Source organism: Microbacterium elymi, assembly GCF_021582895.2.
Taxonomy (GTDB): domain Bacteria; phylum Actinomycetota; class Actinomycetes; order Actinomycetales; family Microbacteriaceae; genus Microbacterium; species Microbacterium humicola.
The window spans coordinates 2055886-2113556 of sequence record NZ_CP091139.2 but is presented as its reverse complement, the minus strand read 5'-3'; the positions used below and the strand labels follow the sequence as shown (position 1 = coordinate 2113556).

Sequence of the window (57671 nt, the reverse complement as noted above, 5' to 3'; positions counted from 1 at the left end):
TCGGGGTGATCTGCAGGTGGTCACCGGCGACCTCGACGCCGCCGGAGCCGGCCTCGGTGACCGCGGTCGTGATCTTCAGCGGCTTGTCCGGGAACGGGTTGAAGTCGTTGTCGAGCACGTCGACGCGGATCGTCTTGCCCTGGTCGGCCTCATCGATCACGTCGTCGTTGGCCGTGGGCAGCGGACGGGTGGATGCCGTCACCTCGACCGCGACGGATCCGGCGACCGGCTTGGTGTGGCCGTCCGAGATCTCCAGGCCGATGCGCGCCCGCGTGCCCTTCGGGGTGGAGGCATCCGCCGCCACCTTCAGCGTCTGCCCGTCGATCGTGGCCGTCAGCCCGCCCGCGGCGCCCCCGGTGATGCGGTAGCTCATGCCCGTGAGGTCGCCGGCATCCAGATCCTTCGTCAGCGCCCGCAGGTTCAGGCCGACCGCATCCTCGCCGGGCGCGACCTTCATCTGGCCGTTGGTGAACGTCGGCTTGCACGTTGTCCGGAGGGGTCACCGTGATCGGCAGCACGAGGGTGGCCTTGTGCCCGTTCACATCGTCCGGCCCGGTGCCGTCGGTGACCTCGAACGTGAGCGCGTCCGGTCCGGCGTACCGGCTGGCGGACGTGTACACCAGCGTGTGCTGATCCTTCACGAGGTCGGCGCCGTCACCGTGGATCGCGGTGACCTTCTCGGCCTCGGTGATCACCGCGCCCCCACCGCGCGAGACCCGCACGTACTCGTTCAGCGGCAGCTCGACCGTCTCGCCGCTCTTGACGGTGATGCCCTCGGCGGCCATCAGCGACGGCGGCAGCGAGGTCAGCGACGGCACGTGGATGAAGGCGGATGCCGTCAGCCCGTCCTGGTCGGTGACGGTGTACGTGAGCAGCTGGTCATCGTCGCCGACGGCGATCTTCACCCTGCCGCCGGAGAGCACCTGCGCGGTCTCACCCGCCACCGACACGTCCAGCGCCTCGATCGTGCCGTCGGGGTCCTCGTCGTTGTCGAGGACGTTGAGCGTGACCGAACCGTCCTTGATGTCCTCGGGCTTGCACGCGGTCGTCGCGGGCGACCGGGCGCAGCGGGACGTCCGTGCGCACCGAGATCTGCAGCACGCCCACCGCGGTCGCGCCGTTCGTGTCCTGGATCGTGTACTGCAGGCTGGTCTCGACCGGCTCGTCCGGGGCCGTGACCACGACCCGGTCGCCGAGCACCTCGGCCGACAGGCCCGGCACGTCGGGCAGGATCAGTCCGTCGGCGACCAGCCCCACCCGGTCGCCCTCGGGGTCGGAGTCGTTGGTCAGCACGGGGACGGCGACCGAACGGCCGGGCCGCATCACGACGGTGTCCTTGATGGCGTACGGGGGCTGGTTCTCGGCCGCGGCCGGGGCGATGCCCACCCGGATCGTCGCCAGACCCTCCTTGCCGAGCCGGTCGCGCACCCGGTAGGTGAACGAGTCGACGCCGCCGTCGCCGATCGCCTGATAGTCGATGTAGTCGGCACCGACGTCGTCGATCCGGCCCTTGCCGGGCGCCGAGGCGATTCCCACCAGCTTGCACCGAGTCGCCGTCCGGGTCGATGCCGTCCAACGGGATCTGGATGCGCACCTGCGACCCGCTGAGCACGCGGGCCGTGACATCCTTCGGCCGCGGAGCCTGGTTCGATTTGGCGTCCACCGGCAGGATCTGGATCGTGACGTAGCCGGCATCCTTCTGCCCGCTGTCGTTCACGGCCTCGTACGTCACGTAGGCGGTGCCGGCCTTGCCGCCGGCGCGGAACCGGACGGTGTCCTGCGAGACGAACGCCTCGCCGTCCTTCGGGTCCACCAGCGGCGGCACCAGGTCGGGGGCGACGTGCAGCGTGCCGCCGTTCGGGTCCGAGTCGTTGTCCAGCACCGGGATCGTCACGACGTCGCCGGCGCGCACGACCGCCTGGTCGTCGTCGGCGACCGGGGGACGGATGGTGGATGCCGCGGCCACCGGGATCACCACGACCTGGCCGTTCGCGCTCTGTGTGCCGTTGGAGACGGTGTAGTCGATGACCACCTGCTGGGCGAGCGAGCCCTGATCGCCCACCCGCAGCGTCTCGTGGTTCAGGACGGCGACCGAGATGCCGGCATCCTGCGGCACCGAGACCGACTGGACCACGAGGATGCCGCCGGCCGGATCGGAGTCGTTCGCGAGCACGTTGACCAGCGTGTCGCCGCCGGTGGGCAGCAGCGCGACGTCGCGCACCGCGACCGGCGGGAGGTTCTCGTCCTCGGGCTCCTTCACGTCCACCCGGACCACGCCCTCGGCGGTGGCCGTGCCGGTGGCGATCAGGTAGGGAACGTAGTAGGTGCCGGCCGTCGGCGACCGGAAGGTGAACGTGCGGTCGGCGAAGGACGGGGTCACGGTGGCGCCGGACACCTTGTCGACGCGGGTCAGGCGCAGCTCCTGCCGGCTCGCGCTGTAGTCGTTGCTCAGCGGCGACACCGTCACCGTCTGGTCGACGTGGGTCACGACGTGGTCGGCCGTGGCGACCGGCTCGGTCGCACCGCGCGGGCGCACGTCCAGCCGGACCGTGCCCTCGGTGGTCTTCGTGCCGTCCGAGACGTAGATCTTCACGTCCTTGCGGCCGAGGGTGCCGGACACCGATCGATACGTGATCTGGCCGTCGTTGGTGGTCTCCACCTCGTCGCCGGGCGCCGGCTCGGCGCCGCTGAGGTAGACGTCGTCGCCGTCGGGATCACGCCAGTCGGGCAGCACGTTGTAGGTGAGCACCCCGCCGGCCTCGACCGTGAGCGAGGTCACCCGGGTCTGCTTGGGCGCCTGGTCCGGGTCGTCCCACGGATGCACCTTCAGCGTCACGGTGGCATCGGCCTTGCCGCCGCGCCCGTCGTCGACCTGATACGTGAACGTGCCGGTGCCGGTGGCGTCGTCCGGGACGGCGATCTGCAGGCCCGAGCCGTTGTTGATGCTCTGCAGCGTGCCCAGCGACGGATCGCCCTTGGGCACGCTCACCGTGAGCACGTCGCCGTCGGCATCCGTGTCGTTCTCCAGCACGGGCAGGATCGTGGTCCGGCCGGGGCGCACGCCGTAGCTGTCCGGGTTCGCGATCGGCGGGGTGTTCTTCGCCGTGCGCTTGGGGAGGGTGGACTGGATGGTGTCTTCGGTGACCTTCTCCTCGTTGTCCTCGGTCTCGCCCTTCGGCGGGGTGAGGTCGTCCCAGTTGTCCACCTGCTGCAGGCTGTCGCTGGCCATCCAGGCGCTGCCGCCGATGATGTCGTTGAGCACCACGATGTCGCGGTTCTGCCGGAACGTCAGCTTGCGCCGTCTTGGCGATTCCGGGGATCTGGGTGGTCAGATCGTCGGCGTCGCCGATGCAGTCGCGGAGGAAGCGCGCCGAGCCGGCCCAGGCGCCGTAGGCGCAGCCGTTCAGCCAGACCGGGGCTGCGGGAGTGCCCGTGCCCCCGGCATCCCGCACCGTCGGCTTCGACCCGTCCAGCGGCACCCGCAGCAGTGCGCCGGCGGTCGCGACCGTGACCGCGTCGTCGGCCGGCGAGGCCTGCTGCAGCACCGCTCCGGCCGCATCGGGGAGCTTCTCATCCAGTCCGGACCCGTCGATCACGGTGCCGGTGGCGGCGTCGAGCACGACCGGCGTCTGCCCGACCGCGGTGATCGAGACCTGGGCGTTCCTGCCCAGGCCGTCCAGCTGCCGGCTCTCCGGCTCGACGGGCGCACCCTGGGCGTCGACCCGGACGGTCGTCAGGGTCTTCTTGGTGGGCGAGACCGCATAGACCGTGCCGTCGACGGCGACCGTGGCCGCCGCCCCGGCGCCGAGCCGGGCCGTCGGCTTCACGCTGGCCGCCTTGAACCCGCCGATCGCGGCCGCCGGCAGGACCCACAGCGAACCCTTGGTCGCGTCCAGGATCGCGACGGTCTTCGCGCCGAGGAGCACCTGCGCCCCGCTGGGCACGTTCGTCGAGCCGGTGAGGGCGACCGTGGCCGGGTCGACCGTCGAGACGGCGTTGCCCGCCTCGTCGTGCATGAGCACGGCCTGGGGGGATTGGAGGATGTCGTAGTGATCGCTCGCGGTGCGCAGTCCCCCGTCGAGCACGGCGGACTCGTGGTTGAAGTGGCCGACCATGAGGCTGGACTGCTTGGTGACCCACACGCTGCCGTCGTTGAGGTCGAGCTCGGCGGTGGGGTTGCCCTGATACACGAACGCGAGGGTGGTGATCGCGACCGCGCCGGCGGTCACGATCGCTCCGGCGGCGAGGGTTCGCGGGCGCGCGCGCAGCCACGCAGAGATCCTCATGCGGTATCGGCTCCTCCGGGGATTCCGCGCAGGGGCCGCCCGGTGGGCACACCGACATCCTGCCGCGGAGCGTCCGCACCGGCCCGGGAACGGAGCTTCCCGGCCCGCGCGGGCGCACACGGACATCGTTCAACTGGTGTCGGCCGACGGGCCGACTTCAGCAGACTATGCGAGGTTCCTTGAAAATTCGATGGGGACTAATCCCCATCGGCCGGCCCGTCAGCCGGCGACGGCCTCCGGCAGCGGGATCGCGAAGTTGTCCGCGAACAGCCCGTCCGGGTCGACGCGGCGCTTGATGTTCTGCAAGCCGATCCAGGGTCGCGGGCGGGAACGCCTCGGCGATGCGCTCCGGGCGCAGGGAGCTGTCGAAGCTCAGGTAGACCCCGCGCGAATGCGCGGCGAGCACGCTCCATGCCTCGGCGAATCGGCGCGGATGCGCACCGAATCCCACGACGGAGAAGTTCGCGGCGCGGTGGGCGTAGGCGGTGGCGTCCTCCGGCACGTCGGCCACGGCCCCGCCGACCGAGCGGATCTGGAAGAAGTAGGACCCCCCGGCCTCCAGCATCCCGACCGCCGCCGCGGCGAACTCCGGCGTGATCTCGTCGAGCTGGGCGGACCGGGCCAGCGGCTCGCCCGCCCCGCGCTTGCGGCCCGATGTCGGCGTTCGCCATGATCTGCGCATACGAGGTGAGCTTGCACCTGCTGGTCCAGCAGCGGGCCGAGCTGCGCGAAGGGCTTGCAGCAGTTCGATGATCTCGTCCGGGTCGCCGCGGTCGACGGCGACCATCACGTTCGCGACCGCGGGCCGGCCGGCCCGGGCGGCGCCGAGGATGAGGAAGCTGGTGACCTCGCGCGGGGAGGCCTGCACGATCCGGCCCCAGTCGACGAGGAACTGCGCGGTCTCGGACGCGTCGAACGCCAGCCGGGCGAACCCGAGCGGGCCGACCTCGTCGACTTCGAACTCGAACGACGTGACGATGCCCATGTTGGCTCCCGCTCCGCGCATCGCCCAGAACAGCTCGGGGTCGGATGCCGCGTCCACCCGCGTGACGGTGCCGTCGGCCAGCACCATCTCGACCGCGCGCACGTGGTCGATGGTCAGGCCGTGCTCGCGGGCGAGCCAGCCGATGCCGCCGGCGGTGGCCAGGCCTCCGACCCCGACCGCGCCGTAGTCGCCCGAGCTGAGCGCCCAGCCGTGCTCGCCGAGGGCGGAGGCCACCGACGTCCACCGCGCCCCCGGACCGATGCGCACGAGGCGTCGTTCCGGGTCGATGACCTCGACCGCGTCCAGGCGACGCAGGTCGATGACGATCCCGCCGTCGTTCGTGGATCGGCCCGAGACGCCGTGACCGCCGCTGCGCACCGACAGCGGCACGCCGCGGTGGCGGGCGGCGAACCCGACGGCGGCGGCCACCTGGGCCGGCGAGTCGGGCTGCAGGATGATCCCGGGCGCACCGCCCCGCAGGTAGGTGGACTTCAGGTCGGGGTAGTCGAAGTCGCCCGGCTCGATCGCGTGCACGCCGGCGGGCAGGTCGTCGTAGTCGATGCCGGGCCGCCGGGCGGCCAGCGCCGCCGTCGAGCGCACCGGGACGGCGGATGTGCCGCGCTCGCCCCGCTCGCGCTCGACCAGTTCGCGCACGGCGGGGGCGACATCCTCGCCGAACACCTGCATCAGGCGCGCGTCGTCGGCCGCGAGGATGAACGTGCTGATCCCGTCCTCGAGGGTCAGCTTGCGCGAGCTGCTCGATCCACCCGTTCAGCTCGCCCTGCGGCCCGCCGATGTTCAGCAGGCGCCGGATCTCGCGCGGGTCGCGGTCGACGGATGCCGCCGCCTCGTCGATCCGCGCGTTGCCGGCGGCGAGGTCGCCCGGTTTCATGTACCCGTGCGACGGCAGCCAGCCGTCGGCCTTCCGGCCGGTGAGAGCCAGCATCCGCGGCTTGTACGCGCCGAGCCAGATCGGGATGTCGTGCGCGGGCCGCGGCCCGCGCTTGGCGCCGTGCGCCTGGTAGAACCGGCCGTCGCTGGTGATGCCGCCTCGAGCCCCGGCATCCCACGCCGCTCGGATCAGCCCGATCGCCTCTTCCAGCGCCGAGACCGCCTGACCGGGGGTGAGCCGGCGCCCGCCCATCGCCTCGATGGCGTCCCAGAAGGCCCCCGACCCCAGGCCCAGATCGAACCGGCCGCCGGAGAGCAGGTCGAGGCTGGCCGCCGACCGCGCCACCACCAGCGGCGGGCGCAGCGGCAGGTTCAGCACGTTCGGCGCGATCCGGATGCTCTGGGTCTGCGCCGCGACGTACGACATGAGCGTCCACGTGTCCAGGAACGCCGGCTGATAGGGGTGGTCCTGGAAGCTGACCAGATCCAGACCCGATGCCTCGGCCGCCCGGGAGAGCGCGACCGGCGCCTGCGGCTCGGCATTGGCAGGGGTGATGAAGACGCCGAATCGCAGCGTATGTCCGTAGTCCACGTGGTTCCTCCGCCCAGGCCAACCTTCCTCGGCCCGGTGCTATTCCGGTGCGGCGCGGGTCGGCCGGGTGCCGAGCCGTGTGCCGAGACCGGGGAATCGCGGCGAGACCGAGGCGGACGTCCCCGGGTTGACGGCAGATCCCCGGTCTCGGCGAGGGCGGGGAGGGCGGGGCGGGAGGGCGGGGAGGGCGGGGCGGGAGGGCGCGGCGGGTGCGCCGGGCGGGGGCCGAGCCGGGCGAGGCCGTAGGCTGACCGACGATGAGCACGGTCAGTATCGTCATCCCCTCGTACAACGACGCCGAGATGCTGCGCGGGTGCCTCGCCGCGCTCGCGGTGCAGACGCGGCCGCCGGACGAGCTGATCGTGGTGGACAACGGGTCGACCGATGCGACGGCCGCAATCGCGCGTGCCGCCGGGGCGCGCGTGGTGACCGAGCCGCGACGCGGGGTGCTGCGGGCCACCGCGGCCGGGTTCGACGCCGCCGGGTGCGAGGTGATCGGACGCCTCGATGCCGACTCGCGCCCGGCGCCGGACTGGACCGCGCGGGTCGCGGCCGCCTTCGAGGCCGATGCGACGCTGCACGCCCTCACCGGCACCGGCTCGTTCTACGGCTGCGGCCGGTTCTGGCGGTTCGTCGGCCGCTACCTGTACCTGGGCGGCTACTTCTGGTCGATGGGGATGCTGATGGGGCATCGGCCGCTGTTCGGATCGAACTTCGCGATCCGCCGCACAGCCTGGCGCGCCGTGCGCGAGCGCGCACACGTGGACGACCCGCACGTTCACGACGACCTGGACATCAGCTTCATCCTCGACCCGGACATGGGCGTCGACTACGACCGGGCGCTGCTGGTGCAGGTCTCGGCGCGGCCGTTCGCGAACGTGGCCGGGTTCCAGCGGCGGGCCTCGTGGGCGTTCCACGACATCGCGCTGAACCTGCGCGAGGTCGGGGTGCTGCGCCGCCGGGCGGAGGGCGCCCGCGGGCGCCGCCGGCGCCGAGCGCGGCAGGCCGAGCTCGCGGGCCGGGCCGCAGCGTCCGACCCCGCGTAGTCACCGCCCGGCGAAGAACGCGGACATCGCCTCGGCGAGCTGGTGCGGCGCGGTCTCGCACGGGCTGTGCCCGGCGTCCAGCACGACCAGCCGGCCGCCCAGCTGCGCGGCGAAGGCGCGGTGCGCGGCCAGCGGCCACACGTCGTGCGCTCCCACGACGACCAGGGTCGGGATGCCGTGGGCGCTCACCGCGGACGCGACATCCGGCGTCTGCTTCATCAGCCCGAAGATGTCGATGACGCTGGCGATGCTGGTCTGGTCGAATCGCGCGGTGACGAAGACGGCGCGGTCCCGCGGCGCCCCGTGCACGTTGTGGCGGAGCACCCAGACGAACAGGCGCCCGAGTGCGGCGGCCGACAGCATCCCGCTGAACGGTCCGAGCACCTTGAACGCACGCAGCGCCTGCCCCGACCGGGGCGTCGTGGACAGCAGGGTGAGGCTGCGCACGAGCTCGGGATGGGTGCCGGCCACCGCCGCGGCGACCGTGCCCGCGAACGAGTAGCCGAGCACGTGTGCGGGGGTGGCGCCGGCCTGGAGCACTGCGCGGAGGTCGGCCTCGAACAGCGCCATCGTGTAGTGCGCACCGGGCGGGATGAGGTTCGCCGGTCCCGCCGCCCACGATTCGTACTGGCCGGCCATGTCGAACGCCTCGACCCGATGACCGGATGCCGCCAGCAGCGGCATCACGCGGACGAAGTCCTCCTTCGAGCCGGTCATCCCCGGCATCAGGACCACGCGCGGGCCGTCGAGCGGGCCCATCGAGACGCGAGCGAGCAGCCCGACGGCGCCGTCACGACGTCGCGCTGAGCGCCCGCCGGCAGAACGCTCCAGTCGATCGGCTGCATCGCGGCATCCTTCGCCGCCGCCTCGCGCATGCGATGCGTGGACAGCCCGTCGTCGCTGTCGATGGTCACAAGCCAGATCCTCCCATCATCCGGCCGCGGGGACGGATGCCGCGGGCTTGAGTCGTCCGTCGTGCAGCTCGAGCACGCGGTCGGCGCGGGCCAGCAGGGCCGCATCGTGCGTGGCCACGACCGCGGCCGTGCCGCGCTCGTGCGCGAGCCGGGCGATCAGCTCCATGATCTGGGCGCCGGTCTCCGAGTCGAGCTGGCCGGTGGGCTCGTCGGCCAGCAGCACGGCCGGCTCGGTGACCAGCGCGCGGGCGATGCCCACCCGCTCGCTTGCCCGCCGGACAGCTCCGCGGGGCGCTGCGCCGCGTGCTCGGCCAGGCCGACGGCATCCAGCATCGCCGCGACCCGCCGGGTGCGCTCTGCGACCGGGATCCGGCGGATGCGCAGCGGCACCTCGACGTTCTCGGCGGCCGACAGGATCGGGATCAGCCCGAAGGCCTGGAACACCGAGGCGACCCGATCGCCGCGCAAGCGCGTGCCCGGAGGCTTCGAACAGGTCGCGTCCTTCGATGTGGACGCTGCCCTCCTCGGGCCGCTCGAGTCCGCCCAGCATGGTCAGCAGCGTCGTCTTGCCCGCCCCGGACCGCCCGCGGATGGCCACCAGCTCGCCGGCGTCGACGGTGAGGTCGACGCCCCGCACGGCCGGGATCTCGCCGGCCGCGGTCCGGTACACGCGGACCAGGCCGGCGGCGTGCAGCGCGCTCATGACGTCTCCTCCGTGCTCTCGTGCGTGCTCTCGCCCGCCGGCGGAGCTCCGCCGGCGGCACGGACGACGGGCGCACCTCGATCCGATCGGGTTCGAGCGAGAGGCGCACCCGCTCGCGCAGCTGCAGCGCCGACACGTACTCGGCGGGCAACTGCATCCGCCCGGCGCGGTCCAGCACCGCGTACTCGGCCGCCGTGCGCACGCTGCGGCCCTGATCGTCGGTGTGCGTGGTGCGCAGCGTCTCGGTCGCGGTGCGTCCGTCGCGGATGCGGACGGTCCGGTCGACGTGCTCGGCCACGGCCGCATCGTGCGTCACGATCAGGGTCGTCACGCTCCGGTCGCGGTTCACCGACTCCATCGCCGCGAGCACCTCGGCGCTGGTCGCCTCGTCGAGCTCGCCGGTCGGCTCGTCGGCCAGCAGCACCCGCGGCTCGTTGGCCAGCGCGACCGCGATCGCCACCCGCTGCTGCTGTCCGCCCGACAGCTCCGCAGGGCGGTGGTCGGCGACGTGCGCGACGCCCAGCTGGTCGAGCAGCTCGTCGGCCAGCGCATCCCGGCGGCCCCGCTCCACCACCCCGGCCACCGCGTGCACCATCGCGATGTTCTCGCGTGCGGACAGGTACGGCAGCAGGTTGCGTCCGGACTGCTGCCAGACGAACCCGACCGTGCGCCGGCGGTAGTGCACCCGTTCCCGGGCGCGCATCGCGCCCACCTCGTGCCCGGCCACCCGCACCCGGCCGGCGCTGGGCGCGTCCAGCCCGGCGAGGATGCCGAGGAGCGTCGACTTGCCCGACCCCGAGGCGCCCACCAGGGCCACCAGCTCGCCGGGCTGCACGATCAGCTCGAGCCCCTGCAGCGCCTGGACCTCCACCCCCTGCGCGGTGAAGATGCGCACCACGCCTTCGCAGAGGATGTCCGGCTTGCTCACCGTCATCTCCGCCTCCTTGTCCACATTCTTCACGTTCCGACCTCCTCGTCGACCCGTCGCAGCGTCGCCGACGCCGTCGCCCGCGCGGCGATCGCGGCCGCGATCAGCACCGCCAGGGCGCCGACCAGCACGAATCCGAGCGCCACGGCGCCCGGCATCCATCCCTGCACCACCGGCGCCGGCTGGATGCTGCCGCCGACGAACGGCGTGAGATCCACAGCCGGGATCAGCAGCGGGCAGCGCGAACCCGGCGGCCAGGCCGACCACGAGGGCGACCAGCAGCGGCGGTGCGAGTTCCCACACGACCAGCGGCAGCGCCCGCCGGCGGGGGTACCCGACGGCGGCGAGCAGCCCCAGCATCCGTCCGCGCACGCCCGCGGTGCGCAGCAGCGTCATCGCGATCGCGCACACCAGCAGGATCGCGGCCGCCGCCAGCGCCGCCACCAGCGCGGTGCGCATGGCCTGCAGCGCGGGATCGGCCTCCAGCCCCTGCTCGACCTGCGCCGGGGTCACCGTGGCCGCCCCGGCCCCGGCGATCTGCCGCGCCGCACCGGCCACCGCCGCCGTGTCGGCGTCGGCATCCAGCCGCAGCGCACGGTGTGGGTGGTGTGGTCCGGTCCGATCAGCGGAGCCGCGCGGTCGCGGTCCACGGCGATCCAGCGCGCGTCCGCGCCGAACGGGACGGTGGAGGTCGTGGCCACCCGGTCGATCGGGATGTCCTGGATGGTCAGGGTCGCATCGCCGACCTCGCCCGCGAGCACGTCCGAGAACACGGCGGGAACGGCGTCGCCGCCCGCGCTGCCGCTCGGCTCACTCAGTGCCGCCGGCAGCGGCAGCGCGCCCGGCACCCCTGCTGCACCCGAGCCAGCTCGGCCGGGTCGATGGCGTACACCGTGACCGAGACCCAATGCCCGGGCAGGCTCGCCACCACCCGCGGGTCGGCGTACACCGGGGCGATCGCGTCCACCCCGTCCAGCGCCCGCAGCCGATCCTGCGCGGCGGCATCGATGCCCGTGGCCGTCAGGTTCACGTCGGCGCCGACCCGGCCGCGGGCGGTCGCGGTCACCCCGGCGGCCACGGTCGCGGTGAACACCGCCGCGAACAGCGCGATCGCCACGCACACCACGGCGGCCAGCACCGGGGCGACCCGCACGGTCGCCCCGCGCCGGGCCTGCGCCGGGCCGAGCAAGCGCCATCAGTCCGCGGCCGCGGGCCAGCGCCGCCTCGAGCAGCCCGACCAGCGGGGGCACGAGGCGCAGCGCGAGGACGCTGGCCAGCGCGACCAGCGCCAGCGGCGCGGCGACCAGCACCGGATCGATGCCGGGGGTGCCGATCCGGGTCGCGGCCAGGACCAGCACCGCGAGGGCCGGCAGGACGACCGCCGCCTCGACCAGCAGCCGCCGCCGGCGGTGCGGACGGTCGGCGGCGCCCAGGTCGGCGCGGGCGGTGCGGGATGCCGCGGCCGGCGCCTCGATCGCGAGCACCACCGCAGGGGTGAGCGCGACGAGCACGCACACGGCCATCGCGGCCGGCGACCACGTCCTCGAGACGCCCGCGCCGACCGCGGCGCCGACCACCCCGAGGATCAGGCCCTCGACGCCCAGGAGCGCCGCCAGCCGGGCCGTCGAGGCTCCGCGGGCGCGCGCGAGCCGGACGGATGCTGCGCGCCGGGCCGCCAGCATCGTCCCGGTCATCCCCACCACCACCACGGCGACCCCGAGCGGTGCGATCGCCACCAGCAGCACCACCGCGTTCAGCGCCCGTACCCGTGCGGCGCCGTCGTCGAGGAGGTCCGGCGCGGCGCTGCGCATCACCAGTCCGGTGTAGAACTGGTTGCCGGCGTTCACTGCGAACGACTGGTTCTCCCCCGCCAGTCCCCGCAGCTGCGCGGCCACGGTCGCGGCGTTCTCGCCGGTGATCCGGTCCACCAGCAGCGGGAACCAGACGGTCGTCGACGCGCCGTCGGCCTCCGCCGCCATCCCGGTCAGCAGCTCGGCCGGCGCATACGCCATCGCCAGGTGGATGATGTCGCCCATCTGACTCTGCGCGATGCCCGGCGTCAGACCGGTGGGCTCGTGCCGCCAGGCCGGGTCGTCCGGATCCCGCGCCTCGAACGTGCCGGTCAGCGTGAGGAGCCGTCCGTCGGGCCCGCCGATCCGGCGCTGCGCGCCCACCGCCCAGTCCAGGGTCTGCGCCGCCTCGCGCGACAGCGCGACCGGCGTGGCCTGTTCCGCGTCGTCGTCCGCGGCATCCGTCCCCACCGTCGGCAGGGTGCCCTCGACGATCCGCACCCGCGCGGCGAGTCCCGGGTCGAGTGCGAGCTTGCACGCTGTTGCTCGGCACGGCCGGCCCGTCAACCGGCAGCGTGACGGCGGGGTCGGTCGCGACGAACACCTGCGCGTCGCCCACGACCGTGCGCAGCGGCGGGGGAGGGATGTCTGGATCCGCTTGCGCGGCGGTGAGGGGGCCGCCCCACACGTCGGCGAGTGCCGGATCCAGTCCGAACTGCCCCGATCCCGGCCCGGGAACGGCGGTGCCCCGCGCGGTCGCGGTGGGATCGAGGGTCTCGGCCGGGGCGTGCCCGAGCGCGGCCCGAACGGTCTCGGTGCCGGTCCGCTCCAGCAGCGCCGGCGCGATCGAGCCGGCCAGGGCGACCAGCGCCACCACCACGACCACCAGCAGCGAGGCGAACGGCGCGGTGGTCGCCGCCCGCACCGCGATCCGGAACCCGCCGATGCGACGCGCGGTCACAGCACTCCTCCCCGCTGAGGGCGCCGAGCAGCGCGGGCCCGAGCCACAGCGCGATGAGCACGCCCGCCGCCCCGCCGGCGACCACCGCGAACAGCGCGGTCGCCGCCAGCTCGAGCGCGGTCGCCCGGGCCTGCCGGCCGGGGCCGAAGCCGAACGCCCGCAGCGGCACCGCGTCGGCGCGGCGCGCCTGCACCGCCCCCGCGCCGGTCACCACGGCACCCGCCGCGGCGAGGGCCGCCACCAGCGCGATGCCGGCGGCGAACAGCGCGAGGATCGGGTCGATCACGGCCGCCGTCCCCGCCGAGGCGGCGGTGATGATGTGCACCGGGCGCTCGGCGACCGCCCGCAGCGCGGCGGCCGTGGCATCCACGTCGGCCGTGTGCGCCCAGAGCTGATCCGCCGCCGGCACCGATCCGCCGAACTCCAGCGACTGCGCCACGAGTGCGGAAAGCGGGACGGACACGCCGGATGCGGCGCCGATGCCGGGCACCTGGTCGCGGATCGCGGCGACCTCGACCGGGATCGGCTGGGCGAGGGTCCCGAGCCGGAGCGAGACCGCCTCGCCGGGGTGCAGCGCGAGCCGATCGGCGAACGCCCTGGTGACCACGGCGGGCACGGCATCCGGCATGTCGTCCACCGTCAGGGCTCGGCCGCGCTGCGCGTCGGCCCCGACCGCGATCGACAGCGGGGCGCCGCCGCTTCTTCCGGCACTGCGCTTATCGGCACTGCGCAGCTCGACGCGGACGCTGAGGTCGATGCCTCCGGGCGCCGCTTGCACGTCGATCGCCGCCAGCGACAGGCCGGCGGCGATGCCGTGGACGCGCAGCGCATGCACGTGCGTGTCCACCGGGACGCTGCCGAGCGCGATCGCGCGCGCGGCCCCGTCGACATCGGTCAGCCACGCCGTCACCGTCAGCCGCGTTCCCGGAGCCGCGCCCGGCACCGTTCCCGCCGTCGCGGCGGTGACACGTGCCTCCAGGTCGCCGTCCAGCGGTCGCGGCGTGCCCGTCGCCAGCCGTGCGGCGTCCACGTCGGTCGCCGCGGCCAGTTCGCCGGGCGGCACGGCGACCAGCGACGTCGTCGTCTGCCCGGCGGTGACGCTGGTCCCCAGGGCGGCGAACACCTCGCCGGGCGCCGAGACATCGCTCGCCGACACCGCCGGATGTGCGACATCCACGGTCGGCGAGATGTCATACACCGCGCGGACGTCCGCGCCGATCCGCTCGCCCAGCTCGGCGTGGATCGCGGTGTTGGCGGACGCCACGGCGACCGCCGCGAACGCGATGGCCGCCGCGGCCAGCGACAGGCTCACGATCCCGGCGATCAGCACCCGCGACTGCCGCTCGACGCGCCGCAGCGCCAGCACCACGGTCAGCCCCCGCCCGCGACGGGCCAGCTGCGCGGCACCGGCGGCCAGCGGCGCGGCCACCAGCGCGGCGATCAGCGCCACGGTGACCAGCGCCGCGGCGGGGGATGCGGCGGCGGCGACATCCGCCCGCCCGCCGGGCGCCAGCCCCGTGGTCAGGCAGCGCGCGGCCGCGAGGCCGGTCAGCACCGCGATGACCAGCGCGAGCCCGGCCAGGCCCACGACGCCGCCGCGGGCGATGTCGTCGCGGCCGGTCGGCGGGGCGAGCGCGCCGCCGGCGTGCGCGACGGTCACGAGCGCGAGCACGGCCAGGCCGCACCCTGCGGCGAGCGCCGCGATCGCAGAGGGCGCGACCCCGAGGGCGATGCCGACGATGGATGCCGCGGCCAGCGCGCCGATCGCGGGCAGCGCGGCGATCCCGGCCGATTCGGCGATCACGGCCGCCGCGGCGGCGCCCCGGGCCCGCAGCAGGTGCACGTCCGGACCGGCCCGGCGCCCGGCGGCGCGGGCGAGCAGCCCGATCACCAGTGCCCCGACCACCAGCAGCACGACCGGCACGACGACGATGCCGCGCGCGACGTTCCCGGCGTCGGCGGCGCGCGCCAGCGTGGCATCCCATCCGCCCACGGCCCGCAGCCCTGCCCCATCGCGGTTGAGGTCGTCCAGCGCGGCGTTCAGCCGGCCGAGGCCGGCGCGGTACGCCGGGAGTTCGGCGTCGGCGACCGGATGCCGCGCCGACACCGTCCAGTGCACCCGGCCCGAGTCCGCGGCATCCGGGAACCGCGTCGCCTCGACCAGGACCGGGCCTGCGGCATCCTCGGTCCGGCCGGAGAACACGGCCGGCTGCCCGCCCCACGTCGGGTCATCGGATGCCCCGGCCCAGACGCCGACCACGTGCACGGTCCGATCGCCGAGTTCGAGGTCGTCGCCCAGCCGCAGGCCGGTGGACTCGACCGCCGGCGCGGCGACCGCGATCTGGTCCGGTGCCGTCGGCCACGCCCCGTCGACCAGGGCCGCGTGGGCGGCGATGTCGGCGTCGGCCACCAGGAGCACGGGGTCGGAGACGGCCGTCGACGACGCCGTTCCCCACAGCGTCCGGGCGACGTCGATCGGCGCACCGCGGAAGGCCTCGTCGATCGCGGCGGTCACGGCGGACTCGTCGGTGGCGCCGAGCGGTCCGTCGATGACGACGCCCTGGTCGGCCGGGTCGGCGGATGCCACGGTCCGATCGACACCGGTGTCGATGATCCGATCGGTCAGGGCCGAGGCGGCGGCCAGGGCGCCCCCGACGACCACCGCGACCGAGATGATCGCGAGGAGTTGTCCGCCATGCCGCAGCGCTCGACGGACAGCGAACAGCATGCAGGTCCTCCGTTGGGTGCGTCCGCCCAGGCTAACGTCCCCGCCAGCACCCTTGCACATGGTCGTCGACCATGCCGGCCGACTGCATCAGCGCGTACAGCGTGGTCGGACCCACGAAGCGGAAGCCGCGGCGCCGAGCTCGATGCTCATCGCGGTCGACTCGGCGGTGACGGCGGGCACCTCGGCGAAGCCGACCGGGCGGGGGCGGGCCGCCGTGGGGGCGAACGACCACATCAGCGCGTCGAGTTCACCGGCCGGCATTCCGGCGACGATGCCCGCGTTGCCGATGGCCGCGCGGATCTTCGCGCGGTTGCGGATGATCCCCGGATCCGACATCAGCCGCTCCACGTCGTCCTCGCCGAACGCGGCCACGGTCGCCGGGTCGAACCCGGCGAACACCTCGCGGAAGCGCGGCCGCTTGCGCAGGATCGTGATCCAGCTCAGCCCGGCCTGGAATCCCTCCAGCGACAGCTTCTCGAACAGCGCGACGTCGCCGTGCAGCGGCGTGCCCCATTCCTCGTCGTGGTAGCGCCGGTATTCGGGATCCTGAACCGACCACCGGCACCGGGCACGCCCGTCCTCACCCACCACGACATCAGCACCCGGATCCACCCGGTCAGACTACCGGCGGCCCCCGACGCCACAGTTCCTGACGACCGAACCCGCCACCCCACAGCATCCCCCGTTCAGTCGTCACAAACTGCGGTCCGCACACGCACGACGTCACAGTTCGTGACGACCGAACCAGACCACCCCACAGCATCCCCCGTTCAGTCGACGCAAATCGCTGCTCCCGGCCCACGCACACCGCACATCGCGTCGACCGAACCGCGCCACCCGCAGCACCCACCCTTCGGTCGACGCAAACGGCTTGCTCCCGGCCCACGCACACCGCACATCCCGTCGACCGAACCGCGCGGTGCCACGGGATGCTGCACCCGCACGCCGTCGCCGGATCACTGTGCCCGACGCGAAGGCGGGGACCGCGATCCCGATCGCGGTCCCCGCGAAGACACGCGCCCCGCATTCGCCCGACTGCGAGGTCATCTCAGAGATGCCTTCATCAGAGAAGTGTCCGCACAGCCCGATTCCTGACAGGGAATCGGCAAACGTTGCCGATTCGTGATCTTGCCGCGGGCTACTTCTTCTGCTTGCGCAGGGTCTTCTCGCTGACCGGCGCCTGCCCCGACGCGATCAGCTCGGCGTAGTAGGCGCGGGCCTCGTCCTGCCGCTGCCGCTCGGCGCCCGAGGCGATCGGGGCGCGCACGTGCTCGAGGGCGAAGCCGAAGGCGTCGACGAGGTCCTGCGCGTGCGGGCGCAGCCGGGCGCAGAGCCGGTCGATGTAGCGGGTGACGGATGCCGCGCGCTGCGTGGACAGCCGCCCGTTGATCAGGTACCAGGCCAGGTGCTTCTCGATCAGCCAGAGTCCGAACAGGTCGCGCAGCCAGGTGAGCACCTGGCGGGTGCCGGCATCCGGGATCTGGCCGACGACCTCGGCGAACGCCTCCCACTGCAGCGCTCACCGTGGGCGCGCGCGGCCTCGATCAGCGCCGACTGGTGCTCGTTGAACAGTGCGGCCGCGTCGGCGGGCGACAGCGTGGATGCCGGGCGCAGGGCGGTCGCGACATCCGTCACCATCTGCTCGACGCGGCCGGCCAGCAGCTCGTGCTGCTGCTCGGCGCGCAGACCCAGCTCGACCGAACGCGCGGTCGATCCGAAGTCGGCGACGGACTGGCCGAGCCGGCGGAGCCCCGCGCCGTGGAAGATCTTGCCGGCGGTCTGTCCGACGGCGTAGCGGGCCAGGGCCGCGGCATCCTTCCCGGTGAACTGCTTCGCGAAGTCGCTGAGCAGACGCTTGCCGACCAGCTCGGCAGCACGTTGTTGTCGCCCTCGAAGGTGGCATACACGTCGAGGTCGTGGTGCAGGCCGACCAGCCGGTTCTCGGCCATGAACCCCGCCCCGCCGCAGGCTTCGCGGCACTCCTGGATCGTGTCCAGCGCGTTCCAGGTCGACAGGGGCTTGAGCGCCGCCGCCAGGGTCTCGAGGTTCTCCCGCTCGGCCGGGGTGTCGTGCGCGCCGCCGAACACGCCGTCGAACGTGCGCAGGAGCTGGTCGTGTGCGAAGAACTGCGCGTAGGTCTGCGCCAGGCGCGGCAGCAGGCGGCGCTGGTGCCTGCCGTAGTCCAGCAGCACGACCTCGTCGGTCCCCGTGCCCGAGTCGAACTGGCGACGCTGGTTGCCGTACGTGATGGCGATGTATTCGGCCAGCGCGGCGCCGGTGGTGGCGGCGCCGTCGAGCGACACACGGCCCTGCACGAGCGCGCCGAGCATGGTGAAGAAGCGGCGACCGGGGCTCGGGATGTCGCTGGAGTAGGTGCCGTCGGCGGCCACGTCGCCGTAGCGGTTGAGCAGGTTCTCGCGCGGGATGCGGACGTGGTCGAATGCGAGCCGCCCGTTGTCGATGCCGTTCAGTCCGCCCTTGACCCCGTCATCCTCGCTCGTGACGCCGGGCAGGCAGGCGCCGTCCTCGTCCCGAATCGGCACGAAGAAGCAGTGCACGCCGTAGTTCACGCCGCCGGTGATCAGCTTGCGCGAACACGGTGGCCGCACGCCCGTGCAGGGCGGCGTTGCCGAGGAACTCCTTGGTCGCCGCACGGAACGGGGTGTGGATGACGAACTCGGAGGCGTCGGCGTCGTAGGTCGCGGTGGTGCCGATGGCCGCGACATCCGATCCGTGCCCCATCTCGGTCATCGCGAACGCGCCCGGCAGCTTCAGGGTGCGCACGTCGGACAGCCACTTGTCGTGATGCTTCTGCGTGCCCAGCTGCTGGATGGCCGAACCGAACAGCCCCCACTGCACGCCCGCCTTGATCTGCATGCTCGGGTCTGCCAGCACGAGCTCTTCGAACGAGGCGAGGTTCGCGCCGTTGTCGTTCTGCCCGCCATGCTCGACCGGGAACGCGCGGCCGGCCGCGCCGGCGTCGACGAATAGCTGCAAGCTGGCCGAGCACGCGCTCGCGGTGCTCGGCCATCGGCTGGCCGGGGATCTGCCAGAACGCCTCGTCGCGGATCATCTCGCGCGCCTCGCGGCGGGCATCGCCCCACGTGCCCAGCAGCAGGTCGGTGACCGCGTCGCGGTCGATTCGGGGTTCGCGCGCCTCGGCGGCGCTGTGCGCGGCCGTGGGCGCACCGCCGGCGGGATGACGCGTGTGGACGGAGGGCTTCTTCGTGCGGACGGCATCGACCATGGGGGACCTTTCGAAGGGATCACCCCAACGGTAGGACTCCCACAATCGCGCTTCAAACGCGTTGATGGATGCCACAACCCGGCGCCGTCACGCGGCAGCGCCTGATTGTGGCATCCCGACACCGGGCCCCGCCCCGCGGCGCGGTCGCATAGGGAGACGAATGCGGGAGCCGATCCGATCCGACAGTGAGAGGTCTAAAGGCGCCCGTTCGACAGCGCCGCATCGACGGCGTATGCCATGCTCGCGGCGCAACCGCCGACGGCGGCGCGTTCCACAGACGCGCTCATCGCGGCGCACGCGGTCAGCCTCGGCATACCGCTGATCACCGCCGACCAGGGCTTCACCCGTTTCATCGGGCTCGAGGTCATCTGCGAAGAGTGATCGACGGCGGGATGTCGGGGGCCGAGGGGAGGATCGGAGGATGAGGATCACGCTGGAGCCCTGGGCCGAGACCGACTTTCCGCTGCTCGAGCGCGCCAACACTCCGGAGATGACGCGGTTCATCGGCGGACCCGAGACGGCCGAGCAGCTCGTCGAGCGGAACCGGCGATACCTGCGGCTGTCCGCGTCCGGCGAGGCCGAGATGTACCGCATCGAGGTGGACGGCGAGCCGGCGGGCGGCATCGGGTTCTGGCAGGTCGACCACGAGGGGACCCCGGCGTACGAGACCGGGTGGAACACCCTGCCCGAGTTCCAGGGACGCGGGGTCGCCCGCGAGGCACTGCGGATGCTGATCCCCCGCGTGATCGCACGGGGCGACCGCGAGCTGCTCACCGCGTATCCCGGCGTCGAGAACCCCGCGTCGAACGCGCTGTGCCGCGGCGCCGGCTTCACGCACACCGGGTCGGGCACCGAGCCGTGGCGCGGCGGCGTGCTGGAGTACAACGTGTGGGTGCTGCGTCTGTGACCGTGGCATCCCTCCGCTGACCGTCTGCGTGATTCTGCCGCCACGCGGAATAGGCGAGGCACCCCTCCGGTTCAATCGTGATGTCCGGAGGGGTGCCTCACTTTGACGCTCGAACCGGACTCCCGGCGGAAGACCCCGTCGAGACATCCATCACGTAAGGAGTACGTCATGAGCAGCATCAGCATCATCGGCTCGGGGAACATGGCACGAGCCATCGGCACCGCGGCCCTGAGGGCAGGCAACACCGTCGAGATCGCGGGTCGCGATGCGGTCAAGACCGCAGACGCGGTCCGGGCGCTCGGCGACGGCGCCACGGCCGGCACGTGGGGCGCACCGCCGTCGGGCGACATCGTGATCCTCGCCGTGCGGTTCGACGGCGCCCTGCCGGTGGTCACCGAGTACGGGCAGGCGCTGGCCGGCAAGGTCCTCGTCGACATCACCAACCCGTTCCGCGGCGACCTCGGCGGCATGAGCGTTCCCGATGACACCTCCGCCGCACAGCTGATCGCCCAGGCGGCCCCGGCCAGCACGCGGGTCGTGAAGGCGTTCAACACGCTGTTCGCCCACATCGTCGCCGCCGGCGACCCGGTGGACGTGTTCCTGGCCGGCGACGATCCGCAGAGCAAGGCGAGCGTGTCTGCGTTCATCACGGGCCTCGGTCTGCGCCCCCGTGACGCCGGGGGCCTGAGCATGGCGCACTGGCTGGAGGGCGCCGGCCTGCTGGCGGTCAACCTGGCCCGCACCGGACTGGGATTCGACTTCTCGCTCGGCGTCAACACCGGAGCATCCAAGTGAGTGCGGGCACGCTCGATCGCGAGGAGACACGATGACACTCTTCCGACTTGACGCGAGCGTCTTCCCCGGCCGGTCCGCCAGCCGAGAGCTGGCCGACATCGTCGAAGCGGAGTGGACAGCCGCTCATCCCGGCGAGGCGGTGGTCCGCCGCGACATCGGCACGGACCCGCTCTCGTCGACGACATGGGCCGAAGCGGTGGTCGGGCACCGGCTGCCGCAGGGCGACCGAGCCCCGCCCAGCAGGCCGCCGTGGAGCTGGCGACCACGCTGGCCGACGAACTCTTCGCCGCCGATGCGCTCCTGTTCGCGGTGCCGCTGTACAACTACGGCGTCTCGCAGCACGTCAAGGCCTGGTTCGACATCCTGTACACGGATCCCCGCGTCGACGAGGGCGGCGCCCCGCTGCGCGGCCGCCCCGCCCTCCTGGTCACCGTCACCGGCGGCAACTACGGGCCGGGGACGCCGAAGGAGGGATGGGATCACTCCACCGGCTGGCTGCAGCGCGTCCTCACCGACGTGCTGGCGCTCGATCTGACCACCGTCCAGCGCCGGTTCACTCTGGTCGGCGTCAACCCGGCGCTCGACCGGTTCACCGACATGGCCGCCACGATGCACCGCGAGGCACTGCGCGAGGCCGAGATCGAGGGCAGAAGGTTCGCGGAGCGCGCCGCCTGACCCGCCTCGACGACTGCGCCCGGGGAGGCCCGGGGCGCAGTCGTCGTCGCAGTGTCGCCGCTCAGCCGCCCACGGCAGCGAGAGACGGATAGTCGGTGTAGCCGCGATGGTCTCCGCCGTACGCCTTCGACAGGTCGGGCAGCGCCGGCTGTGCACCCACCGCGAGCCGATCGACCAGGTCAGGATTCGAGATGAAGAGACGGCCGAACGAGAGCATGTCGGCATCGCCGCGCGCGACTCGCTGCAAGCCGATCGACGTGGGTGAGCGGATCGGGATCGGCCGCATTCAGGATCAGCGGACCATGCCACAGCTCGCGAAGCACCGGTGTCAGTTCCGGCGCCCCCGCCTCGATCAGATGCAGGTACGCCAGCCCCCGCCCGTCCAATTCCCGCACGAGCATCGGGTAGACGGTCGCGTAGTCGGGTTCGACCGTGTCGCCCAGCCCGTTCGCGGGTGAGATCCGCAAGCCGGTGCGCCCCGCCCCGATGGCGTCGGAGACCGCCTGGACGACCTCGACGGTGAACCGGATGCGGTTCTGCGGGCTGCCGCCCCAGCCGTCGGAGCGCCGGTTCGCGTTCGGCGCGAGGAACTGGTGCAGCAGGTAGCCGTTGGCGCCATGGACCTCGACCCCGTCGAAGCCCGCATCGATCGCATGGCGGGCCGCCGCGGCGAAATCGTCGATCGTGGCGGCGATCTCGGCCTCGTCCAGCGCGCGCGGGGTGACGTAGTCCGCGCGCCCGACGGGCGTGAACACCTGACCGTCCGCGCGCACCGCCGAGGGCGCGACCGGGATCAGCGCACCGTGCCCGACCGCTTCGGTCGTGCTCGGATGGCCGATCCGCCCGGTATGCATGAGCTGGGCGACGATCGTGCCGCCGGCCTCGTGCACGGCGTCGGTCACCGACCGCCACGAGGCGATCTGTGCGGCCGAGTGCAGGCCCGGCGTGTCGGGGTAGCCCTGCCCCACGGCGCTGGGCTGGACGCCCTCCGTGATGATCAGGCCGGCCCCTGCCCGCTGGCTGTAGTAGGTCGCCATGCCGGCCGTCGGCACGGTGCCGAACGCCCGGTTGCGGGTCATCGGCGACATCGCGATGCGGTTGCGCAAGCTCGAGGTCGCCCACGGTGATGGGCTCGAACGCGGTCGTGTCGGCGGTGGTGGTGAGGTGTGTCATCAGTTGCTCCTTGTCCTCATTTACCTAGCCGAACAACTAAATCCGCGGACCTATTCCTGTTCGAACAACTAATCCGGCGAGGGCGCCCGGAACCGGCGTCCCTCGTCGTACTCTCGCTATGTGGACGAACCTGCATCTGCGCTGCCGCTCAGCCGCGCCATCTTCCGCGTCGCCCGGGCCCACAAGAGCCTCGCCGCACGTCTGCTGCGCGGGGCAGGCCTGCGGCCCGGGCAGGAACTCGTGCTCATGACGCTGTGGGAGGACGGCCCGCAGCGTCAGGTCGACCTCGTCGAGGCCCTCGAATCGGACGCCGGGACCATGACGCGCAGGCATCGCCCGGCTCGAGAAGGTCGGCCTGGTCCGCCGGCGGCCGTCGCCGACCGATGGTCGCGCGGTCATCGTGGAGGTGACCGAAGCCGGCCTCGCGCTGCGCGCCCAGGTCGACCAGGCGTGGACAGAGCTCGAACGCGTGACGCGAGGCGAGCTGTCCGACGATCGGGTGGCGCGGATGATCGACGATCTCGCCGACCTGGAACGGAATGTGGCCGCCGCATCGGTGAGTCGGCGCGACTCGTCGGCGCCGCTCAGAACAGCCCGGTGATCCGTCCGTCGGCGTCGACGTCGATGGATGCCGCGGCCGGCCGCGCCGGCAGGCCCGGCATCGTCATGATGCTGCCGCAGATCATCACGATGAACCGCGCGCCGGCGGCCAGCCGCACTTCGCGCACGTTGACGGTGTGCCCGTCCGGGGCGCCCAGCAGCGCGGGGTTCGTCGAGAACGAGTACTGGGTCTTGGCCACGCACACCGGCAGCTCGCCGTAGCCGTCGTCCTGCAGACGCTGGATCTGCGCGCGCACGCCGGCGTCGGCCGAGATGCCGTCGGCGCCGTAGACCCGGGACGCGATCGCGGTCATCTTGTCCCACAGCGTCGTCGCGAGCGGATAGGTGTACGTCGGCTCGACCGGCGCCGGCGGGCAGGCGTCCACGACCTTGCGGGCGAGGTCCTCGGCTCCGGCCCCGCCGTCGGCGAAGTGCGTGGCGACCGACGCGGTCACCCCGAGGCGCTCGCACGCGGCCAGCAGCGCGTCGATCTCGGCGGGGCTGTCCTCGGCGCGGTGGTTGATCGCGACCACGGCCGGCAGGCCGAGGATGTCGCGCACGATGTGCAGGTGCCGCTCGAGATTGCCCACGCCGCGGCCGAGCGCGTCGACATCCTCGGTCGGCAGGTCCGCGACATCCACCCCGCCCTGGTACTTCAGCGATCGCACGGTGGCCACGACCACCGCCAGCGACGGGCGCAGGCCGGTGGACCGGCACAGGATGTCGACGAACTTCTCGCCGCCCAGGTCGGCGCCGAAGCCGGCCTCGGTGATGACGTAGTCGGCCAGGCGCAGCGCCGAGCTCGTCGCCAGATACGAGTTGCAAGCCGTGGGCGATGTTGGCGAACGGGCCGCCGTGCACGAACGCGGGCGTGTGCTCGATCGTCTGCACGAGGTTGGGCGCCAGCGCGTCGCGCAGCAGGGCGGTCATCGCGCCGTGCGCGTCCAGGTCGCGGGCGCGGATCGGCCGGCGGTCCCGCGTCTGGGCGACGACGATCTCGCCGAGGCGCTGCTTCAGGTCGTCCAGGCCGGTGGCCAGGCAGAAGATCGCCATCACCTCGCTGGCCACGACGATGTCGAAGCCGGACTCGCGCGGGGAGCCATTGCCGGTGCCGCCCAGGCCCAGCACGATGTCGCGCAGCGCGCGGTCGTTCACGTCGAGCGCACGCCGCCAGGTGACCCGGCGGACGTCGATGCCCAGCGCGTTGCCGTGGTGGATGTGGTTGTCGATGAGTGCGGCCAGCAGGTTGGCGGCCGCGGCGATCGCGGCGAAGTCGCCGGTGAAGTGGAGGTTGATGTCCTCCATCGGCACGACCTGGGCGTAGCCGCCGCCGCACGCGCCGCCCTTCATCCCGAACACCGGTCCCTGCGCCGGCTCGCGCAGGCAGATCATCGCGTTCTCACCCAGCCGCGTCAGCGCATCCCCCAGGCCCACGACCGTGGTGCTCTTGCCCTCGCCGGCCGGCGTCGGCGAGGTGCCGGTCATGAGGATCAGCCGGCCCGGCGGCCGGTCGGCGAGGCTCTGCAGGTACGGCAGGGCGATCTTCGCCTTGGTCGTGCCGTACGGGATGACGGCATCCGGCGGGATCCCCAGCCCGGTGGCGATCTCCCCGATGGGCAGGCTGCGCCGCCTGTGCGATCTCGATGTTACTCAGGCTCATCCTCGAACCTCCGGCTCTCGTCCGCGCCCGTCTTGTGGACGGCCTGCCGCCAGCCTACGGAGCCGTCCCCGCCTGCGACACCCCCGGCGCGCTCGTCATTCGCCGCGGGCGGGGCCGGTCGACCCACGCACGAGCAACGTCGTGGGCAGCAGTTCCGGACGTGCCGCGTTCGGCTGGTAATCGGCGTCCGCGGCCAGCAGCGCGCACCGCGCGCCCGCCTGCCGCGACCAGGTCGGCTGCCACCGTCGTCAGCGGCGGTACGATGAGTTCGCTGCCGAAGATGTCGTCGAATCCCGCGACGCTCAGCTGATCCGGTACGGTGATCCCGCGCGCGGCCGCCTCCTGCATGAGGCCGATCGCCATGAGGTCGTTGTACGCGATCACAGCGCTCACGTGAGCCGCGCGCACCCGTCTCAGCGCGTCCCGACCGCCGGCGATCGTCGGGTGGTTCGGGCCGATCTCTACGATCGCGATGCGGCGCTCCTCAGCGGCGGCCAGGATGTCGGACCACCGCCGGGCATTGATCCAAGACGTGTCTGGGCCGGCCAGGTATGCGATCGCGCGATGCCCCGACGACGCGAGGTGTTCGACCAGTTCGACGACACCCGCCCCGACGTCCGGCAGCACGCCGTCGACGCCGTCGACGGCGCGGTTGATCAGCACCACCGGCTTGCGCTGCGCGAGGTCGGTGATCGCGGACGCGCTCAGGCGCGTCGTCGCCAGCACCAGCCCGTCCACGCTCGGCAGCAGCCGCTCGACCGCCTCGGCCTCGTTCTCGCCGGACTCCTGCGACTCCGCGATGACCAGCGTGTACCCAGCCGCTGCCGCGGCGTGCTCAGCCCCGCGAACGATGCCGAACACGACCGGATTCGTGATGTCGGCTAGCACCAGCCCCAGCATCCGGGTCTTGCCCGTCTGCAGCGCCCGCGCCATCGGGTTCACCCGGAAGTCCAGGCGCTCGGCCGCCGCGCGCACCTTGGCCGCGGTGCCGGCGCTGATCCGTCCTGGCTTGCCCAGCGCCCGCGACACCGTGGACGGATTCACCCCGGCGAGCTCGGCGATGTCGTAGATCGTCGCCGCTCCGCCGCGCGCCCGGACACGGGCAAGAATCGCCTCGGCGGCGTCACCATCCGTCGAGGACTGCGCGCTCATTCGATCCGTTCCATGGCCTGCTCGACCAGGGCATCCACGTCGTCGGCGAAGTCCAGCGTGAATCCGGCCTCGTCCGAGCCTAGATCCTCCAGCGTGTCCAGCTGGGACTGCAGGAGGCTTGCCGGCATGAAGTGCCCGGCGCGCTTCCGGATCCGCCGACGGAGCACGTCGCTGTCTCCGGTCAGGTGCACGAAGACGACCTCGGGGGCGGACGCGCGCAAGCCGGTCGCGGTAGCGGCGCTTCAGCGCGGAGCAGGCGATCACGACCGGACCGTCCGCGAGCCGGGCGGCCACGGCATCCAGCCACGGCCACCGGTCGTCGTCGTCCAGCGGCACGCCCGCCGCCATCTTGTCGACGTTGGCCTGCGGGTGCAGGTCGTCGGCGTCGACGAACGGGATGTGGAGCCGGTCGGCCAGCGCCTGGCCGACCGAGGTCTTCCCCGATGCCGACACGCCCATCACCACGATGGGGGGCGCGTCGGCGGTCATGCCGGATCACCAGTCATGAACGGTCCCGTCGGCGAGTCGGTTGTAGGGCAGATAGGCCCGCTCATAAGGGTACTTGCCGGCCTCGTCCTGGTTCAGCTCGACGCCGAGGCCGGGCTTGTCGCCGGGGTGCAGCATCCCGTTCGCCCAGGTGAACGACTGCTCGAAGACCTGGTCGGTCCGCGAGCCGTGCCTGCATGTATTCCTGGATGCCGAAGTTGTGGATCGCCAGCCCCAGATGCATCGCGGCCGCCATGCCGACCGGCGAGATGTCGGTGGGGCCGTGCATGCCGGACTTGATCTGGTACATCGCCGCGTAGTCGAGGGTCTTCTTCAGCGGCGAGATGCCGCCCATGTGGGTGACGGCGCCGCGCACGTAGTCGATCAGCTGCTCGCGGATGAGGTCCTTGAAGTCCCAGGCGGTGTTGAAGATCTCGCCGATCGCCAGCGGTGTGGTCGTGTGCTGTCGCACCAGCCGCAGCGCCTCCTGGTTCTCGGCCGGCGTGCAGTCTTCGAGCCAGAACAGGTCGTAGGGCTCGAGCGACTTGCCGAGCTTGGCCGCCTGGATCGGCGTCATCCGGTGGTGGCCGTCGTGCAGCGAGCGGGAGCTCGGGCCCGAACTCATTGCGCACCGCCTCGAACACACCCGGCAGGTGGCGCAGGTAGGCGCGGGTCTCCCAGTCCTCCTGCACCGGCTTGGCGCCGCGCACCGCCGGCTCGTGGTCGTAGCGCACGCCCGGCTCGCCCTGGTCGGCGCCCTGCGAGGCGATGCCGTAGATGGCCTTCAGCCCGGGCACGCCGGTCTGGATGCGGATGGCCCGGTACCCCTTCTCGAGATGGTCGCGGACCGAGTCGAACAGCTCGGGCAGCTCCTTGCCCGACGCGTGGCCGTAGGCGAGCAGCCCGACCTGCTGGCTCCGCCGAGCAGCTGGTACACCGGCATCCCGGCGGTCTTGCCCTTGATGTCCCACAGCGCCATGTCGACCGCGGCGATCGCGGCCATCGTCACCGGGCCGCGGCGCCAGTACGCGGAGCGGTAGAGGAACTGCCAGGCGTCCTCGATCCGCGAGGCGTCGCTGCCGATCAGCAGCGGCACCACGTGCTCGCTCAGGTAGGCGACCACGGCCAGCTCGCGGCCGTTCAGGGTCGCATCGCCCAACCCCGTCACGCCGTCGTCGGTCGTGAGCTTGAGCGTCACGAAGTTCCGGTCCGGGCTGGTGACGACGACCTCTGCCTTGTCGATGATCACGGGGGTCTTCTCCTTGCTTCTTCAGTGCTTCTTCAGTGCTTCTTGCGCGAGAGCCGCGCGGGGCGCGCCTTGCCCGCGGCGAATGCCGCCGTCGACAGGCTCACATCGGACGCCTCGGCATCGACGCCCGCCGTCTCCAGGCTGATGCCCTCTCCGGCGACCGTGATCGCCGCTTCCGCTTCGGACGCGGCGGCGTCCTCGTCGGCGCGGCGCTCGGCGATCTGGGCGACGATCTGTGCGTGCGCCGTGTCCGTGAGCGGATAGAGGAACATGACGACAGCCGCCAGCACGACGAAGATCGCGGGGATCAGGGCGGCACCGGCGCGAATCCCCCACTCCGCCTGCGTCGTCAGCGTCGCGGCACCGGCAGGCATACCCGCCGATCCCGATCGCGTACGCCGCGACCGCACCGCCGAAGGCCTGCCCGGTCTTGCGGGTGAACGAGAACAGCGCGTACGTGATGCCCTCGGTGCGCACGCCGGTCTTCCACTCGCCGTATTCGACGGTGTCGGCCTCGATCGCCCACATCAGCATGCTCACCAGCATCACCCCGATCATGCCGAGGAACAGCGCGACGAACGCGACGCCGCCGTTGGGCGCGAAGGCCGCCGACAGCATGCCGATCGCTCCGAGGAAGGAACCGGCGATGTAGGCGGTGCGCTTGCCGAGCTTGCGCACCAGTGCGGGCACGAACGGCGCCAGCGCGAAGACCAGCACCAGCTGGCCGATGGAGAGGAAGGGCACCAGATACAGCGCGTGGAAGACGTCGCGCATGAGGTAGATCTGCGCGGTCGACATCGAGATCATGCCGGTCAGGAACAGCAGGGAGCTGATGCACAGGAGCAGGCAGAGGCTTGTTCCCCTTCAGGGTGGCCATCGATTGCCGCATGGATACATGAGGCACCGCGCGGTGCACGCGCTCCTTCGTCGTGAACACGGTGAACAGGTACAGGGCGACGCCGATGAACACGAAGCACACCGTGACCGTGGTGAACACGCCCTGCAGGTTGTCCTTGGCGCCCAGCAGGGGCGAGACCACGATGCCCAGCGCGGCACCGGTGATGACGGCCCCGATCGTGCGGGCGGTGGCCAGCTTGGCCCGTTCGCTCGGGCTCTGCGTCATCGCCGCGGCCAGCGCCCCGTAGGGGATGTTCACCAGCGAGTACGCGATGTTCAGCAGGCCGTACGTCAGGTACGCGTACAGCAGCATGCCCGACTGTCCGATCTGCGGCACGTGGAAGGTGGCCACCGTGAGCAGGCAGGGGCAGCGAGCCGAACAGGATGAACGGCCGGAACTTGCCCCACCGCTTCGTGTTCACCTGGTCGACGAGGCGTCCCACCGCGACGTCCGCGAACGCGTCGAGGATGCGAAGGACGAGGAACAGCGTCCCGACGGATGCTGCGGCGATGCCCGCGACATCCGTGTAGTAGATGAGCAGGAACATCGTCGCCGTGGTGAAGGCGAGGTTGTTCGCGGCGTCGCCGGCGCCGTAGCCGATGACGCTGATCTTGGGCAGTCTGGCGGTCATCGCCCGTTCACCCCTGTCTGGTCGTCGCGCCGGGCGGTCCAGCGTGCGCGCAGCGCGTGGGCGGCGGCCTTGGGCTTGCGGTCGCGCGTGAACACGCCCTTCTTGTTGCCGTCGACGCGGAAGAACCCCGACGAGGTCTGGAAGTCGGCGAAGTTCCAGACCTGCTCGCCGACCATCGTCTCGACGCGGTCGAAGACGCGGTGGTACATCGCGAGCATGCTCGCCTGGTACTCCTCGGACCAGGGCTGATCCCACACCGAGTGGTAGCCGGCGATGGTGTCGGCGCCATACTCGGTCATGATCATCGGCTTGCCGTACATGCCCTCCCAGCCGCGCAGTTCGGCCTCGAGGTGGGCCTCGGCCGAGGCGAGATCGCCGCCGTCGACGTACCAGCCGTAGTAGCGGTTCAGGCACAGCACATCGGCGAACTTCGAGACCCGACACACGTTCGGCGGAGCCATCATCACGTTCACGAACGTGACGGGACGAGTCGGGTCGAGCTCTCGGGCCAGGGCGAACAGCGGCTCGAAGTACGTGTCGGTGCCCTCGCTCATCGTGTCGGGCTCGTTGGCGATCGACCACATCACGACGCTCGGGTGGTTCTTGTCACGGCCGATCAGCTCGCGGATCTCGCGGCGGTGCGCATCCTGCATCTTCGGGCCGAAGCCATCGGCGAAGTCTTTGTCGGCGGCGCCGCCCAGCATGTCGGCGATGCCGCCGCCGATCTTCTTGTTCAGCCCCACGGCGGCGGTCTCGTCGATGACGACGATGCCGTGCCGGTCGGCGAAGTCCATCACTTCTTCGGCATAGGGGTAGTGCGAGGTGCGGAACGAGTTCGCGCCGATCCAGTCGATCAGCTGGAAGTCGTGCACGAGGTAGGCGTCGTCGTGCCCCTTGCCACGGACGGCGGAGTCCTCGTGCTTGCCGAACCCGGTGAAGTAGAACGGCTGGCCGTTGATCAGGAATCTGCCGCCGTCGACGGCGACGGTGCGGATGCCGACGGTCTGCGGGTACTCGTCGACCACGATGCCGTCGACGGTGACCTCGACGACCAGCGTGTACAGATACCCGGCACCCGGCTGCCACAGGTGCGCGTCGGCCACACGCAACGTGCCCGTGGCCCCCTCGGCGGCGGCCACCTCGGCGCCGGTCGCATCGGTCAGGCGCACGCGCACGTCGGCGGCGCCGGCGAGCTCGACCCGGTAATCGACGACGCCGGTGGTGCCGTCGATGTCGGTGACCACGGTGATGTCGTCGACGTGGACGGCCGGACGGCTGGCCAGCCACACCGAGCGCGCGAGCCCGGCGTAGTTGTAGAAGTCGTGCATGTAGCTCTGCGCGAGACGGCCGTCGGCGCGGGTGGTCACCGTGCCCGGCGGGATGGTGTCGGGGGTCAGGCGGTTGTCGACGCCGATGGTCAGCCGGAACTCGTCGCCGGCGGTGACCAGATCGGTGATGTCGGCCTCGAACGGCAGGTAGCCGCCCTCGTGCTCGGCGACAAGTCGGTCGTCCACGTAGACGACGCCGTGATGGGTCGCGGCATCGACGCGCACGATCACCCGGTCGTCGGCCCAGCCGCGCGGCACGCGCACGGTGCGCTGGTACCAGACCCAGCCGACGTGGTCGCGGATGGCCGGGTCGGTGAACAGGTCGTTGTAGCTGGCCGGCACCGGGGCCTCCAGCGTCGTCTCGAGCGGGCCCGCCCACGGGGCGGCGCCGGTGTCGACGGCGGCGCCGGTGTCGACGGCGAACTTCCAGATGCCGTCCAGCGACACCACCTCGCGGGTGGCGGTGATCTTGGGGGTGAGCATGGCTGTCTTCTCTCTGCGCGTCGTCACGCGATCGCGGCGGCGGCGAGCCGGGCGCGCACCTGCGAGACGAAATCGGGGTCGAGGTCGGCGCCGACGAGGGCCAGCAGCGCGGCGACGGGATCGGGGGCGGATGCCGCAGCCGCCACCGCGTCCGCTTCCCGGTCGGCAGCGGGGATGCCCGCGATGGCGGCGGACACCCAGGCGGCGAGCGCGGCGATCGTGCCGGCGGCATCCTCCCCCCGCGCGCGCAGGTGCCGCGCGATCGGGACGAGCCGGTAGCGGATCTTGGTGGTGGTCTCGCCGGCGATCTGGTCGAGCCGGTGCACGATGCGGGCGTTCGCGAAGCGCCTGGCCAGCTGCCGGCGGTAGGCGACGTGCTCGACGTCGGCGGGCAGGCACGTGACGGCCTCGGCCCAGAACGCGTCGACCATCGCACGGCAGGCGGGGTCGGCGAAGGCCTCTGCCACCGTGGTGTGGCCGCGGGGCGGGCCGGCGACCGCGAGGATCGTGTGCGCGCCGTTGAGCAGCCAGAGCTTGCGCTCCTCCCAGGGTCCGATGTCGTCGACGAAGCGGGCGCCGGCCTCGTGCCAGGCGGGGCGGCCGGCAGGGAACTCGCCCTCGAGCACCCAGTCGGCGAACGGCTCGGTGATCACCGTGGCGTTGTCGTGCCAGCCGGCCTCCCTCACAGCCTCGACCTCGCCGGTGTGGGCCGGAGTGATCCGATCGACGCTGGTGCTGACGAACGAGACGCTGTCGGTGACCCACGCGCCCAGTGCGGCGTCGACCTCGGCGGCCAGGCTCGTCAGCGCCCGGCAGGTGACGGCGCCGTTGGCCGGGATGTTGTCGCACGACACGATGGCGATCGGCCCGGCGCCGGCGGTGCGGCGTGCCTGCAGCCCGCGCACGAGGCGGCCGAGCGGGGTCTTCGGGGCGCCCGTCCCGCGCAGTGCGCGGATGTCGGCCGCGACATCCGGGTCGTCGAGATCGAGGTCGCCGGCGGCATCCAGCCGGTAGCCGGCCTCGGTGATGGTCAGCGTGACCACGCCCACGGCCGGATCGGCCATCAGCCGGTCGAGCCGGTCGAGGTCGGCGCCGTCGCGGGCCTCGACGATGCTGGTGATGACCCGGACGGCATCGCCGTCGACGCCGCGTTCGACCAGCGCGTACACGCCGTCCTGCGCGGCGAGCGGCCCGGCGGCCCGCGGCGATCGGCCGGTGAACGCGGCGATCCCCCAGCCGTCGCCCGCCCGCTGGGTGTACCACGCCTGGTGCGCACGGTGGAAGGCGCCCAGCCCGAGGTGCACGATGCGCACCGGGTCGGGAGCGGAGGGGATGCCGGCGGCCGAAAGGCTCGCGCGATTCAACTCCATCACAGCTTGAACACCTCGCGGGGGATCGCGTCGACGAGGTCGCGTGCGATCCGGCGGGCGGTGGGCGGGCTGATCCGGCCTTCCACGACCAGCCGCGCCAGGAACGAGGCATCCATCCGCCGCGACACATCGTGCCGTGCGGGGATCGACAGGAACGCGCGGGTGTCGTCGATGAAGCCGCTCGAGCGATAGAACCCGGCGGTCTCGGTGACGGCCGAGCGGAAGCGGAGGATCGCGTCCGGCGCATCGAGGAACCACCACGGGGCGCCGATGTACAGGCTCGGGTAGAAGCCGGCCAGCGGTGCGATCTCGCGCGAGAAGCTCGTCTCGTCGACCGTGAACAGCACGATGTGCAGGCCGGGCGCGGTGCCGAACGCCTCCAGCAGCGGGCGCAGGTTCTCGGTGTAGTCGGTGCGCACCGGGATGTCGTGCCCGGTGTCGGGGCCGAAGGCGTCGAACGTCGGGCGGTGGTGGTTGCGGCGCACCCCGGCGTGGATCGTCATCACCAAGCCGTCGTCGACGCTCATCTTCGCCATCTGGAAGAGCATGTGCCCGCGGAACTCGCGTGCGGCCCGGGCATCCAGCCGATGGTCGATCGCATGCGCGAACAGATCCTGCGCGGCGGCCGGGTCGAGGTCGGTGGTGTACGGCTCGAGCACGCCATGATCGGCCGAGACGGCGCCGTGCGCGACGAAGTGCGCGCGGCGCTCGCGCAGCGCCTTCAGATAACCCGCGAAGGATGTCGCCTGCCCGGTGGTCTCGACCAGTCGGCGGACCCGCTCGCCGAAGCCCGCGGCGTCGGGATCGAGGTAGGCGTCGGGTCGGAAGGTCGGCAGCACGCGCCCGCCGAAGCCGGGGTCGGCGGCGAGGGCGGCGTGCGCGGCGAGGTCGTCGAGCGGGTCGTCGGTGGTGGCCAGCACCTCGATCCGGAACCGGTCGAACAGGGCCCGGGGCCGGAACGAGGGCTCGGCCAGCTTCCTGCTGATCGCGTCGTAGAGGACGTCGGCGTTGTCTGCGCTCGGCTCGTCGGCGATGTCGAACAGCGTGCGCAAGCTCGTAGTCGATCCAGTACGCCGACGCCGTGCCGGCGAAGCGGTGCCACCGCGACGCGAGTGCGCGCCAGATCTCGCGCGGGTCGGCCGCCGCGCCCGCGGCGCCCACACCGAGCTGTTCCAGCGGCACGCCCGAGGCGAACAGCAGCCGGGTGACGTAGTGGTCCTTGGTGATCAGCAGCTCGGCCGGATCGGCGAACGGCACGTCGTGCACCAGCATCCCCGGGTCGACGTGGCCGTGCGGCGAGATGATTGCGGCGTCGGCGACCTCGGCATACAGCTCGAGGGCGACATCACGGGTCTTCTCATCGGCGGGCATCAGCGCCATGTCGGTCTGCGTCGTCGCGGGCATGGGTCCATCATGCGCTCGTCCGGCCGTTTTGTCAACCGATTGCCAGAGATGATTCACAGGCGCGTTCTGCGCACTGAGATCCTAGTGACAACCGGTTGCACGAAGGCGCCCCGCGGCGACGCCGGTGCAGAAGTCCGGAGATCCGGAGCGGCACACCCCCAATTCGGGGGAGCCGGGCCGTGCGTGCTCGAAATCTCCGGAGTTCTGCACGGCCGCCGGGCTACAGGCTCAGCCCGTGCCCGAACCGGAAGAGCGGGTCGGCCGTGTCGAAGGGCACGTCCGGGCGGGATGCCTCGACCGCCGCCATCGAGCGCGGCACATCGAACGGCAGCCGGCCCTGTGCCGGCGCCGCGCCGCTGAGCACGTCCAGCAGCGCGGCCGGGCTCACGCCCCAGTCCGCCACGACCGCGTCGGCGGCCTCGACGATCGGCGCCAGGATCGCCGGGCGGTCCAGGAACACGTCGACCACGGTGGGGACGGATGCCGCGACCTCGGCCACGTGCGCGATCACCTCCGGGGCGAAGTCGAGCGAGCCGGCGTGGAAGAAGTTCTCGAACATGGTCGCGCGCTGCTCGTACGGCGCCTGCAGGCGCAGGATCGCGAGGTCGGCCTCGCCCGGGGTCGCGACGACCTGCCCGTACGCCCCGGCGACGGTGGCGTCGATGCCCTCGACGTACAGCCGGGCGCCGGCGGTGAACGGCAGCGCTCCGCCGTTGCTGAGCACGGCGATCGAGCGGCGCTGTGCGTCCTCGCCCGCGGCGCGGAACTCGGCCGACCCGACGATCGCATCGGCGGCCGCGGCATCCACGTACGGGTTCTCGAACAGACCCAGCGCGAACTTCTCGCGCAGCAGCCGGCGGGCCGAGACATCCAGCCGCGCCTCGCTGACCGCACCGGATGCAACCAGCTCGAGCAGCAGATCGACGCAGGCCTCGCCGCCGAACTGGTCGGCTCCGGCATCCAGGATCTTCTGCATGCGCTCGGCCGGCGTCAGGTGCTCGACGCCCCAGGCACGTGCCGGGAAGGGCTGACCCATGATCTCGTTGTCGGTGATCAGGCCCCAGTCGGTGCAGACGATGCCGTCGAAGCCGAAGCGCTCGCGCAGCAGTCCGGTGAGCACCGACTTGTTGAAGCCGAAGCCGACCTCTTCGTACTCGGTGCCCACCGGCATGCCGTAGTACGGCATGATCTGGCGGCCGCCGGCGGCGAAGACCTTCTCGAACGGCGTCAGGTGCAGTTCGAACTGCCCGCCGGGGTAGACCTGCTCGCGCCCGTAGGCGAAGTGCGGGTCTTCGCCATCGCGCTGCGGGCCGCCGCCGGGGAAGTGCTTGGTCATCGTCGAGACCGACCCGGGGCCGAACGACTCGCCCTGGAAGCCACGCACGTAGGCCGCACCGAGGTCGCCCGCGAGCTCGGGGTCCTCGCCGAACGTCTGCAGCTGCCCGCGCCCAGCGCGACTCGGTGGCGAGGTCCACCTGCGGATGCAGGGCGACGCGGATGCCGACCGCGGTGTACTCCTGCCGGGCGATATCGCCGAAGCGCTGCACCAGCTCGGGGTCGGCGGTGGCGGCCAGCCCGAGCGGCTCGGGCCACTGCGAGAACGGCCCGGACAGCATGGAGGCGCCGGGGTTCTCGCTGAACGCATGCCGCGGATCGGTCGAGATCGTCACCGGGATGCCGAGGCGAGTGGATGCCGCCAGCTCCTGCAGCTTGTTGTGCCAGCGTGCGATCTCGCCCGCCGTGGGAGCCACCCCCAACAGGTTGAAGTGCGTCATGCCCTTCTCGATCACGTACTCGCGGTTCGAGGGCAGCCCGAAGGTCGGGTCGCCGTCCGACAGCTCACCGCCGGCGCCCATCGCGATCATCGTGTGGAAGAGCAGACCCGCCTTCTCTTCGATCGTCATCTGCCCGAGGAGGATCTCGACGCGCTCGTCGGTGGGAAGGGAGGCGTCGCGGTATCGGGCGTCGACGGCAGCGTCTTCGGAGAGGTCTCGTCTCATGCCCCCAGCATAAAACGAATATCGTTCGGTTTTCTAGTGTGCCTCGGAGACTCAGCCCGGACCCGGTTGCTCCCACTTCACCCCGGGGAACCGGCCGAAGTCTGAATCGAACGTCACGACTGTTGCGCCGTACTGGACGGCAAGCGCTGCCAGATGAGCGTCGTTGACGATGTTCCCGCCCGACGCGGCGATCGGAGTGAGCAATTCGCGCATGCGATGGGGATGGCGCGCGTCCGGTACGGGAGCGACGGATACCGCGCGCTCCAGCCATTCGTCGACCACCCGCAGTGCCTCATCCACGGCAACGGGGCTCTCGTGGATACGCGGATTGCTCACAATCCGGATGAAGCCGATAAGACTCACCCACGGCAGCAGAACGGTGTCAACGCCCCCGAACGCGCGCTCGAGCCACTCCTTCGAACGCGCATGGTGCGGCGCATCCGAGACCACGGCGTACACGAGAACGTTCGTGTCGACGAGCTTCATTTGCCGAACTCCTGCTTGCGCAGGTAGTCCTCGTCGTCGAGTTGCCCGAGCAGACCCTTGATGTCATCCAATGGGACCCGCGTGCCGAGGGTGAAGGAGGGCAGCACGTATCGTTCGCGTGCCTCATGGCGTGGCGCACTGAGAATGGCGGAGTTCACAGCCTCTTTGAACGACAGCTTCCGCTCGTCCATCATGCGGCGGATCACCGACTCGGCCTCGGGCGTCAACGTGATGGTGGTGCGCATGCTTGCATCATAGCATCACCATGACTGATGCAGTGATGCTCGGGACTCTGTGGTGCCGGATCACGCCGCCGCGATCACGGCGACGACGGCCTCGCCGTAGGCCTCGCGCTTCTTGGCTCCGATGCCGGTGATGCCATCCAGCGCGTCCACCGACGTCGGCCGGTGTTCGGCCAGGGCCCGCAGCGTCGCGTCGTTGAACACGACATAGGCCGGCACGCCCTGCTCGCGCGACTGCTCCGCCCGCCAGGCCCGCAACGCCTCGAACAGCCCACGGTCGGCCGGGGCGACAGCATCCGACGCCTTACCGGCCCCTGAGCGAGCGGAGCGAGACGAAGGGCGCGTCGTCCGGCCGAGCACATCCCGCCGCAAGCGGCACATCGGTCTCGCCGCGCAGCACGCCTGCGGCCGCCTCGCCGAGCGCCAGGGTGCCGTACTCGCCCTTGGCCACGAGCAGGCCGCGCGCGAGCAGCTGCCGCACGACGCTGCGCCAGTCCTGATCGCTCAGGTCGGCGCCCACGCCATACGTCGCGAGCTGCTCGTGCCCGAACCGCACGATGCGCTCGGTGGTCGCGCCGCGCAGGATGTCGATCAGGTGGCCCGCTCCATAGGCCTGCCCGCGCTCACGCTCGAGCCGCACGATCGTCGACAGCAGCTTCTGCGCCGGGACGAGCCCGTCGAACGTGTCGGGCGGGGTCAGGCAGGTGTCGCAGTTGCCGCACGGTTCGGATGCCTCGCCGAAGTACGCCAGCAGGTTCTGGCGGCGGCATCCCACCGTCTCGCAGAGGGCGAGCATGGCGTCCAGGTGCTGGCCCAGCCGCATCTTGTAGGTGCGGTCGCCGGGTGACGAGTCGATGAACCGGCGCTGCTGGACGACGTCGCCCAGGCCGTAGGCCATCCAGGCGACCGAAGGCCCGCCGTCGCGGCCGGCGCGGCCGGTCTCCTGGTAGTAGCCCTCGAGCGATTTGGGCAGGTCGACGTGGGCCACGAAGCGGACGTCGGGCTTGTCGATGCCCATGCCGAACGCGATCGTGGCGACCATCACCACGCCGTCCTCGCGCAGGAACCGCGACTGGTGCCGCGCGCGCACCTCGGCCGGCAGCCCGGCGTGGTACTCGAGCGCATCGATGCCCTGCCCGCGCAGATGCTCGGCGGTCTGTTCGACGCTCTTGCGGCTGAGGGTGTAGACGATTCCGGCCGCACCCTCGGGCATGGTGCGGATGAACTGCACCAGCTGTCGGCGGGCGTCCACCTTCGGCTCGATCCGGTACTGGATGTTCGGCCGGTCGAAGCTGGCCACGTAGTGCTTCGCGGCGGGCAGGTGCAGCCGCTCGGTCAGCTCGCGGTGGGTCTCGCGGGTGGCCGTCGCGGTCAGCGCCATCCGCGGCACGCCGGGGAATCGCGCACCGAGATCTCCGAGCGCGAGGTAGTCCGGTCGGAAGTCGTGGCCCCACTGCGACACGCAGTGGGCCTCGTCGATCGCGATGACGCTGAGTCGTCCGCGGCCGAGCAGCGCCGTGGTCTGCGCGACGTTCAGCCGCTCGGGGGCGACGTAGAGCAGGTCGAGCTCGCCGGCCAGGAACGCCTGCTCGACGGCGGTGCGCTCGGGGACCGACTGCGTGGAGTTCAGGTACGCCGCCCGCACGCCGTTGGCGATCAGCGCGTCCACCTGGTCGTGCATGAGGGCGATCAGCGGGCTGATCACGAGTCCGGTGCCCTCGCGCACCAGGGCCGGCACCTGGTAGGTGACGGACTTGCCGCCGCCGGTGGGCATCAGGACGACCGCATCGCCGCCGGACACGACCTGCGCGACGATCGCGGCCTGTTCGCCGCGGAACGCGTCGTACCCGTACACCTCGTGCAGCACGTGCAGCGGGTCGGCGCCCGTGAACCTCTGCCCGCCCCCGGTCGTTGAGCGAGCGGACTGCCCCCCGGTCGTTGAGCGAGCGGAGCGAGACGAAACGACGCTCTCCGCCCCATGCCCGTCCGGCGGTGGGCCCACGCGCCCCGAGGCTCCGCGCAGCGCGCCGGCGGTGCGCGCGTCGGGCGGCGGCATCCACTCGTCCTCGGGCGGAGCCCACTCGTCCGGCGGCGCGTCGTCGTCGCTCCAGACGATGTCTGCGTACGGGTCGCCGGCGGGAGTGCTCACCGGTCCAGGCTAACCGGGCCCGGCGACACGGTGGCCGGCGCCAAGGCCGACATCCTCCGCTCCTGGTGGGCGTCGGCGCCCCGCCTTTAGACTCGCCCGCATGCTCGTCTTCGACCACCTCAGCATCTCCGTCGCCGACATCGACCGCGCCCGTGAGCAGTTCGACCCGGTCATGCAGGCCCTCGGCTTCGAGCGGTTCGACCGCGAGAACGATTCGAGCTGGCAGCGCGATGACGAACCCGAATTCATCCTTCTCCCCGCCCGCGAACCTGACAGCGGACCGCACGTGCACGGCCGCGTAGGCTGGCAGCATCTCGCGTTCGAGGTCGGGTCGCGCGCCGAGGTCGATCGTCTGCACGAGATCGCGACGGACGCGGGCTGGTCGGTCGTGCGGGCGCCGAAGCTCTACCCCAGATTCACCGACCGGTACTACGCGTCGTTCGTCGAGGACGACAACGGCATCCGCATCGAGTTCATGCACAACCCGCCGCGCGAGGGCTGAGTCCGCTCACCCGAGTCGCGCCTCGGGCAGGGTCGGCTCGAACAGCTCGACCGGGTTGCCGGACGGGTCCTCGATCAGCACCTGGCGGCCGCCCACGCCCGTGACGATCTCATTGCGGAAGCGCACTCCCGCCGTGCGCAGCATGCGGACGGTCTCGTCGAGATCCGTCACCTCCAGCGCGAACCGGTTCCAGCCGCCCGGCTGCGGCACGGTGCCGTCGGGCATCGCCTGCCCGCCACCGCCCTGCGCGCTCGGCGAGCTGAGGTTCAACCGCAGGTCGCCGCGGGAGAGCATCGCGAACGACGGCGCCGGGTGCATGACCTCGTGAAACCCGAGGTGACGGGTGTAGAAGTCGATCGCGGCATCGACGTCGGCCACGATGTATCGCACGCTCACGCTGACCATGACAGCTCCCTCGATGTGCGGGCGCCCAGAGTCTACGCCGCCGCCCGCAGATCGACATCGCGGAACGCCATCCTTCCCGCCTCGGCCGCCGCCCGGATGCGGCGGGCGCGGTCTACCCGCTGCTGCTCGTCCCCCAGCTCGGCGAGCTTCGCACGCACGGCGATCTCGACGGCGGATGTCTGGTTCACACCCAGGCGCCGGGACAGCTCGCGGACGGCCGCGTGAACCTCGTCGTTCTTGATGTTCAGGCTCATGGCAGAAGTCAACCCTCGCGGTCTCCATGTCTACCTGCCGTGACCGGCGCCCAGCGAGACCGGGGATTCTCCGCGAAACCCAGGGGGACGTCCCTTGTCTCGCGGCGATCCCCTGGTTTCGGCGAATTGCGCAGCGGCGCGGGCCGCGGCAGCGTTCGCGCGGCGCGGGCCCAGCAGCGGCGCGGGCCCGGCGCCGGCCAGCGCGCAGGCTACAGCCGCACGACCTCGGTCACCCGGATCACGGCGGCCCCGGCATCCTCCGATTCGGCCAGGTCGACCTCGGCGCGGATGCGCCAGTCGTGGTCGCCGGCCGGGTCGTCGATCGTCTGCTCGACCCGCCACAGACCCGACGCGGCCGCTCCCTCGTCGATCGTGCACAGACGCGGCGACCGAGCGCGCCCGTCGATTCCCATCGTGTCGTGCTCGGCGAAGTACTCGTCCAGGGCCTCGGGCCAGGAGGCATCCGGGTCCAGCGCGACCAGCTCGTCGTCGCGCTGCAGGGCCGCCAGCTTGCACCCGGCGGAACAGCTCGTTGCGCACCAGCACGGTGAAGGCCCGGTGGTTCGCCACCACCGAGGACGGGGCCGGCGGCACCACCGGAGCATCCGGGTCCACGGCGGGATGCACGAGCTGCTCCCACTCGTCGACCAGGCTCGAATCGACCTGGCGCACCAGCTCGCCCAGCCACTCGATGACGTCGAGCAGCTCGGAGTTGCGGGCCTCCAGCGGCACGGTCTGCCGGATCGCACGGTACGCGTCGGAGAGGTAGCGCAGCACGAGCCCCTCGCTGCGGGCGAGCTGGTAGAACGAGACGAACTCCGAGAACGACATCGCCCGCTCGAACATGTCGCGCACCACGGTCTTCGGCTTGAGCTCGAAGTCGCGGATCCAGGGCTGGCTCGACGCGAACACCTCGTACGACTGCCGCAGGCTCGTCCAGGGGCTTCGGGTACGTGATCTCCTCGAGCGCGTCCATGCGCTGGTCGTAGTCCAGTCCCTCGGCCTTCATCGCGCCGATCGCCTCGCCGCGCGCCTTGTGCTCCTGCTGCGCGAGGATCGCCCGCGGATCGTCCAGCGTCGCCTCGATCACGCTCACCACGTCGAGCGCGTAGTGCCCCGAGCCGGCGGAGTCCGGCGCGTCCTCCGGGTCGAGCAGCTCGATGGCGGCGAGCGCGAACGGCGACAGCGGCTGGTTCAGCGCGAAGTTCGGCTGCAGGTCGACGGTGAGGCGGATGCTCGGTGTCCCGGGCGTTTCGTCTCGCTGCGCTCGCTCAACGACCTGAGTCTCGACGATTCCGGCATCGCGCAGCGTGCGGAAGATCGCCAGCGCGCGCCGCGCGAGCGCGTACTGCTGCGGCCTGGTCTGGTGGTTGTCGAACACGAGCGAGCGCACGTGCGCGAACACGTCGCCGCCGCGTGCGATCACGTTGATCAGCATCGCGGCGGTCAGCGGCAGCTGCGGCACGAGCGGTTCGGGGACGGCGGCCACCAGCCGCTCGAACGAGCCCTTGCCCCAGTTCACGGCACCGGTGGGGGCCTTCTTGCGCACGATCTTCTTGCGCTTGGCCGGGTTGTCGGCGGCCTTGGCGAGCGCGGCGGCGTTCTCGATCTCCCACTCCGGGGCCATCACCACGACGTTCCCGTACGGGTCGAAGCCGGCACGGCCGGCCCGGCCGGCGACCTGGTGGAATTCGCGGGCGGACAGCTGCCGCATCCGGGTCCCGTCGAACTTGGTCAGCTCGGTGATCACCACGGTGCGGATCGGCACGTTGATCCCGACGCCGAGGGTGTCGGTGCCGCAGATCACGCGCAGCGCCGCGCTGGGCGAGCGTCTCGACCAGCCGGCGGTACCGGGGCAGCATCCCGGCGTGATGGATGCCGATGCCCGCCCGCACGAGGCGGGACAGCGTCTTGCCGAATCCGGTCGAGAAGCGGAACCCGCCGATCGCCTCGGCGATCTCGTCGCGCTGGGCGCGGCTGATCACCTTGACGCTCGACAGCGCCTGGGCGCGTTCGACGGCCGCCGCCTGCGAGAAGTGCACGATGTAGACCGGGATCTCGCCGTCCCGGAGCAGCGCTCGAGCACCTCGTGCACCGGGCGCACCTCGTACGAGAAGTGCAGCGGCACGGGCCGCTCCACGCCCGTCACCAGCGCGGTGCGCCGGCCGGTGCGCCGGGTCAGATCGTCGGCGATGTCGGTGACGTCGCCGAGGGTCGCCGACATCAGCAGGAACTGCGCCCGCGGCAGGCAGGAGCAGCGGCACCTGCCAGGCCCATCCGCGCTCGGGGTCGCCGTAGAAGTGGAACTCGTCCATCACGACCTGGTCCACCGGTGCGTCGGCGCCCTGCCGCAGCGCCATGTTCGCGAGGATCTCGGCGGTGCAGCACACGATCGGCGCGTCCGGGTTCACCGAGGAGTCCCCGGTGACCATGCCCACGTTCGCGGCGCCGAAGATCTCCACCAGTGCGAAGAACTTCTCACTGACCAGCGCCTTGATCGGGGCGGTATAGAAGGTGCGCTTGCCGGATGCCACGGCCGCCGCGTGCGCGGCGACCGCCACCAGCGACTTGCCGGTGCCGGTCGGCGTGGACAGGATCACATGCGCGCCCGAGACCAGCTCGATGACCGCCTCGTCCTGCGCCGGGTAGAGCGTCAGCCCGCGCTGGCCCACCCACTCGACGAACCCGTCGTACACGGCGTCCGCATCGGCGCCGGCGAGCAGATCCATCAGGGGGGCGGTCATCACTCGAGTCTGCCGTACCGGGTGCGGCATCCGCCCTCGCGGAACACACCCGGCACGGCCTACGTTGGAGACTGCGACGAGAGGAACCCGCATGGCTGACTCAGAGACCGCCGTCTCGCGCGACGACGCGAACGGCCGCTACGTGATCACGGTCGGCGGCGAACTGGCCGGCTACACCCAGATCAGCACGGATGCCGCCGGTCGCCTGGTCATGCCGCACACGGTGATCATCCCGAGCTTCCGCGGGCAGGGTCTGGCCGGCATGCTGGTCTCGGGCGCGATGGCGGATGTCGCGGCCCGCGGCGAGACGGTCGTGCCGCTGTGCCCGGTGGTGCAGAAGTACCTGCACGAGCACGACGTGGACGGTCTGACCGTGGAGTGGACCGGCTAAGGCTACCCTCACCTCGCCGATAGACTGGACGGATGCCCGCGACCTCCGCCCTCTCCACCCGCGTCCTGCTGGTGTGCGCGGCGATCGGCGTGGCCTCCGGCATCCTCGGCGGTATCGCCGGCTGGGTGACCCCGGTCGTGATCGCGGGGGTGCCGATCATCTACGGCTTCGTCCTGGGCGCGCACGTGATTCCCGGCATCATCGCGCAGGAGGTGCTGCGTCTGCCCTGGGTGGCGCTGCTGGCGCATGTGCTCGCGGCGCTCGTGGCCAGCGCGATGGCGCCGCAGTGGGCGGGGCGGTTCCTGGGCACCGCGGTGCTGTTCGGCGGCATCCAGGAACTCGTGGCCGCCGTCACCCGATACCGGGTGTGGCGGGCGTGGCGCTTCTTCATCTCCGGCGCGGTGATCGGCATCCTCGTGGCGGTCGTGGTCGGCTTCGTCGTCAACCTCGCCTCGATGGCGCCGTGGGCGCAGATCTCCTACCTCGTGCTCTCGGTCCTCGGCCCGATCGCCTGGACCGCCATCGCCCTGGCGATCGGCGCGGGCCTTCATCAGGCCGGCATCGGCCGGCGATGACCGGGGCCGTGCCGCTGCTGCGCGTGCGCGATCTCGCCATCCGGCACGCGGGCGAGGATGCCTTCACCCCGCTCGCTGCGACGTTCGAGGTGCGCCGCGGCGAGGTGGTGCTCGCCTGGGTCCGAGCGGATCCGGCAAGTCGACGCTCACCCTGGCCCTGAACGGACTGATCCCGCACGACATCCCCGCCGAGGTCACCGGGATGGTCCGCGTGGGGGGCCTGGACACCGTCGAGACGCCGGTGTCGGTGCTGTCCACCCGGGTCGGCATGGTCTTCCAGGACCCCGACGCCCAGCAGGTCACCGGCACGGTGCTGGACGAGGTCGCGTTCGGGCCCGAGAACCTGCGGCTGCCGGTGGCCGAGGTGCTCGGCCGCTCCGAGACCGCGCTGCGGCGCGTCGGCCTGTGGGATCGCCGCCACGAGAACCCGGACGCCCTGTCCGGCGGGGGGCGCCAGCGCCTGGCGATCGCCGCCGCCCTGGCCCTCGGATCGCCGGTGCTCGTGCTCGACGAGCCGACCGCCAACCTCGACCCGCAGGGCATCGAAGAGGTGTACGCGGCGCTGGCCGAGATCGTCGCCTCCGGCGACCGCGCCATCGTGCTGGTCGAGCACAACCTCGATCACGCCGTCGAGTTCGTCGACCGCGTGGTGGTGCTGGATGCCGCGGGCCGCACCATCGCGGACGGTCCGGTCGACGACATCCTGCGCGCACGGGCGGCCGAACTGCACGCGCTCGGCGTGTGGCTGCCGACCTCGGCGCTGGCCGCGCTCACGCTGCGCCGCGCCGGATACGCGCTCGACCCGCTGCCGCTGACCCCGTCCGAGCTGCGCGCCGCGCTGGAGGCCTGCCCGCCCCCGGCCCCCAGGTCGCTGAGCGAGACGGGAAACCCGGCCCCCAGGTCGCTGAGCGAGACGGGAGCCCCGGCCCCCAGGTCGCTGAGCGAGACGGGAGCCCCGGCCCCCAGGTCGCTGAGCGAGCGGGGAACCCCGGCTCCCAGGTCGCTGAGCGAGCGAAGCGAGACGAAGCGCCGGGACATTGCGGTGGCCGGCCCTTCGTCTCGGTCGCTGCGCTCCCTCGCTCAGGGACCTGAGACGTCCCCGCTTGGACCTGACACGTCCCCGCTCGGACCCGACACGCATCCCGTCGTCTTGGTCCGGGGCCTCACGCTGCGCCGCGGCCGGACCGAGGTTCTGCACGAGGTCGACCTCGACATCCGCGCCGGCGAGTTCGTCGCCGTGATCGGGGCTAACGGGGCCGGCAAGACGAGCCTGCTGCACGCGATCGCCGGGGTCACCCGCCCGCCCCGCGGGACGGTGCGGATCGACGGCCGCGACATCACCCGGATGAAGCCGCGCGAGATCACCGGCAGGATCGGGTTCGTCTTCCAGAACCCGGAGCACCAGTTCGTCGCCCATACCGTGCACGACGAGCTGGCGTACGGCCTGCGGCATCTGCCGCGCGCGGACGCCGAGGCACAGATCGCGGACGTGCTCGCGCGGTTCGGACTGACCGACCGCGCCGACGTGCATCCGTTCCTGCTCTCCGGCGGGCAGAAGCGCCGCCTCTCGGTGGGCACCGCCCTCGTGGCCGGCGCGCCGGTGCTCGCGCTGGACGAGCCCACGTTCGGCCAGGACCGGGCCCGCGCCGACGAGCTGCTCGATCTGCTGGCCCGGCTCAACGCCGACGGGACCACCGTCATCGTGGTCACGCACGACATGCAAGCTGGTCACCGAGTACGCGTCCCGCGCGGTGGTCCTCGGCGACGGGCGGGTCCTCGCCGATGGGCCGACGGCGGATGTCTTCGCCGACGCCGCGCTGATCGCCCGGGCCGGGCTCCGCCCACCGCCGCTTGCGCCTCGCCCTGGCCATGCTGGCCGGCCACCCCGAGCTGGCCGCCATCACCCGGCTGGCCGACCTGCCCGGCCCCGTGGAGGGCGCACCGTGAGCACCGCCTCCCTGCCGCTGGACCCGTACGCCGAATCGGCCCCCGCCTCGCCGGTGCGCTTCCTGTACCGGCTGAACCCGCTGGCCAAGCCTCTCGCCGGCGCCGGCGATGATCCTCCTGGTCTTCGTGCGCGACCTGGCCACGCCGCTCGCCTTCCTCGCCCTCGCATATGCGGTGGTGCTCGTCGGTGCGCGCCTGACCGCGCGGCTGGCGGTCATGCTGTTCGCGGTGATCCCGGTGCTGGCGGCGGTGATGAGTCTCGGCTTCTCGCTGTGGGCCGATCCGGCCGGCGTCGACCACGGCGTGACCGTGCTCCGGATCGGCGACTGGGTGCTCTACGGCGCGGCCCTGCAGACCGGCCTGGCGACCGGCCTGCGGCTGGCGGCGATCATCGCCCTCGCCCTGATCGCCGGCCTGACCACCACCGGGCCGGACCTGGCCCGGTCGCTGGTCCAGCAGCTGCGCGTTCCCTACCGCGTCGGCTACACGGCCATCGCCGCCTTCCGCTTCGTGCCCCGGTTCGGACGCGAGTACGAGGTCATCCGGCAGGCGCATCGCGTGCGCGCGGCCGGCGACCGGCGCGGTCCGTTCGCCGCGCTGGGTCGCGGCCTCGGCTCGATCGTGCCCCTGCTGGCCGGCGCCATCCGGCACGCCGAACGGGTGGCGCTGGCGATGGATGCCCGTGCCTTCGGCGCGTTCCCGGACCGCACCGAGCGCCACCCGGTGCCGTTCCGTGCGCGCGATGTCGTGTTCGCGCTGCTGTTCCTGGCGGTCTCGGCGGCCCTGTTCGGCACGTTCTTCCCCTGGCGGCCAGTAGCCGCTGCCGCGGAAGAAGGCCCCGGACCGTTCGCGAGATCCGGAAGATGCACGCCCAGGGCGTCAAAACCGCACATATTGCCGATCTCGCGTGGGCGGGGATATATCAACCCCCCTGCTCGGGCCGCGGCAGGTCGGGACGCCCCGGGATGAGCCCGGCCGTCGTCATCTGCAGCGGGAAGTGGCAGGCGACCCGGTGCGGCACTGCGCCCGCGCCGTCACCGAGGGCCGCGGCATCCTCCGCGTCCTGCGACGGTCCGCCGCCGACGCGCAGCATCGGCTCGACCCGGGCGCAGATCTCCTGCGCCATCGGGCACCGCGTGCGGAACCGGCAGCCGCTGGGCGGGTTCAGAGCGGACGGCAGCTCGCCGCCGACACCGAGCTTGGCCTTCGCGCGCTCGGCGACCGGATCGGCCACCGGGATCGCATCGATCAGCCCGCGCGTGTAGTGGTGCTGCGGCGCCGCATACACCTCGGCCGCCGGCCCGATCTCGACGATCTTGCCGAGGTACATCACCGCGATCACGTCCGACAGGTAGCGCACCACCGACAGGTCGTGGCTGATGAACAGATAGGTCAGCTCGCGGTCGCGCTGCTAGCCTTCATCAGGTTCAGCACCTGCGCCTGGATCGACACGTCCAGCGCCGACACCGGCTCGTCGGCGACGATCAGCGCCGGCTTGAGCGCGAGCGCCCGGGCAAGGCCGATGCGCTGCCGCTGCCCACCGGAGAACTCATGCGGGTAGCGCTCGGCCGCCCGCCGAGGCAGGCCGACGTCCTCGAGCAGCTCGTCGACCCGCCGATCGCGGTCTCGCGCCGTGCCGACGTGCTGGATCTCCAGGGGCTCGCGCAGGATCGCCCGCACCCGCATGCGCGGGTCGAGCGAGGCGTACGCGTCCTGGAACATGAACTGCACGTTGCTCCGGTCCTCGCGCAGGTCGCGACGGTGCCGGTGCGCGAGGGGCCGTCCGCGGAACAGGATCCGCCCGTCGGTCGGCAGGTCGAGCCCGACGATGAGCCGCCCGAGCGTGGTCTTGCCGCATCCCGACTCGCCGACCAGCCCCACGGTCTGCCCGCGCGCGACCCGCAGACTCGCCCCGGCCACCGCGCTGATCGCCCCGACCTTGCGCCGGCAGGGCGCCACGGGTCACCGGGAAGTCCTTCACCAGCCGGTCCAGCTCGGCAGCGGCACGCCGTCCGCGGGGATGAACCGGGTGGGGGCGACCCATTCGCGGTCGTCGCTGGATGCCGCGTCCGCCGCGGGCGCGCGTGCGGCCGCGATCTCGGCGGGCGCCGGCAGCGGTTCAGTGCGCGGCACGAAGCACGCGAACCGATGGGACGGATCGGCGCTGATCCCCGATTCACCGGAGATGGCGCCGGCCGGTTCGAGCTGCGGCATCTCGGTGCGGCACCGTTCGATCGCGAACCGGCAGCGCGGCGCGAACGGGCACGCGTGCGGCGGGTCGATCAGGTCCGGCGGCAAGCCCAGGGATCGAGTAGAGCCTCTCGCCGGAGCCGGCGGCGCGCTCGGGCAGCGCCTCGAACAGCGCCTCGGTGTACCGATGCCGGGGCTGAGTGAAAAGCGTCTGCGTCTCGGCCGTCTCGGCGACCTTGCCCGCATACATCACGACGACGCGGTCGGCGCGGCCGGCGATCACGCCGAGGTCGTGGGTGATGAGGATGACGGCCATCCCGAGTTCGGTCCGCAGCCGGTCGATGAGCTCGAGGATCTGCTTCTGCACGGTGACATCCAGCGCCGTCGTGGGCTCGTCGGCGATCAGCAGCTTGGGCCGGCAGATCAGCGCCATCGCGATCATGATGCGCTGCCGCTGCCCGCCCGACAGGTGGTGCGGGTAGCTGTCCATCCGCTGCTCGGGGTGCGGGATGCCGACCAGCCGCAGCATCTCGAGCACCGGTTCGCGCGCCTGCGACCGCGACATCCCACGATGCGGCGGCAGCGGCTCGGCGACCTGCTCGCCGATGCTCTGGACCGGGTTCAGGCTCGTCATCGGGTCCTGGAAGATCATCCCGATGTCGCCGCCGCGCACCTCGCGCATGTGCGACTCGGGCAGCGTCGTCAGGTCTCGGCCGTCGAAGAGCACGTGGCCGCCGACCAGGTGGCCGCCCGGCGGCAGCAGCCGCTCGATCGACATCGCCGTCATGGTCTTGCCACATCCGGATTCACCGACCAGGCCCACTGTCTCACCGGCATCCACCGTGAACGACACGTCGTCGAGGGCGTGCACGACGGACTTGCTGAGCCGGATGTCGCAGCTCAGCCCCTGCACCTCCAGAAGCGCCATGACCCCCCCTCAGCGGCGCTCGAGCCGCACCTCGACCGCGTCGCGCAGTCCGTCGCCGACGAGGTTGACGGCCACCACGACGATGATGATGGCCAACCCCGCCGGGTAGATCAGCCACCAGTAGTTCAGGAACACGTACTGCGTGCCGTTGCTGAGCATGCCGCCCCAGTCGGTGGCCGGTGGCGAGATGCCCAACCCGAGGTAGCCGAGGTAGGCCACCAGCAGGATCGCGTCGGCGACCTGGAACGTCGCGTTCACGATCACCGTGCCCACCACGTTCGGCATGATGTGCCGGGTCACCGACCGCCATGACGACCCGCCCATCACGCGCACCGCCTGCACGTACTCGCGCACCCGCAGCGTGAGCGACTCGCCGCGCACGAGCCGGGCGGGCACCAGCCAGGCCGTCAGTCCGATCACGAAGATCATCACCGGCAGCGACGGCCGCACGATCGTGACCAGGAACAGCAGCAGGAACAGGATCGGGATCGCCAGGATCGCATCGACGATGCGCATCATCACGCCGTCCACGACACCGCCGAAGAAGCCGGCGATCGCGCCCCATACGGTGCCGACGATCGTGGCGATCGCCGCGGCTGCGAACCCCACGATGAGCGAGGTCTGCCCGCCCACCATGAGGCGGCCGAGCACGTCGTAGCCGGACCCGTCGGTTCCGAGGGGATGCCCCGGCCCGGGCGCCAGGTTCGCGGATGTCAGGTCCACCGTGACCTGGTCGGTGCGGTAGAGCAGCGGGCCGACGAAGCAGAACAGCACCGCGAGCGCGACCACGACGATTCCCACGATCGCCAGCCGGTTCTGGACGAACACCTCGAACCCGAGCCGGAACAGGCTCTTCGGACGCCCCGCGATGGTCCCGCCGGTGGCGATGGATGCCGCGACCTGCGGGGCCGCGGCATCCAGCCCGCCCACCGGTTCGACCGGAGGGGGTCCGCCCAGCTGCGTCGTCATGATCTCGCCCTCACAGCGCCACTCGCGGATCGATGGCGGCCAGGGAGATGTCGGCCAGGAGGTTGCCGATCACGGTCGCGAACGCGGTGATGATGACGACGCCGATCTCGACTGGGTAGTCGGACTGCTGCGCCGCCTGCCAGAACAGCAGCCCCATCCCGGGGAAGTTGAAGATCGACTCGGTGATGAGTGCTCCGGCGAACAGCGCCGGGAGGGACAGCCCGAGCAGCGTGATGATGGGGATGAGCGCGTTGCGCAGCACGTGCCGCCACAGCACGCGGGACGACGACGCGCCCTTCGCGCGCGCGGTGCGCACGTAGTCCTGACTCACGTTGTCCAGCACCGAGGAGCGCATGTACCGGGAGAAGCCGGCGATGCCCAGCAGCGCCAGGGTGACGATGGGCAGGATCATCGCGTCGAAGTCCTGGAAGATCGGGACCACGCCGTCGGACTGCGGCGCCTCGGGCGGCAGCCAGCCCAGGTACGACGAGAAGATCTCGATCATGATGAGCCCAAGGAAGAACGTCGGCGCCGCGTAGAAGATGAACGAGAGCCCGGTCGCGACGTAGTCGAAGGTGCGGTTGCGCCGCACCGCCTGGTAGATGCCGATCGGGATCGCGACGATGACGGTCAGCACGAGCGCCAGCACCGCCAGGATGATCGTCTTGGGCAGCCGCTCGACCAGCAGCGAGCCGACCGACTGGTTCAGCACGTATGAGAACCCGAAGTTCCCGGTGACCCAGCCGCCCACGGTCGTGAAGTACTGGACGATCAGAGGCTGATCCAGACCGTTCGCGACGTCGAACTGCTGGATCTGCAGCGGGGTCGCGCGCGGCCCCAGGATGGCCCGCGCCGGCCCCCGGGCAGCGAGTCCAGCAGGAGGAAGACGATGATCGTCACCACGAGGACGACGAGCACGGCCTGCAGGAGGCGCCGGATGATGTATCCGACCATCGCTTGCGCCTCCCGCCGGTCGTGCCCGTCATGTGCTGCTGATCAGTAGTGCCACTCCTCCGGCGTGATGTACCCGTACGGGTTGTTCGAGGTGTAGCCCTTCAGCCCGTTGGCGATCTCGGTGAGCGAGTAGGTGTAGTTGGGCTGGTAGATGACCGGGACGTTCTTGGCCATGAAGTCCTCGTACGCCTGCAGCACCGCGGTGCCGCTCTGCGTGTTCGTCGCGGCGATCAGCTTGTCGAGGGTGGCGTTCGAGTAGCTGCCCGAGTTCGACCCGGCACCGGTGGCGAACAGCAGCTCGCCGGTCGGGTAGAAGTCGGGTGCGTACACCCAGCCGCCGCCCCAGTTGCCCATCTGCCAGGTGCAGGTCTTGCCCGAGCACGGCACGGTCGCTCCGGTGACCGAGTTGAACGGCTCGGACTTGAGGTTCAGGGTGATCCCGACCTGGGCCGCGTTCGACTTGAGCGATGCCATCGCGGTGTCGATCGTCGCGTTGCCGCTGGCATACGGGAGCGTGAAGGTCAGCGCTTGACCCACCGCGATGCCCGCGCCGCACTCACCGGTTCCGGTTCCGGGCTTCGCGCAGGTCGTCGTCCCCTTCGGGACCACGTCCCACCCGTTGTCGGTGAGGTACTTCTTCGCGTTGGCGATGCTGAACGGATACGGGTTGTCCTTCTCGGTCTGCGACACGAGCGGGCTGTCCGGGAACAGCGGAACCGGACCGGTGGTCTGGACGCCGTAGTTCTTCGCGGTGGACGAGATGATCCCCTGCTGGTCGACGACCGACTGCAGGGCCTGGCGGAAGTACAGCTGCGTGAAGATCGGGCCCACGGTGGGGTTGTTGTAGTTGATCGGGAAGTAGTTGAATCCGTACAGGAACCACGGCAGCAGCTGGTAGTTCGAGTTCAGCGGGTTCGGGCCAGGAGAGGCCGGCGAGGTGTCGGCCGGCTTCGGCTTGGCGATGTCCTGCGTCGGGATGTATCCGACGTCGAGGGTGCTCCCGCCGCGCAGCACGTTGAACTCCGCGGTGTCGGTGGTGAACGGCACCATCTTGAAGTCCTTCACCTGCGCCTTCTGCGGCCCGGCGTAAGTGGGGTTCGGCACGAAGTCGACGTGCCCGTCCGAGTTGAAGCTCTTCAGCTTCCACGGCCCGTCCACCACCGACCAGACCTTGCTGGTCGCGTAGCTCGGCAGGTCCTTGGACTGCGCAGTCAGGTACGCGAACACGGCCTTGCAGCCGCTGATGTCCGTCACGCAGTCGCCCTTCGCTGTGGCGCTGGTCTCGTCCCAGGCCATCGGCATCGGCGTGATCTGGCTGAGCTGGTTGAACAGGAACCACTGCTGGCTGTAGGCCTTGTCTGTGGTCAGGACCACCGTCGTGTCGTTCGTGGCCTTCGCGCTGACGATGTTGTCGGGGAACTGTCCGGGCGCATAGCCGGCGTAGTTGGCCTTCTCGGCCTTGTCCATGTTGATCCAGAACAGCACGTCCTGCGCGGTGAGCTTCTCGCCGTTCGACCAGACGTACGGCTTGAGCGTGATCGTCACGGTCTTGCCGCCGTTGCTGTACGCGGGCTCGTTCGCGAGGCTCAGCGAGTCGTCGACACCGGTCTTGCCGTTGTCACCGAACCAATACAGGGTGCGGTACATCATCGACTGCATCTCGGCGTTGGTCACCGAGAAGTCGGCGATCGGCGAGAACGGCCAGATCCAGTTCGGCACGGTGCCCGGCGGCAGCGCCCACGAGATGGTGTCGGATGCCTTGCCTGGCGCGTTCGCGTTGGGTGCCGTCGTCGTGCCGGGGCTGGATGACCCGGAACAGCCGACCAGGGCGATGGATGCGGCGGCGACGATCACGGCCGGCAGCAGGAGCCGGCGCGATGCGCCCGAAAGATGAAGTTTCATGCTGAGCCTCCCGGCTTGAGCGTGGCGCGGTTGCTTGTGCCGTGGCGCGCAACTTCCTTCTCCTCAGTAAGCACTTCGGAATGACAAAGACCGCCCAGAGCGCGCTGAGCGTTCCTTCTGCGTCGGATCAGAACTCTGAGAACGTCTCCGGGCGATCGGGTGTCGGCGACAGCGCCGCGGCCAGGTCTTCGCGACGCTCGCACCCGAGCTTGCCGAATGCCTGATAGAGGTGGGACTCGACGGTACGGACAGAGAGCGTGAGCCGCTGCGCGATCTCGGCGTTGGCCCGTCCCTCCGCGGCGAGCGCGGCGACCTCCTGCTCGCGCCGGCTGAGCCGGAGCCTGCCGGTCGGCGAGCGGGGCATCTCCACGCCGCACTGCCGGGCCAGTCGCAGAGCGCGCGTCTCCAGACGTGCGGCGCGGGCGGCCTGTCCGTCCTCGCGGAGGAGGCGAGCGGCCGCCGTGGCCGCGTCCATCGCCTCCAGCCGCAGCCCCCGCTGTTCGAACCGCTCGCCGATTCGGGCCAGCGTCGTCGGATCCGACGCCGCCAGCGCCGAGACGGCGTCGGCGATGAGCGCGACCAGCTCGGATTCGCAGGCCGCGGCATCCGCCGCCAGCTCCGGGGCGAGCAGTGCCGCATCGCCGCCCTGCAGGGCGGCGAGGTACTTCAGCTGGGCCCGGTACACGGTGAACTGCTCGATTCCGTCCGCGCCGGCGTGTGTCGTGCCGGCGAGGGCGATGCGGACGGCCCCGGTGCGGTCGCCGGCCGCAGCGCGGACGCGCACCTCGGCCAGGATCAGGTCGAACCGCGAGCGGGCGGGCACCGGTGTGCGGTGCTGAATGCGGCTCTCGTCCAGCGCCTCCTGCGCGGCGCCCACGTCGCCGCGCAAGCGCCTCGATCTGGGCGAGGATGCTCAGCGCCCAGGGCAGCGCGCCGTCCAGATCGGTGCGGCGCAAGCAGGTCGACCGCCTCGCGCATGGTCTGCGCGGCCTCGGCGATCCTGCCCTGTCCGAGCCGGCACCGCCCCGCCACCAGTGCGGCGAGCCCGACCGTGGTGTGCTCGTGGCCGGCCACCAGCATCCGGTAGACGCCCTCGGCGACGACGGATGCCTCGTCGACGCGGCCCTCCAGCATCTGGCACATCAGCTCCTGCAGCGCCGCGTAGTCTCCGGCGCGCTGCGCCTCGGGCACCCCCGCGTCCTTCAGCGCGTAGAGCATCCGATGGGTCTGCCGCGCGCTGTGGGTCAGCCCCATCGTGGCCTGCGCCTCGCCGAGGGAGGATGCGGCGACCACGGCGGCGTAGTCCGGCGGCGCATCGTCGCCCAGGACGGCGCGGGTCAGGTCGACGGTCTCGGCCAGTCGCCCGTCGTCGGCGAGGATGTTCGCGCGCAGCGCGCGGGCGAGCCGACGGTCGGCGGGGCGGGCGGATGTCGCGGCCTCGACCCGCTCCAGGAGGTGCTCCGCATCCGCGGTCCGGCCCAGCCCCTGGTGCAGCGCGACCACGCTCGCGTCCAGCCACTCGCGGCGGAGCGCCGGCGAACCGGTGCGCAGGACATCGCGCTCGGCCACGGCGAGCAGCCGCGCGGCCTCGGCGAACCGCACCTGCTGGTTGCAGGCGATGGCCCACACCACGCGCGCCTGCGCCGCATCCGCCGCGCCCGCATCGATCGCCGCCTCGGCCAGGCGCGCGGCCCGTGCCGGGTCGAACGCCGTCAGCGCCAGTCGTGCCGCGCGCACGAGGTCGTCCGGCGGCGGAGCGATCCCGCTCTCCAGGCGCCACGTGGTGCGGCGCAGCAGGTCCTCGCCGGGAGAGAGCTGCTCGGACGCCTCGACCAGGATGCGCAAGCGCGGCACGCGTGGTCGCCACCCCCGCATCCGTCAGCAGCACGTCCGCGAACACCGGATGGTCCAGGCGGCACAGCCCGTCCTCGATCCGGATCAGGCCTTCGCGCTCGAGCCGGGCGAGGGCGTCGGGCTCGGCGACCCGCTCGGCGAGCCCGAGCGACAGCGGCTCGCCCACCGCGAGCCGGGTCAGCGCGACGCGGTCACCGGCCGACAGTCCGCCCAGGCGGCGGCCGACGGCATCCACCAGCCGATCGCCCACCACGACGGTGCCGTCCCAGGTCCAGACTCCGTCCGTCTCGGCGAGCGCCCCCGAGGCGACCGCGGCGCGCACGAGCTCCCGCGCGTACAGGGCGTTGCCGGCCGCGGTGGCCGCGAGCCGGTGCGCACTGGCGGCGGTGATGCGCTCGTCGAGGGCGGCCCGCAGCACCTCCTCCAGCTCCCGCGGGGGCAAGGGCGTCAGGTCGATCCGCGTGACCAGCTCGTCCGCCCACAGCGCCGTGATCGGGTCGGGGACGACGGCCCCGCGGCGCACGGTCGCGATCACCGTGACCGCCGCGGTGATCACCAGGTGCAGGATCAGGGCGGCGCTGGCCGGGTCGAGCAAGCTGCGCATCGTCGACCACGAGCAGCGGTCGCGGGTCGGCCGGCAGCGCCGCGGCGACCGCGCGGTAGCGGGCCGCGGCATCCTCCTCCGGCCCCGCGTGGGCGGCGAGGTGGGCGACCGCCGCGTACGGCGTCTGCCGCGTCGCACGCGTGCCGACCACCCGCAGCGTCGGGATGCCGCGGGCGGCGGCGGCCTGCGCGGCCTCACGGGCGAGCCGCGTCTTCCCCACACCCGCACCCGCGACGATGACGGCCCCGCCCGGAGCATCCGGAGTGTCGACACCGGCCCGGATCGTCGTGCACAGCGCGTCCAGCTCGGCGTCCCGGGCAAGGAACGGCCACTCCCGATCCGGGTCGTACGCCATGCACTCCCCTTCCGCTGCCCGCCCCCAGGCTAGCGAGCGGACGCGACGCGCGCAGGTGCGTCGCGTCCGACCGGAAGCGCGAGGTCGTCCGCCCCCTGGACGAACATGCGGCGCACGATCGGACGCGCGGGTCGCGACATCATCAGCCCGGTCATGACCCGCGAGAGGGCGGCCTCGGCGCGGCTCGCCGGCACCATCCGCTGGATGCCGCCCCCGGGAACCTTCTTGCCCGCCTCGGCGAACGGCGCGATGTCGGCGTCGTATTGCTCGCAGCGCGCCGGTCAGGTCGCCGCCGGCATCCGCGATGCGCGCGGCGAGCAGGTAGGCGCCGACGAGGGCGGTGGCGGTGCCCATGCCGGTCATGGGCGAGCCGCACGAGGCGGCGTCGCCGAGCAGCGCGATGCGGCCCTTCACCGCGCTCGGCAGGTCGATGCGCAGCGCTCGTCGAAGTAGAAGTCGGATGCCGCGGCCATCGCGTCGAGGATCTCGGGCGCGCGCCATCCCGCATCCTGCAGCAGGCCGCGGATCAGCGCCTCCTGCCGGCCGCGGTCTGCGCGCAAGCCGGGGATCGCTGTCCACGCGCAGGGTCAGCATCGCCTTCGCCGTCGTCGGGTCGAGGTCGGGCCGGATGCCGAAGGTGGCCCCCGGCACGAACCGCATCGAGAACCATCCCGGCTCGATGTCGGCGGGCGTGGGCATCGTGAAGAAGGCGGCGTATCCGCCCAGCCCGGTGGCGTACCGCTCCTCCGGCCCGAAGGCGAGCCGCCGCGTGGCCGAATGCACGCCGTCCGCGCCGACCACGACGTCGTAGCGCTCGGGCGCGCCGTGCTCGAACGCGACGTCCACGCCGTCGAGGGCAGGGTCGAGCGCCGTGATCCGGTCGTCGTAGCGCAGGTCGAGCAGGCCGGGCGCGGCCTCGGCGGCGGCAGTCAGCTCCGCCAGGAGCACGTCGGCGAGGTCGCCGCGTGCGATCTCGACCTCCGCGACGGCGCCCTGTCCGTCGAATGCGGCCATCGACATGCGGCCGAACACGCGTCCGCGGCCGTCGACGTAGGCCAGGCCCTCCTCGTGCAAGCCGGTGCGGCTCGATGCCGGGCATCAGGCCCATCCGCTCGGCCACCTCACGACTGGCGCCGCGCAGGTCGACCGCCTGCCCGCCGGGCCGGGGCGCGCTCGCGCGCTCGACCACGGTGGTGCGGACGCCCTGGCGGACGAGCTGCAGGGCGAGAGCGAGGCCGGCGATGCCGCCGCCCGAGACGAGGACGCGGATGCTGCTGTCGTGCGTTGTCATGAGGTGCTCCAATCTGATGAGACAAATGTCTAATACGTATGTCTAACAGACCGCTTGCACATCTGTCTAGTACGCGCGTCTCATTCATTTGTCTTAGACTGGCGCCATGGGCAACCGCGAAGACCTTCTCGCCGGCGCGCGCCAGGTGATCCTCGAGCAGGGAGTGGCCCGAGCGACCGCGCGCGAGATCGCGACGGCGGCCGGAGTCAGCCTCGCCGCGATCGGCTACCACTTCGGGTCGAAGGAGCGGCTGATCACCGAGGCGCTCACGCAGTCGCTGGGCAGCGGCATCGGCGATGCCATGGAGAACGTCGTCGCCGAGCACGCCGACGCCCCCTGCTCGACGGGTTCGCCGCGCTGTGGAACCGGATGCCCGAGATCTTCGCCGCCAACCGCGAGGCGCTGCTGGCGAGCCTGGAGAACGCGGTGCGCGTGCTGCGCGACGGGACGACGAGCCGCGAGCTCGCCGCGGCGACGGGTCAGGGCTACGCCGGCATGGCCGAGCAGCTGCGCGCCGCTCGGCCGGAGCTCGCCGACGCCGACGTCGAAGCGGTCGCGAAGCTCGACTACGTGCTCGTGCAGAGCCTCGGCATCCTCTGGCTGATGAGCCCGGATGCGATCCCCACCGGCGACGAGCTCGCGCGCGCGGTCGCCGTCATCGCCGCGACGCCGGCCGCCGACGCCTGAGCCCCGGCCCCTACTTGCGGCCGGTCACCTGACGCGCGACGATCTCGCGCATGACCTCGTTCGTACCGCCGTAGATGCGGTGGACGCGCGCGTCGGTCCAGGCGCGGGCGATCGGGTACTCGAGCATGTAGCCGTACCCGCCGTGCAGCTGCACGCCCAGGTCCAGCAGCTCCCATTCGCGCTCAGTGGCCCAGAACTTGACCTTCGCGGCCTCCTCCGGCGTGAGCTTGCGGTCCTTGTAGAGCAGCATCGCACGATCGATGTACGCCCACATCACGTCGACCGTGGTCGCCATGTCGGCCAGCGCGAACCGGGTGTTCTGGAAGTCCGCGACCGGCTGCCGAACGCATCCCGGCTCAG

General features: G+C 71.8%; 40 protein-coding genes and 20 pseudogenes (2 of these 60 only partly in view). 13 read left to right on the top strand and 47 right to left on the bottom strand.

Features of this window, described 5'->3' with window-relative positions; all coding sequences use genetic code 11:
• From L2X98_RS11475 to L2X98_RS21025, 6 genes and pseudogenes are all read right to left on the bottom strand, one after another.
• A protein-coding gene (locus L2X98_RS11475) for a fibronectin type III domain-containing protein (protein WP_435526191.1) crosses the window boundary here: on the bottom strand, window positions 1-373 show its 5' end (the start). Its footprint begins 1787 nt before the window's first position; 373 of the gene's 2160 nt are visible here — the first part of the coding sequence; the start codon lies at window positions 371-373; its stop codon lies beyond the left edge, outside the window.
• A gap of 505 nt (window positions 374-878) precedes the next feature.
• Window positions 879-965 (bottom strand): annotated as a pseudogene (locus L2X98_RS22310) (hypothetical protein); the annotation flags it as partial.
• Window positions 934-1323: an Ig-like domain-containing protein gene (locus L2X98_RS22305; protein WP_435526277.1), complete on the bottom strand. Its 390-nt coding sequence runs from the start codon at window positions 1321-1323 to the stop codon at window positions 934-936. The gene L2X98_RS22305 and the pseudogene L2X98_RS22310, both read right to left, overlap by 32 nt.
• A 412-nt stretch (window positions 1324-1735) precedes the next feature.
• Window positions 1736-3229 (bottom strand): annotated as a pseudogene (locus L2X98_RS11460) (Ig-like domain-containing protein); the annotation flags it as partial.
• 1214 nt (window positions 3230-4443) lie between these two features.
• The gene (locus tag L2X98_RS21030) at window positions 4444-5958 is read right to left on the bottom strand and encodes an FAD-binding oxidoreductase (protein ID WP_354002753.1); all 1515 of its coding nucleotides are present in this window, start codon (window positions 5956-5958) and stop codon (window positions 4444-4446) included.
• Window positions 5959-6130: 172 nt separating this feature from the next.
• Window positions 6131-6754: pseudogene (locus L2X98_RS21025) on the bottom strand (LLM class flavin-dependent oxidoreductase); the annotation flags it as partial.
• A 257-nt stretch (window positions 6755-7011) separates the two neighbouring features.
• Between L2X98_RS21025 and L2X98_RS11450 the strand changes: the two are divergent.
• A complete protein-coding gene (locus L2X98_RS11450) occupies window positions 7012-7800 on the top strand; it encodes a glycosyltransferase family A protein (protein WP_259610989.1) in 789 nt (262 codons plus the stop codon).
• Here the strand turns inward: L2X98_RS11450 and L2X98_RS11445 are convergent, their stop codons facing one another.
• From L2X98_RS11445 to L2X98_RS11405, 9 genes and pseudogenes are all read right to left on the bottom strand, one after another.
• Window positions 7801-8559, bottom strand: a complete 759-nt coding sequence (locus L2X98_RS11445) for an alpha/beta fold hydrolase (protein ID WP_259610988.1) — start codon at window positions 8557-8559, stop codon at window positions 7801-7803.
• On the bottom strand, window positions 8526-8714 hold the full coding sequence (locus L2X98_RS11440; RefSeq protein ID WP_259610987.1) for a hypothetical protein: 189 nt from the start codon (window positions 8712-8714) through the stop codon (window positions 8526-8528). Before L2X98_RS11440 ends, L2X98_RS11445 begins: the two co-directional genes overlap by 34 nt.
• Window positions 8715-8730: 16 nt before the next feature.
• The gene (locus L2X98_RS11435) at window positions 8731-8973 is read right to left on the bottom strand and encodes a P-loop NTPase family protein (protein ID WP_259613412.1); all 243 of its coding nucleotides are present in this window, start codon (window positions 8971-8973) and stop codon (window positions 8731-8733) included.
• Window positions 8974-9237: 264 nt separating this feature from the next.
• A pseudogene (locus L2X98_RS11430) lies at window positions 9238-9417 on the bottom strand (ATP-binding cassette domain-containing protein); the annotation flags it as partial.
• Window positions 9418-9829: 412 nt separating this feature from the next.
• Window positions 9830-10351 (bottom strand): annotated as a pseudogene (locus L2X98_RS22300) (ABC transporter ATP-binding protein); the annotation flags it as partial.
• A 503-nt stretch (window positions 10352-10854) separates the two neighbouring features.
• Window positions 10855-12636 (bottom strand): hypothetical protein, encoded by a 1782-nt coding sequence (locus L2X98_RS11420; protein ID WP_259610986.1) that lies wholly within the window; start codon window positions 12634-12636, stop codon window positions 10855-10857.
• A 62-nt stretch (window positions 12637-12698) separates the two neighbouring features.
• Window positions 12699-15824, bottom strand: a complete 3126-nt coding sequence (locus tag L2X98_RS11415) for a hypothetical protein (RefSeq protein ID WP_259610985.1) — start codon at window positions 15822-15824, stop codon at window positions 12699-12701.
• A gap of 31 nt (window positions 15825-15855) precedes the next feature.
• Window positions 15856-16415: pseudogene (locus L2X98_RS11410) on the bottom strand (DNA-3-methyladenine glycosylase I).
• 547 nt (window positions 16416-16962) lie between these two features.
• Window positions 16963-19071, bottom strand: a pseudogene (locus L2X98_RS11405) (acyl-CoA dehydrogenase family protein).
• A 222-nt stretch (window positions 19072-19293) separates the two neighbouring features.
• On the opposite strand from L2X98_RS11405, the pseudogene L2X98_RS11400 reads away from it, so the two are divergent.
• The 4 genes and pseudogenes from L2X98_RS11400 to L2X98_RS11385 form a co-directional block, all read left to right on the top strand.
• Window positions 19294-19452 (top strand): annotated as a pseudogene (locus L2X98_RS11400) (PIN domain-containing protein); the annotation flags it as partial.
• 40 nt (window positions 19453-19492) lie between these two features.
• The gene (locus tag L2X98_RS11395) at window positions 19493-19978 is read left to right on the top strand and encodes a GNAT family N-acetyltransferase (protein ID WP_259610983.1); all 486 of its coding nucleotides are present in this window, start codon (window positions 19493-19495) and stop codon (window positions 19976-19978) included.
• A gap of 168 nt (window positions 19979-20146) precedes the next feature.
• Window positions 20147-20773: an NADPH-dependent F420 reductase gene (locus tag L2X98_RS11390; protein ID WP_259610982.1), complete on the top strand. Its 627-nt coding sequence runs from the start codon at window positions 20147-20149 to the stop codon at window positions 20771-20773.
• Window positions 20774-21022: 249 nt separating this feature from the next.
• Window positions 21023-21448, top strand: coding sequence for an NAD(P)H-dependent oxidoreductase (locus tag L2X98_RS11385; protein ID WP_259610981.1), 426 nt, complete (start codon window positions 21023-21025; stop codon window positions 21446-21448).
• Between the two features lie 179 nt (window positions 21449-21627).
• Here the strand turns inward: L2X98_RS11385 and L2X98_RS11380 are convergent, their stop codons facing one another.
• Window positions 21628-22554: an alkene reductase gene (locus L2X98_RS11380; protein ID WP_259610980.1), complete on the bottom strand. Its 927-nt coding sequence runs from the start codon at window positions 22552-22554 to the stop codon at window positions 21628-21630.
• A 473-nt stretch (window positions 22555-23027) separates the two neighbouring features.
• Here L2X98_RS11380 and L2X98_RS11375 point away from each other — a divergent pair, with 473 nt between their 5' ends.
• The gene (locus tag L2X98_RS11375) at window positions 23028-23222 is read left to right on the top strand and encodes a hypothetical protein (RefSeq protein ID WP_259610979.1); all 195 of its coding nucleotides are present in this window, start codon (window positions 23028-23030) and stop codon (window positions 23220-23222) included.
• Here the strand turns inward: L2X98_RS11375 and L2X98_RS21020 are convergent.
• The 15 genes and pseudogenes from L2X98_RS21020 to recQ all read right to left on the bottom strand — a co-directional run bounded on the left by L2X98_RS21020 (window position 23206) and on the right by recQ (window position 38759).
• A complete protein-coding gene (locus L2X98_RS21020; protein WP_354003044.1) occupies window positions 23206-23994 on the bottom strand; it encodes a formate--tetrahydrofolate ligase in 789 nt (262 codons plus the stop codon). The genes L2X98_RS11375 and L2X98_RS21020 overlap by 17 nt on opposite strands.
• Before the next feature lie 115 nt (window positions 23995-24109).
• Window positions 24110-24790 (bottom strand): annotated as a pseudogene (locus tag L2X98_RS21015) (formate--tetrahydrofolate ligase); the annotation flags it as partial.
• 145 nt (window positions 24791-24935) lie between these two features.
• Window positions 24936-26522 carry a substrate-binding domain-containing protein gene (locus tag L2X98_RS11365; protein ID WP_259610978.1) on the bottom strand — a complete coding sequence of 529 codons (1587 nt, stop codon included), beginning with the start codon at window positions 26520-26522 and terminating at the stop codon, window positions 24936-24938.
• Between the two features lie 6 nt (window positions 26523-26528).
• Window positions 26529-27768 (bottom strand): annotated as a pseudogene (manD, locus tag L2X98_RS11360) (D-mannonate dehydratase ManD).
• Between the two features lie 21 nt (window positions 27769-27789).
• Window positions 27790-28575 carry an MFS transporter gene (locus tag L2X98_RS11355; RefSeq protein ID WP_259610977.1) on the bottom strand — a complete coding sequence of 262 codons (786 nt, stop codon included), beginning with the start codon at window positions 28573-28575 and terminating at the stop codon, window positions 27790-27792.
• 145 nt (window positions 28576-28720) lie between these two features.
• Window positions 28721-28978: pseudogene (locus L2X98_RS11350) on the bottom strand (MFS transporter); the annotation flags it as partial.
• Between the two features lie 61 nt (window positions 28979-29039).
• Window positions 29040-29297: pseudogene (locus L2X98_RS11345) on the bottom strand (MFS transporter); the annotation flags it as partial.
• Entirely contained in the window at window positions 29294-31108 is a 1815-nt protein-coding gene (gene uidA / locus L2X98_RS11340; RefSeq protein WP_259610976.1) for a beta-glucuronidase, read from the bottom strand. The gene uidA and the pseudogene L2X98_RS11345, both read right to left, overlap by 4 nt.
• Window positions 31109-31131: 23 nt before the next feature.
• Window positions 31132-32478 (bottom strand): mannitol dehydrogenase family protein, encoded by a 1347-nt coding sequence (locus tag L2X98_RS11335; RefSeq protein ID WP_259613291.1) that lies wholly within the window; start codon window positions 32476-32478, stop codon window positions 31132-31134.
• Window positions 32478-33530 (bottom strand): glucuronate isomerase, encoded by a 1053-nt coding sequence (gene uxaC, locus L2X98_RS11330; RefSeq protein ID WP_259613290.1) that lies wholly within the window; start codon window positions 33528-33530, stop codon window positions 32478-32480. Before uxaC ends, L2X98_RS11335 begins: the two co-directional genes overlap by 1 nt.
• A gap of 64 nt (window positions 33531-33594) precedes the next feature.
• Window positions 33595-33849 (bottom strand): annotated as a pseudogene (locus L2X98_RS11325) (glucuronate isomerase); the annotation flags it as partial.
• 253 nt (window positions 33850-34102) lie between these two features.
• Window positions 34103-35882 (bottom strand): annotated as a pseudogene (locus L2X98_RS11320) (glycoside hydrolase family 3 protein).
• Between the two features lie 51 nt (window positions 35883-35933).
• On the bottom strand, window positions 35934-36368 hold the full coding sequence (locus L2X98_RS11315) for a TA system VapC family ribonuclease toxin (RefSeq protein ID WP_259610975.1): 435 nt from the start codon (window positions 36366-36368) through the stop codon (window positions 35934-35936).
• Window positions 36365-36613 carry a hypothetical protein gene (locus tag L2X98_RS11310; RefSeq protein WP_259610974.1) on the bottom strand — a complete coding sequence of 83 codons (249 nt, stop codon included), beginning with the start codon at window positions 36611-36613 and terminating at the stop codon, window positions 36365-36367. The genes L2X98_RS11315 and L2X98_RS11310 overlap by 4 nt, the downstream gene beginning before the upstream one ends.
• Before the next feature lie 60 nt (window positions 36614-36673).
• A pseudogene (recQ, locus tag L2X98_RS11305) lies at window positions 36674-38759 on the bottom strand (DNA helicase RecQ).
• A 100-nt stretch (window positions 38760-38859) separates the two neighbouring features.
• Between recQ and L2X98_RS11300 the strand changes: the two are divergent.
• A complete protein-coding gene (locus L2X98_RS11300) occupies window positions 38860-39261 on the top strand; it encodes a VOC family protein (RefSeq protein ID WP_259610973.1) in 402 nt (133 codons plus the stop codon).
• 6 nt (window positions 39262-39267) lie between these two features.
• Here the strand turns inward: L2X98_RS11300 and L2X98_RS11295 are convergent, their stop codons facing one another.
• From L2X98_RS11295 to L2X98_RS11285, 3 genes and pseudogenes are all read right to left on the bottom strand, one after another.
• On the bottom strand, window positions 39268-39666 hold the full coding sequence (locus tag L2X98_RS11295) for a VOC family protein (protein ID WP_259610972.1): 399 nt from the start codon (window positions 39664-39666) through the stop codon (window positions 39268-39270).
• A gap of 32 nt (window positions 39667-39698) precedes the next feature.
• The gene (locus tag L2X98_RS11290) at window positions 39699-39920 is read right to left on the bottom strand and encodes a type II toxin-antitoxin system VapB family antitoxin (protein ID WP_259610971.1); all 222 of its coding nucleotides are present in this window, start codon (window positions 39918-39920) and stop codon (window positions 39699-39701) included.
• A 209-nt stretch (window positions 39921-40129) separates the two neighbouring features.
• Window positions 40130-42664 (bottom strand): annotated as a pseudogene (locus tag L2X98_RS11285) (DEAD/DEAH box helicase).
• Window positions 42665-42755: 91 nt separating this feature from the next.
• On the opposite strand from L2X98_RS11285, the gene L2X98_RS11280 reads away from it, so the two are divergent.
• The 4 genes and pseudogenes from L2X98_RS11280 to L2X98_RS11260 all read left to right on the top strand — a co-directional run bounded on the left by L2X98_RS11280 (window position 42756) and on the right by L2X98_RS11260 (window position 46546).
• A complete protein-coding gene (locus L2X98_RS11280; protein ID WP_259610970.1) occupies window positions 42756-43055 on the top strand; it encodes a GNAT family N-acetyltransferase in 300 nt (99 codons plus the stop codon).
• 32 nt (window positions 43056-43087) lie between these two features.
• Window positions 43088-43630: an ECF transporter S component gene (locus L2X98_RS11275; RefSeq protein ID WP_259610969.1), complete on the top strand. Its 543-nt coding sequence runs from the start codon at window positions 43088-43090 to the stop codon at window positions 43628-43630.
• Window positions 43627-45577, top strand: a pseudogene (locus tag L2X98_RS22295) (ABC transporter ATP-binding protein). The gene L2X98_RS11275 and the pseudogene L2X98_RS22295 overlap by 4 nt, the downstream one beginning before the upstream one ends.
• Before the next feature lie 108 nt (window positions 45578-45685).
• On the top strand, window positions 45686-46546 hold the full coding sequence (locus L2X98_RS11260; RefSeq protein WP_435526190.1) for an energy-coupling factor transporter transmembrane component T: 861 nt from the start codon (window positions 45686-45688) through the stop codon (window positions 46544-46546).
• On the opposite strand, the gene L2X98_RS11255 is transcribed toward L2X98_RS11260, so the two are convergent.
• From L2X98_RS11255 to L2X98_RS21005, 12 genes and pseudogenes are all read right to left on the bottom strand, one after another.
• Window positions 46500-46940 (bottom strand): oligopeptide/dipeptide ABC transporter ATP-binding protein, encoded by a 441-nt coding sequence (locus L2X98_RS11255; RefSeq protein WP_259610968.1) that lies wholly within the window; start codon window positions 46938-46940, stop codon window positions 46500-46502. The genes L2X98_RS11260 and L2X98_RS11255 overlap by 47 nt on opposite strands.
• Before the next feature lie 29 nt (window positions 46941-46969).
• Complete coding sequence (locus tag L2X98_RS11250; RefSeq protein ID WP_259610967.1) at window positions 46970-47536, bottom strand: ATP-binding cassette domain-containing protein; 567 nt, start codon at window positions 47534-47536, stop codon at window positions 46970-46972.
• Window positions 47537-47554: 18 nt separating this feature from the next.
• On the bottom strand, window positions 47555-47710 hold the full coding sequence (locus tag L2X98_RS11245) for a hypothetical protein (protein WP_259610966.1): 156 nt from the start codon (window positions 47708-47710) through the stop codon (window positions 47555-47557).
• 43 nt (window positions 47711-47753) lie between these two features.
• Complete coding sequence (locus tag L2X98_RS11240; RefSeq protein ID WP_259610965.1) at window positions 47754-48695, bottom strand: ABC transporter ATP-binding protein; 942 nt, start codon at window positions 48693-48695, stop codon at window positions 47754-47756.
• A gap of 9 nt (window positions 48696-48704) precedes the next feature.
• Window positions 48705-49664 (bottom strand): ABC transporter permease, encoded by a 960-nt coding sequence (locus L2X98_RS11235; RefSeq protein ID WP_259610964.1) that lies wholly within the window; start codon window positions 49662-49664, stop codon window positions 48705-48707.
• Between the two features lie 10 nt (window positions 49665-49674).
• On the bottom strand, window positions 49675-50415 hold the full coding sequence (locus L2X98_RS11230; protein WP_259610963.1) for an ABC transporter permease: 741 nt from the start codon (window positions 50413-50415) through the stop codon (window positions 49675-49677).
• Window positions 50416-50435: 20 nt separating this feature from the next.
• Window positions 50436-50618: a hypothetical protein gene (locus tag L2X98_RS11225; protein WP_259610962.1), complete on the bottom strand. Its 183-nt coding sequence runs from the start codon at window positions 50616-50618 to the stop codon at window positions 50436-50438.
• A gap of 42 nt (window positions 50619-50660) precedes the next feature.
• Complete coding sequence (locus L2X98_RS11220; RefSeq protein WP_259610961.1) at window positions 50661-52520, bottom strand: ABC transporter substrate-binding protein; 1860 nt, start codon at window positions 52518-52520, stop codon at window positions 50661-50663.
• Between the two features lie 127 nt (window positions 52521-52647).
• Window positions 52648-53343: a helix-turn-helix transcriptional regulator gene (locus L2X98_RS11215; protein ID WP_259610960.1), complete on the bottom strand. Its 696-nt coding sequence runs from the start codon at window positions 53341-53343 to the stop codon at window positions 52648-52650.
• Entirely contained in the window at window positions 53316-54365 is a 1050-nt protein-coding gene (locus L2X98_RS11210) for a hypothetical protein (protein ID WP_259610959.1), read from the bottom strand. Before L2X98_RS11210 ends, L2X98_RS11215 begins: the two co-directional genes overlap by 28 nt.
• A gap of 200 nt (window positions 54366-54565) precedes the next feature.
• Entirely contained in the window at window positions 54566-56407 is a 1842-nt protein-coding gene (locus L2X98_RS11205; protein WP_259610958.1) for a Rossmann-fold NAD(P)-binding domain-containing protein, read from the bottom strand.
• 58 nt (window positions 56408-56465) lie between these two features.
• A pseudogene (locus tag L2X98_RS21005) lies at window positions 56466-56624 on the bottom strand (FAD-dependent oxidoreductase); the annotation flags it as partial.
• Window positions 56625-56730: 106 nt separating this feature from the next.
• Between L2X98_RS21005 and L2X98_RS21000 the strand changes: the two are divergent.
• Both L2X98_RS21000 and L2X98_RS11190 read left to right on the top strand, forming a co-directional pair.
• Window positions 56731-56826 (top strand): annotated as a pseudogene (locus L2X98_RS21000) (TetR/AcrR family transcriptional regulator); the annotation flags it as partial.
• 167 nt (window positions 56827-56993) lie between these two features.
• A complete protein-coding gene (locus L2X98_RS11190; RefSeq protein ID WP_259613411.1) occupies window positions 56994-57311 on the top strand; it encodes a hypothetical protein in 318 nt (105 codons plus the stop codon).
• 10 nt (window positions 57312-57321) lie between these two features.
• Here the strand turns inward: L2X98_RS11190 and L2X98_RS11180 are convergent.
• A pseudogene (locus L2X98_RS11180) lies at window positions 57322-57671 on the bottom strand (acyl-CoA dehydrogenase family protein) (it continues 813 nt past the right edge of the window).

Excerpts from the sequence above, each read along its gene's own strand:
- L2X98_RS11240 (WP_259610965.1), bottom strand. The coding sequence starts at position 48,695 with ATGGCGCTTCTGGAGGTGCAGGGGCTGAGCTGCGACATCCGGCTCAGC.
- L2X98_RS11355 (WP_259610977.1), bottom strand. The coding sequence starts at position 28,575 with ATGATCTCGATGTCGACCGCGCAGATCTACCTCATGCGCGACGTCTTC.
- L2X98_RS11295 (WP_259610972.1), bottom strand. The coding sequence starts at position 39,666 with ATGGTCAGCGTGAGCGTGCGATACATCGTGGCCGACGTCGATGCCGCG.
- L2X98_RS11220 (WP_259610961.1), bottom strand. The coding sequence starts at position 52,520 with ATGAAACTTCATCTTTCGGGCGCATCGCGCCGGCTCCTGCTGCCGGCC.
- L2X98_RS11290 (WP_259610971.1), bottom strand. The coding sequence starts at position 39,920 with ATGAGCCTGAACATCAAGAACGACGAGGTTCACGCGGCCGTCCGCGAG.
- L2X98_RS11315 (WP_259610975.1), bottom strand. The coding sequence starts at position 36,368 with ATGAAGCTCGTCGACACGAACGTTCTCGTGTACGCCGTGGTCTCGGAT.
- uidA (WP_259610976.1), bottom strand. The coding sequence starts at position 31,108 with ATGCTCACCCCCAAGATCACCGCCACCCGCGAGGTGGTGTCGCTGGAC.
- L2X98_RS11225 (WP_259610962.1), bottom strand. The coding sequence starts at position 50,618 with ATGGTCGGATACATCATCCGGCGCCTCCTGCAGGCCGTGCTCGTCGTC.
- L2X98_RS22305 (WP_435526277.1), bottom strand. The coding sequence starts at position 1,323 with ATGCGGCCCGGCCGTTCGGTCGCCGTCCCCGTGCTGACCAACGACTCC.
- L2X98_RS11365 (WP_259610978.1), bottom strand. The coding sequence starts at position 26,522 with ATGACCGCCGACGCGCCCCCCATCGTGGTGATGGGCGTGTCGGCATCG.
- L2X98_RS11445 (WP_259610988.1), bottom strand. The coding sequence starts at position 8,559 with ATGGGCCCGCTCGACGGCCCGCGCGTGGTCCTGATGCCGGGGATGACC.
- L2X98_RS21030 (WP_354002753.1), bottom strand. The coding sequence starts at position 5,958 with ATGCAGGTGTTCGGCGAGGATGTCGCCCCCGCCGTGCGCGAACTGGTC.
- L2X98_RS11450 (WP_259610989.1), top strand. The coding sequence starts at position 7,012 with ATGAGCACGGTCAGTATCGTCATCCCCTCGTACAACGACGCCGAGATG.
- L2X98_RS11260 (WP_435526190.1), top strand. The coding sequence starts at position 45,686 with ATGATCCTCCTGGTCTTCGTGCGCGACCTGGCCACGCCGCTCGCCTTC.
- L2X98_RS11415 (WP_259610985.1), bottom strand. The coding sequence starts at position 15,824 with ATGCTGTTCGCTGTCCGTCGAGCGCTGCGGCATGGCGGACAACTCCTC.
- L2X98_RS11190 (WP_259613411.1), top strand. The coding sequence starts at position 56,994 with ATGCCCGAGATCTTCGCCGCCAACCGCGAGGCGCTGCTGGCGAGCCTG.
- L2X98_RS11280 (WP_259610970.1), top strand. The coding sequence starts at position 42,756 with ATGGCTGACTCAGAGACCGCCGTCTCGCGCGACGACGCGAACGGCCGC.
- L2X98_RS11390 (WP_259610982.1), top strand. The coding sequence starts at position 20,147 with ATGAGCAGCATCAGCATCATCGGCTCGGGGAACATGGCACGAGCCATC.
- L2X98_RS11275 (WP_259610969.1), top strand. The coding sequence starts at position 43,088 with ATGCCCGCGACCTCCGCCCTCTCCACCCGCGTCCTGCTGGTGTGCGCG.
- L2X98_RS11300 (WP_259610973.1), top strand. The coding sequence starts at position 38,860 with ATGCTCGTCTTCGACCACCTCAGCATCTCCGTCGCCGACATCGACCGC.
- L2X98_RS11310 (WP_259610974.1), bottom strand. The coding sequence starts at position 36,613 with ATGCGCACCACCATCACGTTGACGCCCGAGGCCGAGTCGGTGATCCGC.
- L2X98_RS11395 (WP_259610983.1), top strand. The coding sequence starts at position 19,493 with ATGAGGATCACGCTGGAGCCCTGGGCCGAGACCGACTTTCCGCTGCTC.
- L2X98_RS11235 (WP_259610964.1), bottom strand. The coding sequence starts at position 49,664 with ATGACGACGCAGCTGGGCGGACCCCCTCCGGTCGAACCGGTGGGCGGG.
- L2X98_RS11335 (WP_259613291.1), bottom strand. The coding sequence starts at position 32,478 with ATGGAGTTGAATCGCGCGAGCCTTTCGGCCGCCGGCATCCCCTCCGCT.